Annotated in this window: 55 protein-coding genes (1 of these 55 running past the window's edge); 27 read left to right on the forward strand and 28 right to left on the reverse strand. The window is 64.4% G+C overall.

The features are described from left to right. Window positions 1-148 precede the first annotated feature (148 nt). A complete protein-coding gene (locus AB6804_RS22000; RefSeq protein WP_370888276.1) occupies window positions 149-1,600 on the forward strand; it encodes an aldehyde dehydrogenase family protein in 1,452 nt (483 codons plus the stop codon). A 174-nt stretch (window positions 1,601-1,774) separates the two neighbouring features. On the opposite strand, the gene AB6804_RS22005 is transcribed toward AB6804_RS22000, so the two are convergent. Both AB6804_RS22005 and AB6804_RS22010 read right to left on the reverse strand, forming a co-directional pair. Continuing rightward, window positions 1,775-2,119, reverse strand: coding sequence for a hypothetical protein (locus AB6804_RS22005; RefSeq protein WP_035967505.1), 345 nt, complete (start codon window positions 2,117-2,119; stop codon window positions 1,775-1,777). Between the two features lie 96 nt (window positions 2,120-2,215). Continuing rightward, window positions 2,216-3,160 (reverse strand): LysR family transcriptional regulator, encoded by a 945-nt coding sequence (locus AB6804_RS22010; protein ID WP_370888373.1) that lies wholly within the window; start codon window positions 3,158-3,160, stop codon window positions 2,216-2,218. Window positions 3,161-3,547: 387 nt separating this feature from the next. On the opposite strand from AB6804_RS22010, the gene oxlT reads away from it, so the two are divergent. From oxlT to AB6804_RS22035, 5 genes are all read left to right on the forward strand, one after another. Next, window positions 3,548-4,900 (forward strand): oxalate/formate MFS antiporter, encoded by a 1,353-nt coding sequence (oxlT, locus tag AB6804_RS22015; RefSeq protein ID WP_370888277.1) that lies wholly within the window; start codon window positions 3,548-3,550, stop codon window positions 4,898-4,900. Between the two features lie 11 nt (window positions 4,901-4,911). Beyond that, a complete protein-coding gene (locus AB6804_RS22020; protein WP_370888278.1) occupies window positions 4,912-5,859 on the forward strand; it encodes a LysR family transcriptional regulator in 948 nt (315 codons plus the stop codon). Window positions 5,860-6,009: 150 nt separating this feature from the next. Beyond that, window positions 6,010-7,023 carry a 2-dehydropantoate 2-reductase gene (locus AB6804_RS22025; protein WP_370888279.1) on the forward strand — a complete coding sequence of 338 codons (1,014 nt, stop codon included), beginning with the start codon at window positions 6,010-6,012 and terminating at the stop codon, window positions 7,021-7,023. A gap of 114 nt (window positions 7,024-7,137) precedes the next feature. Further along, entirely contained in the window at window positions 7,138-7,359 is a 222-nt protein-coding gene (locus AB6804_RS22030; protein WP_035967508.1) for a hypothetical protein, read from the forward strand. After that, entirely contained in the window at window positions 7,349-8,074 is a 726-nt protein-coding gene (locus AB6804_RS22035) for a GntR family transcriptional regulator (protein ID WP_244795181.1), read from the forward strand. The genes AB6804_RS22030 and AB6804_RS22035 overlap by 11 nt, the downstream gene beginning before the upstream one ends. 99 nt (window positions 8,075-8,173) lie before the next feature. Here AB6804_RS22035 and sucD read toward each other — a convergent pair whose 3' ends face one another. Beyond that, window positions 8,174-9,046, reverse strand: coding sequence for a succinate--CoA ligase subunit alpha (sucD, locus tag AB6804_RS22040; protein ID WP_035967511.1), 873 nt, complete (start codon window positions 9,044-9,046; stop codon window positions 8,174-8,176). Next, entirely contained in the window at window positions 9,043-10,245 is a 1,203-nt protein-coding gene (sucC, locus tag AB6804_RS22045) for an ADP-forming succinate--CoA ligase subunit beta (RefSeq protein WP_370888280.1), read from the reverse strand. Before sucC ends, sucD begins: the two co-directional genes overlap by 4 nt. Window positions 10,246-10,555: 310 nt before the next feature. Between sucC and AB6804_RS22050 the strand changes: the two genes are divergently transcribed. The 4 genes from AB6804_RS22050 (at window position 10,556) to AB6804_RS22065 (ending at window position 16,756) form a co-directional block, all read left to right on the forward strand. Then, complete coding sequence (locus AB6804_RS22050) at window positions 10,556-12,322, forward strand: thiamine pyrophosphate-binding protein (RefSeq protein ID WP_244795179.1); 1,767 nt, start codon at window positions 10,556-10,558, stop codon at window positions 12,320-12,322. Between the two features lie 42 nt (window positions 12,323-12,364). Beyond that, window positions 12,365-13,627, forward strand: coding sequence for a formyl-CoA transferase (gene frc / locus AB6804_RS22055; protein WP_370888281.1), 1,263 nt, complete (start codon window positions 12,365-12,367; stop codon window positions 13,625-13,627). An 88-nt stretch (window positions 13,628-13,715) separates the two neighbouring features. Beyond that, entirely contained in the window at window positions 13,716-15,923 is a 2,208-nt protein-coding gene (locus AB6804_RS22060) for an acetate--CoA ligase family protein (protein WP_370888282.1), read from the forward strand. Window positions 15,924-15,976: 53 nt separating this feature from the next. Continuing rightward, window positions 15,977-16,756 carry a fumarylacetoacetate hydrolase family protein gene (locus AB6804_RS22065; protein WP_035967519.1) on the forward strand — a complete coding sequence of 260 codons (780 nt, stop codon included), beginning with the start codon at window positions 15,977-15,979 and terminating at the stop codon, window positions 16,754-16,756. A gap of 111 nt (window positions 16,757-16,867) precedes the next feature. Here the strand turns inward: AB6804_RS22065 and AB6804_RS22070 are convergent, their stop codons facing one another. The 3 genes from AB6804_RS22070 to AB6804_RS22080 form a co-directional block, all read right to left on the reverse strand. Next, a complete protein-coding gene (locus AB6804_RS22070) occupies window positions 16,868-17,122 on the reverse strand; it encodes a CsbD family protein (protein WP_035967520.1) in 255 nt (84 codons plus the stop codon). Window positions 17,123-17,253: 131 nt separating this feature from the next. After that, entirely contained in the window at window positions 17,254-17,610 is a 357-nt protein-coding gene (locus AB6804_RS22075) for a response regulator transcription factor (RefSeq protein WP_370888283.1), read from the reverse strand. Next, window positions 17,607-19,118: an RAD55 family ATPase gene (locus AB6804_RS22080; RefSeq protein ID WP_370888284.1), complete on the reverse strand. Its 1,512-nt coding sequence runs from the start codon at window positions 19,116-19,118 to the stop codon at window positions 17,607-17,609. Before AB6804_RS22080 ends, AB6804_RS22075 begins: the two co-directional genes overlap by 4 nt. Window positions 19,119-19,499: 381 nt before the next feature. On the opposite strand from AB6804_RS22080, the gene AB6804_RS22085 reads away from it, so the two are divergent. Both AB6804_RS22085 and AB6804_RS22090 read left to right on the forward strand, forming a co-directional pair. Continuing rightward, window positions 19,500-19,757 (forward strand): hypothetical protein, encoded by a 258-nt coding sequence (locus AB6804_RS22085; RefSeq protein WP_370888285.1) that lies wholly within the window; start codon window positions 19,500-19,502, stop codon window positions 19,755-19,757. Next, window positions 19,754-20,668, forward strand: coding sequence for an OmpA family protein (locus AB6804_RS22090; protein WP_370888286.1), 915 nt, complete (start codon window positions 19,754-19,756; stop codon window positions 20,666-20,668). Before AB6804_RS22085 ends, AB6804_RS22090 begins: the two co-directional genes overlap by 4 nt. A 65-nt stretch (window positions 20,669-20,733) precedes the next feature. On the opposite strand, the gene AB6804_RS22095 is transcribed toward AB6804_RS22090, so the two are convergent. Genes AB6804_RS22095 through AB6804_RS22105 form a run of 3 tightly spaced genes read right to left on the reverse strand, consistent with a single transcriptional unit; the run spans window position 20,734 to window position 22,262 of the window. Beyond that, window positions 20,734-21,249 carry a methylated-DNA--[protein]-cysteine S-methyltransferase gene (locus AB6804_RS22095; RefSeq protein WP_370888287.1) on the reverse strand — a complete coding sequence of 172 codons (516 nt, stop codon included), beginning with the start codon at window positions 21,247-21,249 and terminating at the stop codon, window positions 20,734-20,736. 1 nt (window position 21,250) lies between these two features. Then, on the reverse strand, window positions 21,251-21,511 hold the full coding sequence (locus AB6804_RS22100) for a hypothetical protein (RefSeq protein WP_370888288.1): 261 nt from the start codon (window positions 21,509-21,511) through the stop codon (window positions 21,251-21,253). Further along, window positions 21,504-22,262: a DNA/RNA non-specific endonuclease gene (locus AB6804_RS22105; RefSeq protein WP_370888289.1), complete on the reverse strand. Its 759-nt coding sequence runs from the start codon at window positions 22,260-22,262 to the stop codon at window positions 21,504-21,506. The genes AB6804_RS22100 and AB6804_RS22105 overlap by 8 nt, the downstream gene beginning before the upstream one ends. Window positions 22,263-22,440: 178 nt before the next feature. Here AB6804_RS22105 and AB6804_RS22110 point away from each other — a divergent pair, with 178 nt between their 5' ends. After that, the gene (locus AB6804_RS22110) at window positions 22,441-23,505 is read left to right on the forward strand and encodes an alpha/beta fold hydrolase (protein ID WP_370888290.1); all 1,065 of its coding nucleotides are present in this window, start codon (window positions 22,441-22,443) and stop codon (window positions 23,503-23,505) included. Here AB6804_RS22110 and AB6804_RS22115 read toward each other — a convergent pair whose 3' ends face one another. Continuing rightward, a complete protein-coding gene (locus tag AB6804_RS22115) occupies window positions 23,506-24,864 on the reverse strand; it encodes an MATE family efflux transporter (protein ID WP_370888291.1) in 1,359 nt (452 codons plus the stop codon). It lies immediately after the preceding gene. Window positions 24,865-25,000: 136 nt separating this feature from the next. Here AB6804_RS22115 and AB6804_RS22120 point away from each other — a divergent pair, with 136 nt between their 5' ends. Continuing rightward, window positions 25,001-25,318, forward strand: a complete 318-nt coding sequence (locus tag AB6804_RS22120; RefSeq protein ID WP_370888292.1) for a YnfA family protein — start codon at window positions 25,001-25,003, stop codon at window positions 25,316-25,318. Between the two features lie 13 nt (window positions 25,319-25,331). Here AB6804_RS22120 and AB6804_RS22125 read toward each other — a convergent pair whose 3' ends face one another. Further along, complete coding sequence (locus AB6804_RS22125) at window positions 25,332-26,354, reverse strand: DUF2891 domain-containing protein (protein WP_370888293.1); 1,023 nt, start codon at window positions 26,352-26,354, stop codon at window positions 25,332-25,334. A 236-nt stretch (window positions 26,355-26,590) separates the two neighbouring features. On the opposite strand from AB6804_RS22125, the gene AB6804_RS22130 reads away from it, so the two are divergent. Both AB6804_RS22130 and AB6804_RS22135 read left to right on the forward strand, forming a co-directional pair. Then, entirely contained in the window at window positions 26,591-27,886 is a 1,296-nt protein-coding gene (locus AB6804_RS22130; protein WP_370888294.1) for an MFS family transporter, read from the forward strand. Between the two features lie 250 nt (window positions 27,887-28,136). Beyond that, the gene (locus tag AB6804_RS22135; protein ID WP_370888295.1) at window positions 28,137-28,814 is read left to right on the forward strand and encodes a hypothetical protein; all 678 of its coding nucleotides are present in this window, start codon (window positions 28,137-28,139) and stop codon (window positions 28,812-28,814) included. A gap of 9 nt (window positions 28,815-28,823) precedes the next feature. On the opposite strand, the gene AB6804_RS22140 is transcribed toward AB6804_RS22135, so the two are convergent. Beyond that, window positions 28,824-28,985 (reverse strand): hypothetical protein, encoded by a 162-nt coding sequence (locus tag AB6804_RS22140; protein ID WP_167569266.1) that lies wholly within the window; start codon window positions 28,983-28,985, stop codon window positions 28,824-28,826. A 172-nt stretch (window positions 28,986-29,157) separates the two neighbouring features. Here AB6804_RS22140 and AB6804_RS22145 point away from each other — a divergent pair, with 172 nt between their 5' ends. From AB6804_RS22145 to AB6804_RS22155, 3 genes are all read left to right on the forward strand, one after another. Then, entirely contained in the window at window positions 29,158-30,291 is a 1,134-nt protein-coding gene (locus AB6804_RS22145; RefSeq protein ID WP_370888374.1) for an acyl-CoA dehydrogenase family protein, read from the forward strand. A 14-nt stretch (window positions 30,292-30,305) separates the two neighbouring features. After that, window positions 30,306-32,006 carry an AMP-binding protein gene (locus AB6804_RS22150; protein WP_370888296.1) on the forward strand — a complete coding sequence of 567 codons (1,701 nt, stop codon included), beginning with the start codon at window positions 30,306-30,308 and terminating at the stop codon, window positions 32,004-32,006. A 122-nt stretch (window positions 32,007-32,128) separates the two neighbouring features. Beyond that, entirely contained in the window at window positions 32,129-32,830 is a 702-nt protein-coding gene (locus AB6804_RS22155) for a hypothetical protein (RefSeq protein ID WP_370888297.1), read from the forward strand. 100 nt (window positions 32,831-32,930) lie between these two features. Here the strand turns inward: AB6804_RS22155 and AB6804_RS22160 are convergent, their stop codons facing one another. Continuing rightward, the gene (locus tag AB6804_RS22160; protein WP_370888298.1) at window positions 32,931-33,485 is read right to left on the reverse strand and encodes a DUF6572 domain-containing protein; all 555 of its coding nucleotides are present in this window, start codon (window positions 33,483-33,485) and stop codon (window positions 32,931-32,933) included. 186 nt (window positions 33,486-33,671) lie between these two features. After that, window positions 33,672-34,844, reverse strand: coding sequence for an AI-2E family transporter YdiK (ydiK, locus tag AB6804_RS22165; protein WP_370888299.1), 1,173 nt, complete (start codon window positions 34,842-34,844; stop codon window positions 33,672-33,674). A gap of 279 nt (window positions 34,845-35,123) precedes the next feature. Between ydiK and AB6804_RS22170 the strand changes: the two genes are divergently transcribed. From AB6804_RS22170 to AB6804_RS22180, 3 genes are read left to right on the forward strand one after another with little or no spacing between them, the layout of a single operon-like run. Continuing rightward, window positions 35,124-36,875, forward strand: a complete 1,752-nt coding sequence (locus AB6804_RS22170; RefSeq protein ID WP_370888300.1) for a pyrroloquinoline quinone-dependent dehydrogenase — start codon at window positions 35,124-35,126, stop codon at window positions 36,873-36,875. Beyond that, window positions 36,875-37,453, forward strand: a complete 579-nt coding sequence (locus tag AB6804_RS22175; protein WP_370888301.1) for a cytochrome c — start codon at window positions 36,875-36,877, stop codon at window positions 37,451-37,453. Before AB6804_RS22170 ends, AB6804_RS22175 begins: the two co-directional genes overlap by 1 nt. Before the next feature lie 10 nt (window positions 37,454-37,463). Beyond that, on the forward strand, window positions 37,464-38,117 hold the full coding sequence (locus AB6804_RS22180) for an ankyrin repeat domain-containing protein (RefSeq protein ID WP_370888302.1): 654 nt from the start codon (window positions 37,464-37,466) through the stop codon (window positions 38,115-38,117). 13 nt (window positions 38,118-38,130) lie between these two features. Here the strand turns inward: AB6804_RS22180 and AB6804_RS22185 are convergent, their stop codons facing one another. Both AB6804_RS22185 and AB6804_RS22190 read right to left on the reverse strand, forming a co-directional pair. Continuing rightward, window positions 38,131-39,021, reverse strand: coding sequence for a 3-hydroxybutyryl-CoA dehydrogenase (locus AB6804_RS22185; protein ID WP_370888375.1), 891 nt, complete (start codon window positions 39,019-39,021; stop codon window positions 38,131-38,133). Between the two features lie 55 nt (window positions 39,022-39,076). Then, window positions 39,077-39,556, reverse strand: a complete 480-nt coding sequence (locus AB6804_RS22190; RefSeq protein WP_370888303.1) for a 2,4'-dihydroxyacetophenone dioxygenase family protein — start codon at window positions 39,554-39,556, stop codon at window positions 39,077-39,079. A gap of 118 nt (window positions 39,557-39,674) precedes the next feature. Between AB6804_RS22190 and AB6804_RS22195 the strand changes: the two genes are divergently transcribed. The 3 genes from AB6804_RS22195 to msrB are packed head-to-tail and all read left to right on the forward strand — an operon-like array spanning window position 39,675 to window position 41,914. Then, window positions 39,675-40,601 (forward strand): ABC transporter ATP-binding protein, encoded by a 927-nt coding sequence (locus tag AB6804_RS22195; protein ID WP_370888304.1) that lies wholly within the window; start codon window positions 39,675-39,677, stop codon window positions 40,599-40,601. Next, entirely contained in the window at window positions 40,598-41,359 is a 762-nt protein-coding gene (locus AB6804_RS22200; protein ID WP_035967545.1) for an ABC transporter permease, read from the forward strand. Before AB6804_RS22195 ends, AB6804_RS22200 begins: the two co-directional genes overlap by 4 nt. A gap of 48 nt (window positions 41,360-41,407) precedes the next feature. Continuing rightward, entirely contained in the window at window positions 41,408-41,914 is a 507-nt protein-coding gene (gene msrB, locus AB6804_RS22205) for a peptide-methionine (R)-S-oxide reductase MsrB (RefSeq protein WP_370888305.1), read from the forward strand. A 230-nt stretch (window positions 41,915-42,144) separates the two neighbouring features. Here msrB and AB6804_RS22210 read toward each other — a convergent pair whose 3' ends face one another. After that, window positions 42,145-43,320, reverse strand: coding sequence for a metallophosphoesterase (locus AB6804_RS22210; protein WP_370888306.1), 1,176 nt, complete (start codon window positions 43,318-43,320; stop codon window positions 42,145-42,147). 251 nt (window positions 43,321-43,571) lie between these two features. Here AB6804_RS22210 and AB6804_RS22215 point away from each other — a divergent pair, with 251 nt between their 5' ends. Continuing rightward, window positions 43,572-44,201, forward strand: a complete 630-nt coding sequence (locus tag AB6804_RS22215; RefSeq protein ID WP_370888307.1) for a hypothetical protein — start codon at window positions 43,572-43,574, stop codon at window positions 44,199-44,201. Window positions 44,202-44,204: 3 nt separating this feature from the next. Here the strand turns inward: AB6804_RS22215 and AB6804_RS22220 are convergent, their stop codons facing one another. Continuing rightward, window positions 44,205-45,665, reverse strand: a complete 1,461-nt coding sequence (locus tag AB6804_RS22220; protein ID WP_370888308.1) for an NAD-dependent succinate-semialdehyde dehydrogenase — start codon at window positions 45,663-45,665, stop codon at window positions 44,205-44,207. Between the two features lie 14 nt (window positions 45,666-45,679). After that, window positions 45,680-46,975 carry a 4-aminobutyrate--2-oxoglutarate transaminase gene (gabT, locus tag AB6804_RS22225; RefSeq protein ID WP_370888309.1) on the reverse strand — a complete coding sequence of 432 codons (1,296 nt, stop codon included), beginning with the start codon at window positions 46,973-46,975 and terminating at the stop codon, window positions 45,680-45,682. Window positions 46,976-47,246: 271 nt separating this feature from the next. Between gabT and AB6804_RS22230 the strand changes: the two genes are divergently transcribed. Further along, a complete protein-coding gene (locus AB6804_RS22230) occupies window positions 47,247-48,446 on the forward strand; it encodes a M20 aminoacylase family protein (RefSeq protein ID WP_370888310.1) in 1,200 nt (399 codons plus the stop codon). Between the two features lie 66 nt (window positions 48,447-48,512). Here AB6804_RS22230 and AB6804_RS22235 read toward each other — a convergent pair whose 3' ends face one another. From AB6804_RS22235 to AB6804_RS22270, 8 genes are all read right to left on the reverse strand, one after another. After that, entirely contained in the window at window positions 48,513-50,054 is a 1,542-nt protein-coding gene (locus AB6804_RS22235) for a methyl-accepting chemotaxis protein (protein ID WP_370888376.1), read from the reverse strand. A gap of 185 nt (window positions 50,055-50,239) precedes the next feature. Further along, window positions 50,240-50,401, reverse strand: coding sequence for a hypothetical protein (locus AB6804_RS22240; protein WP_167569267.1), 162 nt, complete (start codon window positions 50,399-50,401; stop codon window positions 50,240-50,242). An 18-nt stretch (window positions 50,402-50,419) separates the two neighbouring features. Beyond that, on the reverse strand, window positions 50,420-51,025 hold the full coding sequence (locus AB6804_RS22245; RefSeq protein ID WP_370888311.1) for a glycosyltransferase family 9 protein: 606 nt from the start codon (window positions 51,023-51,025) through the stop codon (window positions 50,420-50,422). Between the two features lie 264 nt (window positions 51,026-51,289). Then, a complete protein-coding gene (locus AB6804_RS22250) occupies window positions 51,290-51,784 on the reverse strand; it encodes a hypothetical protein (RefSeq protein ID WP_370888312.1) in 495 nt (164 codons plus the stop codon). A 132-nt stretch (window positions 51,785-51,916) separates the two neighbouring features. Beyond that, the gene (locus AB6804_RS22255; protein WP_370888313.1) at window positions 51,917-53,437 is read right to left on the reverse strand and encodes a UdgX family uracil-DNA binding protein; all 1,521 of its coding nucleotides are present in this window, start codon (window positions 53,435-53,437) and stop codon (window positions 51,917-51,919) included. 120 nt (window positions 53,438-53,557) lie between these two features. Next, window positions 53,558-54,145 (reverse strand): NTP transferase domain-containing protein, encoded by a 588-nt coding sequence (locus AB6804_RS22260; protein WP_370888314.1) that lies wholly within the window; start codon window positions 54,143-54,145, stop codon window positions 53,558-53,560. A gap of 73 nt (window positions 54,146-54,218) precedes the next feature. Continuing rightward, window positions 54,219-56,441 carry a xanthine dehydrogenase family protein molybdopterin-binding subunit gene (locus tag AB6804_RS22265; RefSeq protein ID WP_370888315.1) on the reverse strand — a complete coding sequence of 741 codons (2,223 nt, stop codon included), beginning with the start codon at window positions 56,439-56,441 and terminating at the stop codon, window positions 54,219-54,221. After that, window positions 56,438-56,654 carry the final stretch of a xanthine dehydrogenase family protein subunit M gene (locus AB6804_RS22270; RefSeq protein WP_370888316.1) on the reverse strand. It continues 773 nt past the right edge of the window, so only the last 217 of its 990 coding nucleotides appear in the window; its start codon lies beyond the right edge, outside the window — the gene reads right to left on this strand; the stop codon is at window positions 56,438-56,440. The genes AB6804_RS22265 and AB6804_RS22270 overlap by 4 nt, the downstream gene beginning before the upstream one ends.

The following is a 56,654-nucleotide window of genomic DNA, read 5'->3' on the forward strand; positions in this document are numbered from 1 at the left end:
GCCTCAAGGGTTCGCTGCGCGGACCTTACGCTCGCCCTTGACCCGCCAAACCACCCACTGAGAATTCAAAAGAGGCAAAAATGTTTTGCTATCGTGAATGGTCTTTCTGGCTCACCATGAAACGATTCGATAAAGCAGGGAGACGGAGATGGAAAGCACTGCGGACCTGAAGCGTTACGAGCTATTGATCGGCGGGGAGTTTGTCGCGCCGAGCGGCGGCGACTACTCGACGAACCTCGATCCCGCGACCGAAAACGCCATTGCCTACGTGGCGCAAGGCACTTCGGCGGACGTCGATCGCGCGGTGCAGGCGGCGCGCGCCGCACTGAAACCGTGGAACGCGATCCGCGCCGCCGAGCGCGGACGCATCCTGATGCGGCTCGCCGAACTATTGCGTGAGAACCAGGAAGAGCTGGCCGCGCTGGAAAGTCTCGACGCGGGTAAGCCGATCGCGGGCGTGCAGCGTCAAGACGTGCCCGCCGCCATCGATACGCTTGCCTATTACGCTGGCTGGTGCGACAAGATCAACGGTCAAGTGGTGCCCGCGCGGCCCGATGCGCTGACTTATACGGTGCGCGAACCAGTCGGCGTCGTCGGGGCCATCGTGCCGTGGAATTTTCCGTTGATGATCGGCATGTGGAAGATCGCGCCGGCGCTCGCATGCGGCTGCACGCTGATCGTGAAGCCCGCGGAAATCACGCCGCTTTCCGCGCTGATGGTCGGCCGGCTCGCGCTCGAAGCGGGCTTGCCGCCCGGCGTGCTCAACATCGTGACAGGGAAAGGCTCCGTCGTCGGCGATGCGCTCGTCGCGCATCCCGGCGTCGACAAGATCACGTTCACCGGCTCGCCGTCTGTCGGGCGCGGCATTCTGCAGGGCGCGGCTGGCAACTTCAAGCGCGTGACGCTGGAGCTCGGCGGCAAATCGGCGAATGTGATTTTCGCGGATGCCAACATCGACAGCGCCGTACGCGCCACGGCGTCCGGCATCTTCTTCAACGCGGGGCAAGTGTGTTCGGCGGGATCGCGCGTGCTCGTGCAGCGCGCCGTTTATGACGAGGTGGTCGAACGTCTCGGGCAGCGGGCGCGGAGCATCAAGCTCGGCGATCCGTCGCAACGGGAAACCAACATGGGCCCGCTCATTTCCGCGAAGCAGATGAAGACCGTGCTCGATTACGTGGACATCGGCAAGGGCGAGGGCGCATCGCTCGTGACGGGCGGAAAGCGGTCGGGGGAGCGCGGCTACTTCGTCGAGCCGACCGTGTTCGCGAACGTCGCGCACGAGATGCGGATTTCGCAGGAAGAGATCTTCGGGCCGGTCGCGAGCGTGATCCCGTTCGACGACGAAGCCGACGCGCTGCGCATCGCCAACGGCACCGCGTACAGCCTCGCGGCGGGCGTGTGGAGCGCGGATATTGGGCGCGTGCATCGCATGGCGGCGGAACTGAGGGCGGGCACCGTCTGGGTGAATACCTACGGTTACACCGACGTGCGCCTGCCGTGGGGCGGCTCCGGCGATTCGGGCTTTGGCCGCGAGCATGGCGACGTGGCCATCGAGAACTTCACCGAGCCAAAAGCGGTGTGGGTGGCGTTGACGTCCTGAACGAACGATGTGGCCGCTCACGGCATGTGTCGTGAAAGGCCACAATCCGACTGGAGCGTCTTGCGGACTCAATTGCGAGCGCAAACATGCGACGGCTGACACCCAGAAGCAAACGCACAAAAGGGGCAGCAATCGCTGCCCCCTTTTTTGCGACCTTGCCAGCGCGATACTGAATCAGACCCCCACGCGCTGACCTTCCTCGTTCCGCGCACGCCAAAGCCGCGCGCGCTGTGTGCTGTCCTCGTATTGCACGGTATTTTGCCGGCAAGCCTCGATCGTCGAATTTTTCCGCTCGATGATTGCCTGGCAAAGAAACTCCGCGCTGTAAGCCGTCAGCAGATGCGGGCAATGCGTGCCGATGTATTGCGCGAGCTTGCCATAGTCGCTGTCCGCCGATGCAAGCGAGCGATAGGTTTGCGCATCCCAACGGAACATCAGGTCGAGTTCTTCGAAAGCGGTATTGAAAGCGCAGACTTGCGCCTGAATCTCGCGGTCATCGCCAAGCGTTGAATGGATCATGATCGTCTCCTGTATGGCCGTGGGGCATGCATGGAGAATAGGCAACCTGATCCATAGAGGACAGTTAAACTTTCTTCTACTTCCTATTCGCGTCTCTTATAAGTCGGGCGTGCCCGTCTTGGCGACGATTTGCGTAATGGCTTCGATCTGCGCCGCGCCTTCTTCGACAAGAAACTGTTTGAAAGCAAGTGCGACGGGCGGCAAGCGTTTATTGTTCCGATGCACGACGAACCAGTTGAGCATCACGGGAAAACCCTCGATGTCCAGCACGGCGAGCTTGCCGACCTGCAATTCCATGCTGATCGTATGCGCCGATAAAAAACTCACACCCATTCCCGCAATCACGGCTTGCTTGATCGTCTCCGTGCTCGTGATTTCCATCGCGACATTGAGATTGGCAAGCCGCCCCGCAAAGCCTTCTTCCATTGAGTTCCAGGTATCCGAGCCGCGCTCACGAACGATGAACGGCTCATCGGCCAGGGCTTCCAGCGGAATGTTTTTGCGCCAGACGAGCGGATGATCCGGCGGCGCGACGATCACATACGGATGCGGCGCAAACGATACATTGACCGTATCCATATCGCGCGGCGGCCGAACCATGACGGCCAGATCAGTGAGATTGTCAGTGAGCTGATGCAGCAATTCTTCGCGATTGTGTACCGCCAGATTGAGCCGCACATCGGTATTGCGCCTGGTGAACGCCGCCAGCAAGCGAGGAAAGAAGTAGTCGCCCGCGCTGATCACCGCAACGTTGAGCGTGCCGCCCGAAATGCCTTTGAGACGAGCCATCGCATCGTCGGCTTCGCGGAATTGCTCGAGAATCGACCTGCTGTAATGGAGCATTTCGTTCCCGGCTGGAGTGAGGTAGATTTTCTTGCCGAGCTGCTCGAAGAGCGGCAAGCCCGCATGTTCCTCCAGTTGTTTCACCTGTGTGGATACCGCAGGCTGCGTGAGATAAAGCTCCTCCGCAGCCCGGGAAAAGCTGAGCCGGCGCGCGACCGTTTCGAAAATTTTGAGTTGACGCAGGGTGGCGTTACGCAGCACGGCAGGCCCTCATCCATTCACGATAGCTAACTTATACAATAAATTTTTTTAACTTTCCCTAATCGTTTTTCTCCCCCACGATGCTTTCACGCCTCTGGAATTTGTAAGCCGGTCGCGAAATTGCAGCACACGAAAGCCTGTAAAGGCTGCATCAATCATCCGGACTCTATTGGGAATCGCTCGAAATGATTCTTCGATCGCCTGACGCGGATGTTGGCCAGATGTGCAACTTCATCGCCCTTCTCGATGTGCGCCGCCACGCCCGCGCCGCGCGTCCCGAACATCTTCCCTGACCGACCGCCTCGCCCGCTGGCGCACCGCGCCCGCGTTCTCGCAGTGCATCAGGCGCCGTACGAGCGCCGATTACAGATAACGGAGACAGACATGGCAAGCGCAGACACGGTTGTGTCCGGGCAATCGCACGGGCGTCATCACAACAGGTGGATTCAGCTAGCGATCGGCATTGCATGCATGGGCCTCGTCGCGAACCTGCAGTACGCCTGGACCCTTTTCGTCGTACCCATGGATGCCAAGCATCATTGGGGGCAAGCGGCGATTCAAACGGCTTTCACCATCTTCATCGTCACCGAGACGTGGCTCGTGCCCGTCGAGGGCTGGCTCGTCGATAAATTCGGGCCGCGCCCGGTCGTGATCGGCGGTTCGATCTGCGCCGCGATCGGCTGGGTCATCGACGCGCACGCGACGAGTCTCGCACATCTGTACATCGCGGCGGTAATCGCGGGTATCGGCGCGGGCTGCGTGTATGGCACATGCGTCGGCACGGCGCTCAAGTGGTTCCCGGACAAGCGGGGACTCGCCGCGGGCCTCACGGCAGCGGGCTTCGGCGCAGGCGCGGCGGTGACCGTCATCCCGATCTCGAACATGATTCAAAGCTCGGGCTACGAACATGCGTTCATGTTCTTCGGCATCTTCCAGGGCGTGTGCATCTTCTTCCTCGCCTTGCTGCTCGTGCGTCCGAAGCCGCCCGTGAACGTGGTGCCGGCGAAGCGCGTCGTGTCGACCAAGATCGATTACACCACCGGACAGATGGTGCGCTCGCCGCTCTTCTGGGTGCTGTATCTGATGTTCGTGTTCGTCGCGGCGGGCGGCGTGATCGCCACGGCGCAGTTCGGGCCGATCGCGAAGGAATACGGCTTCGCGAAGATGCCCGTCAACGTGCTCGGCGTGACGCTGCCGCTGCTCGCGATGACGCTGTCCATCGACAATCTGTGCAACGGCTTCACGCGCCCGCTATGCGGCTTCATCTCCGACAAGATCGGCCGCGAGAACACGATGTTCATCATCTTTCTCGGCGAAGGCGTCGCGCTGCTCGGACTGATGGAGTTCGGTCATAACCCGTATCTCTTCATGCTGTTCGCGGCAATGACCTTCCTCTGCTGGGGCGAGATTTTCTCGATTTTCCCGGCGACCTGCGCGGACACCTTCGGCAGCAAGTACGCGGCTGCGAACGCGGGCACGCTCTACACAGCGAAAGGCACGGCGTCGATGCTGGTGCCGCTGGCATCGGTGCTGGCGTCGTTCGGTTCGTGGAACGCGGTGTTCATCACGGCGGCGGTGACGTCGATCGCGGCGGGGCTCTGCGCCAAGTTCGTGCTCGCGCCGATGCGCAAACGCTGGATCGAGAACTCGGCCGCCGAAACGTCGGGCGATGCGTCGGTGAATGCATCGTTCCAGGCAGGCTGGCCGGAAGCGTCGCGCAACACGTCGGTTCAATAAGAAGGCACGGCATGCGCGACCGTCCGCCCGGCTCCGCGCATGCGCCTTCCGTCTCGCTGCATCAATTGCGACTGTTCATCACGCTCGCGCGCTATCGCAGTTTCACGCGCGTGGGCGATGAATTCGGCATTACTCAATCGGCAGTCAGCCGCGGCATTCGAGAACTCGAAGATGAAATCGCGCTGCGGCTGTTCGACCGGACGACACGCCACGTCACGCTCACCGATACGGGACGCAAGCTGTTGTCGCGCATCGCGCCGCTCGTCGAGGAACTGGAGGCCACGCTGCGGCCGCGTGCGCCGGGATCGGGCCAACCGGGCGTCGTCAATCTCGCGTGCAGTTGCGGTTTGACAGCGAGCGTCTTGCCGCCGCTCTTCGCTTCTTGCCGGGAGCGTCTTCCAGATATCACCGTCGCGCTCATGGACCGGCCCCAGAACGCCGTGCTTCAACTCGTGCGTTCCGGCGAGGCGGAACTCGGCGTTGTCATCGCGCCGGACAATCTCGACGACCTCGCGAGCGAGCCGCTCTTTGCGGACGGGCTTGCCGCTGTCGTGAGCGCGTCGCATCGACTGGCCGGGGCAGAGGGCGTGGACTGGCAGCAGTTGCGCGGCATGCCACTGCTTCTTCTCGACGATGACACCGGCAGCCTTGCCGCCATCGAAGCCGCGCTGGCGCGATACGCGGTGACCGGCGCGGTCCGTCAGCGGCTTGCGCAACCGGCGGCCGTCGCACGAATGGCCGAAGCGGGGCTGGGCATCGGCGTCCTGCCGATGCACGCCCGCACCGCCTGTGAACCCGATCGCGTCCGTTTCATCCCGCTCGCACCGGAAGAGTCGCGCACCATCATGCTCGTCCGGCGGCGCGGCCGTGCGTTACGCGCCAGCGCGGCGAGCGTATGGTGGCACTTCATCGCGTCGTCGACGCATACTCTTATCGCACCCCAGGCGATCGAAGCCTGACCGTTCCTCCCGATCGATGCTGATCACAGACGCACCGCAGGCGCGGCGTGCGGGTTTCCGCTCGCTCGATTTGCCTTGTTTGGCGTGCACCTGGAATGTAGTATCTTGTATATCAGAAGGTTAAAAGCTACTTACTCCTGGAGACGAACCATGAAGATCTGCGTGTACGGCGCCGGCGCCATCGGCGGTTACATGGGAGCACAGCTTGCGCGTGCCGGAGCCGATGTCAGCTTCGTGGCGCGCGGGCCGCATCTGGCGGCGATGCAGGCGAATGGCGTGCGTCTCCGGATCGACGGGGAAGAGCACACGGTCAGGGTCCGCTGCACGAACAATCCCGCCGAACTCGGCCCGCAGGATTTCGTCATCATCGCGTTGAAGGCGCACTCGGTGCCGGGCGTGGTCGATCTGATGCCGCCGCTGCTCGGTCCCGAGACGGCGATCGTCACGGCGGTAAATGGCTTGCCCTACTGGTACTTCCACGAGCACGGCGGCGAGCTGGCCGGCACGACGCTGCAAAGCATCGATCCCGGCGGCCGGCAGTGGAGCGTGTTCGGGCCGGAACGAGCGATCGGCTGCGTGCTGCTGCCCGCCGCGGAGATTGCCGAGCCGGGCGTCATCGAACATCACTACGGCAAGAAGTTTCCGATCGGCGAGCCGAGCGGGCAGATCACGCCGCGTCTGCAGGCGCTGCACGACATCATGGTCGCCGCCGACATGGAAGCGCCGATGCGCGACAACATCCGCGACGAAATCTGGCTGAAGCTGTGGGGCAACCTCTGCTTCAATCCGATCAGCGCGCTGACCCACGCCACGCTCGATGTCCTGACGAGCGATCCCGGCACGCGCGCCCTTTCGAAGGCGATGATGCTCGAAGCCAAGGCCATCGGCGACAAGCTCGGCGTCAATTTCCGCGTGGACGTGGAGCGGCGCATCAACGGCGCGGGCGCGGTCGGCGCTCACAAGACCTCGATGCTGATGGACTGCGAAGCCGGCCGTCCGATGGAAATCGACCCGCTGATTACGGTCGTTCAGGAAATAGGCCGGCTGGTGAAGATCGACACGCCGATGATCGATGCCGTCCTCGCATTGATCAAGCTGCGCGAAGCAGTCAATCAGGGCACGGCGCGTGCGCTGCCACTCCCGCAGACGCAGAAAGCGGCATAAACTGCACTCGATGGCCCCAGCGTTGTTTCTGATATACAAGATGCAAAATATGTTGCGTCCTGCTGCGACGCAACATATACTGGAGGCTCTTGAGTGATCAACCGGAGCCTTTAAATGAGCATCGCCTTGTTGGTAGTTGTCGGATTCGCGCTGGTGGCCGTGGGTGTGGGCGTTACGTTTGTGATTGCGTCGGCAGTGCCGCAGGACATGTTGCAGCGCGCACAGGATCACGGTCGCTTTGCCGGTCTCGCGGCGGACGATCGGAACGGCGGTTCGGGCAAGCGTGTTATCGCAGACCGGCCGCAAATGGGAAATCAAGCCATCAATGCCATCTGATACTCAATCCGTAGACCGGCCGGAAGTTCGGGGACTGACGCTTTCGCTGGAGCCGATCAACGCCACGGTTTCGCTGCGCGATCAGGCGTACGCGAAGCTGCGGCAGGCCATTGCGGAAGCGGACATTTACCGCTCGCGTGAAGAGATCCGCCTGGATGAAAAAGAGCTGACGGAGGCGCTCGGGGTGAGCCGCACGCCCATCCGCGAGGCCATGACGCTGCTGGAGCAGGAAGGCTTTCTGCGCACGGTGCCGCGTCGCGGTGTGTACATCTTGCGCAAGACCAAGCGCGAGATCGTCGAAATGATCCATATGTGGGCGGCGCTCGAAAGCATGGCGGCGCGCCTCGCGACGCAGCGCGCGACGGACGCGGAAATTGCCCAGTTGCGGCACATGTTCGACAACTTCCGCGACACCACGCCCGCCGAGCACATCGACGAGTATTCGGAAGCGAACATCGCGTTTCATCAGGCGATCGTGCGGCTGTCGAAGTCGCAGATCATCTTCGATACGATCAAGAACATCTTCGTGCACGTGCGCGCCATTCGAAAGATGACGATCTCGCAGAGCGACCGCGCGTCGCGCTCGATCGTCGATCACATGCGCATCATCGAGGCGCTGGAAAGGCGCGATACCGAACTCGTCGAGCGTCTCGTCAGGCAGCATTCGCTCGACCTGGCGGCGTTCGTCGAAGCGAACTGCGATTTCCTGGACTGAGTCTGCGCCGGAGTCGGCGGTATCGAAGTCGGCGGTATCAATCAGAAAGGCCGCGCGGCGTTTGCCGCGCGGCCTTTCTGTTTACGTAGCGACCGCGGTTTAGCGCAGCGCACGCACCATCGTTTCACCGAGCGTGGCGGGAGAATCGGCGACATGGATGCCTGCTGCCCGCATCGCGTCGATCTTTGCGCTTGCCGTCCCCGATCCGCCCGAAATGATCGCGCCCGCGTGACCCATGCGCCGTCCCGGCGGCGCGCTCGTCCCGGCGATGAACCCGACGACCGGCTTCTTCGTCTTCGCATCCTTCAGGAACTGCGCGGCTTCTTCTTCCGCCGATCCGCCAATTTCACCGATCATGATGATGCCCTCGGTCGCGTCGTCCGCAAGGAACAGCTCGAGGCAATCGATGAAGTTCGTGCCGTTCACCGGATCGCCGCCAATGCCGATACACGTCGTTTGCCCGAGCCCGGCGGCCGTCGTCTGCGCCACCGCCTCGTAAGTGAGCGTGCCCGACCGCGATACGACGCCGATCTTCCCCGGCTGATGGATATGCCCCGGCATGATGCCGATCTTGCATTGCCCCGGCGTGATGACTCCCGGGCAGTTCGGCCCGACGAGACGGCTCTTCGATCCGGCGAGCGCGCGCTTCACGCGCAGCATGTCGAGCACCGGTATGCCTTCCGTGATGCAGACGATGAACGGCACTTCCGCGTCGATCGCTTCGAGGATCGCATCGGCGGCGAAGGGCGGCGGCACGTAGATTACGGACGCGTCCGCGCCGGTCCGGGCGACGGCGTCCGCCACTGTGTCGAACACGGGAAGGTCGAGATGCGACGTGCCGCCCTTGCCCGGCGTGACGCCGCCGACCATGCGCGTACCGTAGGCAATCGCCTGCTCCGAATGGAACGTGCCCTGCGCGCCGGTGAAGCCCTGGCAGATCACCTTCGTATCTTTATTGATGAGAACGCTCATTTGGACTCTCCCACGGCAACGGCGGAAACGATCTTGTCGGCGGCATCGGCGAGATTTTCGGCGGGAATGATCGCGAGACCCGATGTGCGGAGAATTTCGCGGCCCGCGTCGACGTTGGTGCCCGCGAGACGCACGACGAGCGGCACGTGCAGATCGATTTCCCGCGCCGCCGCCACGACGCCTTGCGCGATGACGTCGCACCGCATGATGCCGCCGAAAATGTTGACGAGAATTCCGCGCACTTTCGGATCGCGCAGGATTAGCTTGAACGCCGTCGCGACGCGCTCCTGCGTCGCGCCGCCGCCGACGTCCAGGAAGTTGGCCGGCTCGCCGCCGTAGAGCTTGATGATGTCCATCGTCGCCATCGCGAGGCCCGCGCCGTTCACCATGCAGCCGATGTTGCCGTCGAGCTTCACGTAATTCAGCCCGTGTTTCGCGGCTTCGATTTCCGCCGGGTCTTCCTCGTCCTCGTCGCGCAAGGCTTCGATATCCGGGTGCCGGTACAGCGCGTTGTCGTCGAAATTCAGCTTGGCGTCGAGCGCGATGACATCGCCCGAGCCGGTCACGACGAGCGGATTGACTTCGACGACCGACGCATCCAGATCGACGAACGCCTGATACAGCGCCGCGATGAACTTCGACGCCGCCCCGACCTGCTTGCCGGACAGCCCAAGCCCGAACACGATCTGCCGCGTGTGAAACGGCTGGAGGCCCGTCGCCGGATCGATCGCTACCTTGAGTATCTTCTCCGGCGTACGATGCGCCACTTCCTCGATCTCCATCCCGCCTTCCGTCGACGCCATGATCGTGATGCGCGAACTGGCGCGATCGACCAGCATGCCCAGATACAGCTCGCGTGCGATGTCGCAGCCTTCTTCGATATAGAGGCGCTTCACTTCCTTGCCCGCCGGCCCCGTCTGTTTCGTGACGAGCACCGACGACAGCATCTTGCGGGCGTTCTCGCGCACGTCATCGACCGATGTCACGACGCGCACGCCGCCCTTGCCATCGGGATCGTTCGAGAAGCGCCCGGCGCCGCGGCCTCCCGCGTGAATCTGCGATTTAACGACCCAGACCGGGCCGACAAGCGCGCTTGCGGCGTCGGCGGCCTCTTGCGCATCGAAGGCGACGCGGCCCTGCGGGACCGCAACGCCGTACTTTCGCAGCAGCGCCTTCGCCTGATATTCGTGGATGTTCATTGCGTCTCCTTTTGTGATGGCTGTGGCGCGAGAGAACTGCGGGGCGTTCGCGCTGGTATGTGATATATCACATTTCACGACGCGTCAAAACGACTTCAACGGTAGGTTTGGATGCTGCACCGCAGCGTTTAAAACAGCCCGGAGCGCACTCGCTCAGGGCAGAAAGCCATTGATGCAACGCATCACAGGGTTTTTGCCCCTGCCGGACGCTTGAACTAATACTGTGTGTGGAATATTGTATATCACAGACACCGGGCGGCAGCGCGACGCCTCGTGATCGCACACAACCCCCATCGAGGAGGAGACAACAATGTCCGAAGTCGTCAGCAGCCGTCCCGAAGTCGCTCCGGCCACCACCACCGCCGAAGACACGCTCAAGCAAAAGACTCGCGGCGCGGGCGTCGTTTCGGGCGGCCACCTGGTCGCGCGAGCGCTCAAGAACGAAGGCGTCGATACGATCTTCACGCTGTGCGGCGGCCACATCATCGATATCTACGACGGCTGCGTCGATGAAGGCATCCGCATCATCGACGTGCGTCACGAGCAGGTCGCCGCCCACGCCGCCGATGGCTATGCGCGTCAGACCGGCAAGCTCGGCTGCGTCGTCACGACGGCCGGTCCCGGCTGCACGAACGCGGTGACGGGCGTCGCGACGGCGTTCCGCTCGGAAAGCCCGATCATCCATATCGGCGGGCAGGGCGCGCTCACGCAACACAAGATGGGTTCGCTGCAGGATCTGCCGCACGTCGACATGATGGCGCCGATCACCAAGTTCGCCGCGACCGTGCCGAGCACCGAGCGCGTCGCCGACATGATCTCGATGGCCGCCCGCGAAGCGTTCAACGGCGCGCCCGGCCCGGCGTATCTGGAGATTCCGCGCGACGTGCTCGACCGTGAAATCGACGTCACCAAGGCCGTGATCCCGCAGCCGGGGCGCTATCGCGCATCGACGAAATCGGTCGGCGATCCGCAGGACATCGAAAAACTCGCCGATCTGCTCGTCAACTCCGAGCGCCCGGCGATTCTGTACGGCCAGCAAGTGTGGACGGCGCGCGGTCACGAGGAAGCCATCGCGCTGCTGCGCGGCCTCGACATTCCCGGCTATTTCAACGGCGCGAGCCGCGGCTTGCTGCCGCCGGGCGACCCGCATCACTTCGACCGGACGCGCTCGCAGGCTTTTGCGAAGGCGGACCTGATCGTGATCGTCGGCACGCCGTTCGATTTCCGCATGGGTTACGGCAAGCGCATCAGCAAGGATCTGAAGCTGGTGCAGATCGACATGGATTACCGCACGGTCGGCAAGAACCGCGATATTGACCTCGGCCTGGTCGGCGATCCGGGCGCGATCCTCGGCGCGGCGCTGCAGGCGGCGAGCGGGCGTCTCAAGAACGACAAGCGCCAGTCGCGCCAGGCCTGGATGCGCGAACTCGCGGCGGCGGAAGAAACCGCGACCGCCAAGCTGATGCCGCTCTTCACGTCCGACTCGAGCCCGATCCATCCGTACCGCGTCGCGCATGAAATCAACCAGTTCCTGAGCGACGACACGATCTATATCGGCGATGGCGGCGACGTCGTCACGATCTCCGCGCAAGCCGTGCGTCCGCGCCGCCCCGGCCAGTGGATGGACCCCGGCGCGCTCGGCTCGCTCGGCGTCGGCACCGGCTTCGCGATCGCGGCGGGCCTCGCCAATCCCGAGAAAGAAGTACTCTGCTACTACGGCGACGGCGCTTTCTCGATGACCTCGTTCGACATGGAAACGGCCAATCGTTTCGGCGTGCCGTATATCGCGGTCATCGGCAACAACTCGGCGATGAACCAGATCCGCTACGGTCAGCTCGCCAAGTACGGGCAGGAGCGCGGCAACGTCGGCAACCTGCTGTCGGACGTGCCGTACGGACGCTTCGCGGAAATGCTCGGCGGCTACGGCGAGGAAGTGTACGAAGCGTCGAAGATCGCGGGTGCGTTGCAGCGGGCGCGCGAGTCGATCGCCAGAACGGGCAAGAGCGCGGTCATCAACATCTGGGTCGATCCGACCGTGTATGCCCCCGGCACGATGGCGCAGACGATGTACAAATAAACGTAGAACCTATAAACGTCGCAAGAGAGACTGGAGACAGCCATGACGGTAAACACTTCTGGCAAGGCGCTGGACGGCGTGCGCATTCTCGACTTCACGCACGTCCAGTCGGGCCCGACCTGCACGCAGTTGCTCGCGTGGTTCGGGGCTGACGTGATCAAGGTGGAGCGCGCGGGCGCGGGCGACATCACGCGGGAACAACTGCGCGATATCCCCGACGCCGACAGCCTCTACTTCACGATGCTCAACCACAACAAGCGGTCGATCACGATCGACACGAAGAACCCCGAGGGCAAGAAGGTGCTCGAAACGCTCGTCAAGAAGTGCGACGTGCTCGTCGAGAACTTCGCGCCGGGCGCGCTCGATCGCATGGGCTTCACGTGGGAGCGTATCCAGGAGTTGAATCCGCGGATGATCGTCGCGTCCGTCAAGGGCTTCGGGCCGGGGCCGTACGAAGACTGCAAGGTCTATGAGAACGTCGCGCAATGCGCGGGCGGCGCGGCATCGACCACGGGTTTCGACGACGGCCCGCCCGTCGTCACCGGCGCGCAGATCGGCGATTCGGGCACCGGCTTGCATCTCGCGCTCGGCATCGTCACGGCGCTGTATCAGCGCAACCAGACGGGGCGCGGCCAGAAAGTGCTCGCGGCGATGCAGGACGGCGTGCTCAACCTCTGCCGCGTGAAGCTGCGCGACCAGCAGCGGCTCGAGCGCACCGGCGTGATGAAGGAGTATCCGCAGTTCCCGAACGGCACCTTCGGCGAAGCGGTGCCGCGTGCGGGCAACGCATCCGGCGGCGGTCAGCCGGGCTGGATTCTCAAGTGCAAGGGCTGGGAAACCGATCCGAACGCGTACATCTACTTCATCACGCAGGCGCCGGTGTGGGGCGAAATCTGCAAGGTGATCGGCAGGGAGGAATGGATCGACCATCCCGACTACAAGACGCCGAACGCGCGCCTGCCGCATCTGAAGGACATCTTCGCCGAGATCGAACGCTGGACGATGACGAAGACCAAGTTCCAGGCGATGGAAATCCTGAACAAGCACGACATCCCGTGCGGCCCGATCCTCTCGATGAAGGAAATCGCCGAGGAGCCGTCGCTGCGAAAGACGGGCACGGTCGTCGAAGTCGATCATCCGGTGCGCGGCAAGTACCTGACGGTCGGTAATCCGATCAAGCTGTCGGACAGCCCGACCGAAGTCGTCCGCTCGCCGCTGCTCGGCGAGCACACCGAGGAAGTCATGTCCGAACTCGGCTACTCGCCCGACCAGATCGCCACGCTGAGAAGCCTCGGCGCGATCTGACCCACGCCTCATTCGATGTTGTGACGCCGCCGCCTCCGGTCGAGGGGCGGCGCGAACCGGCACGCCCCTACACACGGAGACATTTCAAATGAACAGCACCGTTGTCCAGGAACGCAGCGAAGCGCGCAACGAATCCACGCATGCCACCAACGTCGTGCCGCTGCATGCAAGCGATGCGAAACGCCGCGTCGCCGAGATTTTCGATCGCGTGAAGGCGGAGGGCCGCACCTCGCTGACCGCGCCGGAAGGCAAGCTCGTCTGCGATGCCTACGGCATTTCCGTGCCGCAGGAAGGCGTCGCGACCAGCGCGGACGATGCGGCGAAGCTCGCGTCGTTCATCGGCTTTCCGGTGGTGCTGAAGATCGTGTCGCCGGAAATCCTGCACAAGACGGAAGCGGGCGGCGTGCTCGTCGGCGTGAAGAACGAGGCCGATGTCCGCGCCGGCTACGCGTCCATTATCGAGAACGCGAAGAAGTACGATGCGAACGCGACGATCATCGGCGTGCAGGTGCAGCAGATGGTCGGCGCGGGCCAGGAAGTGATCATCGGCGCGGTGACGGACCCGTCGTTCGGCAAGCTGATCGCGTTCGGTCTCGGCGGCGTGCTGGTCGAAGTGCTGAAGGACGTGACCTTCCGCCTCGCGCCGGTGACGCGTGAAGAAGCCGCGTCGATGCTCGACGGCATCCAGGCCGCCGAAGTCCTGCGCGGCGTGCGCGGCGCGCAGCCCGTGGATCGCGAGGCGCTCGTCACGCTGGTCGAGCGCGTGTCGCGCCTCGTCGACGACTTCCCACAAATCTCCGAGATGGACCTGAACCCGGTCTTCGCGAGCCCGGGCGGCGCGGTGGCGGCGGACGTGCGGATCGTGATGGACTTCCAGCCGGCCGCGCCGCGCTATCGTCCGACGCAGGAGCAGATCGTCACGCAGATGAACCGCATCATGAAGCCGGACGCGGTCGCGGTGATCGGCGCGTCGAACGAGGACGGCAAGATCGGCAATTCGGTGATGAAGAATCTCATCAACGGCGGCTATCAGGGGACGATCTATCCGATCCACCCGAAGGCCGACGAGATCATGGGCCGCAAGGCGTACAGGAGCGTGAAGGACGTGCCCGGCGTGATTGATGTCGCCGTGTTCGCGATTCCGGCGAAGTTCGTCGCGCAGGCGCTGGTCGAAGTGGGCGAGAAGAAGATTCCGGGTGCGGTGCTGATTCCGTCGGGATTCGCGGAGACGGGCAATCACGAAGGCCAGGAAGAGATCGTGAAGATCGCGCGCCAGTACGACATCCGCATGATGGGGCCGAACATCTACGGCTTCTACTACACGCCGAAGAACCTCTGCGCGACGTTCTGCACGCCATACGACGTGAAGGGCAAGGCGGCGCTGTCGTCGCAGTCGGGCGGGATCGGCATGGCGATCATCGGCTTCTCGCGCTCGGCGAAGATGGGCGTGTCGGCGATCGTCGGCCTCGGCAACAAGAGCGATATCGACGAGGACGATCTGCTCACGTTCTTCGAGCAGGACGACAACACCGAGATCATCGCGCAGCACTGCGAGGACCTGAAGGATGGGCGCGCGTTCGCGGAAGCGGCGAAGCGCGTATCGAAGAAGAAGCCGGTCGTCGTGCTGAAGGCGGGGCGCACGAGTCTCGGCGCACGCGCGGCCAGTTCGCACACCGGCGCGCTCGCCGGCAACGACAAGATTTACGAGGACGTGTTCCAGCAATGCGGCGTGATCCGCGCCCGCTCGCTGCGCGATCTGCTCGAGTTCGCACGCGGCATTCCGAAGCTGCCGACGCCCAAGGGCGAGAACGTCGTCATCATCACGGGCGCGGGCGGGTCGGGCGTGCTGCTGTCGGATGCGTGCGTCGACAACAATCTGTCCTTGATGACGATGCCCGACGATCTCGACGCCGCGTTTCGCAAGTTCATCCCGCCGTTCGGCGCGGCGGGCAATCCGGTGGACATCACCGGCGGCGAGCCGCCGAGCACGTACAAGAACACGATCAAGCTCGGGCTTCAGGACGACCGCATCCATTCGATCATCCTTGGCTACTGGCATACGATCATCACGCCGCCGATGGTCTTCGCGAAGCTCGTGATCGAAGTGAAGGAGGAGATGAAGGCGCTCGGCATCGAGAAGCCGATCGTCGCGTCGCTCGCCGGCGACGTGCAGGTCGAGGAAGCCGCCGAGTATCTTTACGAGCACGGCGTACCGGCGTATGCGTATTCGACCGAATTGCCGGTTGCGGTGCTCGGCGCCAAATATAAGTGGGCGCGCGGAGCGGGTTTGATCTGAGGTGAAACGAGGGAGCGCGGCCCGCGCTCCCTCACACAACAAAGGATGCATCAGTGACCACCTGGATACGCTTTCGCGACGGCGACGGACGCATCGGCTTCGGCACGCTCGATCCGCATTCGGGACGCGTCGTGCAGCACGACGGCGCGCTTTTCGATCGACCGCGCCCGACCGACATCAGCTTCGCCGCCGACGATCTCACGCTGCTCGCGCCGTGCGAGCCGAGCAAGATCGTCGCGCTGTGGAACAACTATTACGCGCTGTCGCAGAAACTCGACAAGGCGCCGCCGCAGCATCCGCTCTTTCTCATCAAGCCGCCGATGTCGGTCATCGGGCCGAGCGAGGCGATCAGGCGTCCGCGCAGCTATCACGGCAAGATCGCGTATGAGGGCGAGCTTGGCATCGTGATCGGCAAGACGGTGTCGGGCGCGTCGGTGGAAGAGGCAGAAGACGCAATCTTCGGCTATACCTGTGTGAACGATGTCACCGCGATCGAACTGCTGCAGGAAGATCCGAATTTCGCGCAGTGGTGCCGCTCGAAGGGCTTCGATACCTTTACGTGCCTCGGGCCGGCGATCGTGCGCGGTTTCGACTGGCGCAGCGCGACGCTCACGACGACCGTCGATGGCGTCGAACGGCAGAACTATCCGCTCGACGACATGATCTTCTCGCCCGCCGAGCAGGTCAGCCTCATTTCGCACGACATGACGCTCGTTCCCGGCGATGTCATCGCGTGCGGCACGTCGGTCGGCGTCGGCTCGATCAAGGACGGGGCGCGCGTGGATGTATCGATTGCAGGGATCGGCACCTTGTCGAATGTGCTCGCCGTCTAGCGAAGAACCCTAGGCGCACGCGCAAGACGCGCAGAAACGACAAAGCCGGCGCACGAGGGCGCCGGCTTTGCATTTTCGACTGCATGCGCCGACGGGCGGCGCATCGCACGATCAGCGATCGCGATTCCACAACGCGCCGAGCAGGAAGCCGACGGCAGCCGCAATCAGCACGCCGTTGATCGGCTGATCGGAGACGGCCGAACGCACGTTGTCGATCGTCTGGCCGTAGGTCTGCTGCAGCGAGCCCAACGCCTGCCGCGCCTTGCCCTCCACCTGCGTGCCGGCATCGCCCGTCAGCGCGCCGACCGCGTCCTGCACCTTGCCGACCACGTTTTGCGCCGTGCCTTCCACTTGATCTTGCACCATGGTGCCTCCCATTCTGGTTGATGCGGTTTGCGTTGAAATTGCCTCGAACTGCGTCGATACTGCTTCGATTCAACCGGCAGCGCCGGAACGGACGATAGAGCATGCTTCGTGCCCGGCGCATGATTCACGCTTCACGCCGGGCCGATCAGATGGTTCACCAGCGCGAGAAGCTCGTCAATCGAAAACGGCTTGCGGCGAAACTGCGTGTGCGGGTGATCGACCGCGGGCGCGTGCGCGGCGGCGCTCATCAGGATCACCGGCACCTTGCTCAGCGTTTCGCTCGCGGCCAGATCACGGATCAGCTCGACGCCGTCCTTGTGCGGCATCATCCAGTCGGTGATGACGAGATCGGGCGCGCTCATGTTGGCGGCCTCGAGCGCGACGCGTCCGTTGAATGCGGTCATCACCTCGTAGCCCTCCATTTCGAGCACGAGCCGCCACGTGGTCAGGATGTCGAATTCGTCGTCGACGACGAGGATCTTTTTCATGCGCGCGCGCCGGGGTCCGACACGGAGATCGCGGGCGAGAGCGACGGATGGCCGGACAGGATGCCCGTCGGCCCGATGAACCCTTCGATGATATGCAGCCCGTCCGAGTCGATCGTGAGCCGGCGGATCCCCGTATCGTGCGGGCCTTCGCGCTGCTTCACGATCGTTACCATGCGATGGAGCGCCGAATTGAGTTCCACGTAGCGCATGAGCACGATGTTCTCGGTCATCGCGGAGGCGCGCAGCGTCGCAGGCGCGCCGAATTCGTTGTAAAGCGGCAGTTCCTCGGTCAGCACCGTCGTCACGCCGATATTTCGAAGACGCTGCGTCAGCGCATTGATGAAGAGGCCAAAACGCTCGCTGCGGTTCGCCGACTGCAGGAAGCCGTCGATGCCGTCCACCACGAGCCGCGACGCGTTCGTGCGCGTGACGACGGCGATCAGCTCGGCGGCGAGCTCGTCGATGGCGAGTTCCACCGCGGAATGCCAGTGGATCGCGAGCCGCCCGTCCTTCACGGCATCTTTCAGGTCGATGCCGACCCCGAGCGCCTTCGCGAGTAGCCGCTCCGGGGACTCGTAGATGCCGAAGTAGACACAGCGTTCGCCGCGATCGGTGCCCGCCTGCAGATACTTGAGCGCGAGCAGCGTCTTGCCGACACCCGATGGGCCGACGAGCGTGGTCGTGGAGCCGCGCATCACGCCGCCGCCGAACATGCGGTCGAAGGTCGGGAGCGCGAAATCGAGCCTGCCCTCGAGGTGGCACGGCGCGCCCGCCCGTTCGGCCGTGGCTTCCAGCCGCGGAAACGCGACAAGCCCGTTCCCCGTGATGTTGAAAAAATGCTTCCCGAGCAGATGATCGCGGGCGCGCAGCTTATGGACTTCGATTTCGCGCGCGCGTCGCATCCCGTTGTTGAAGCGGTTCAGCTCGATGAGCCCGTCGACCAGCGTGTGCTCCGGATGCGGCTCGTTGCCCGAGAGCGGCGCGAGGACCAGCGTCGTGCACCGCGCCGCGCTCACGAACGCCGACAACTCGTGGATGAACTGCGAAAGCTCCAGCTCCGTGGAACTGAACTCGCGCGCGCTGCGAAAACCGTCGATGACCATGAAGCGCGGACGGCCCGTCTTGATCGTCGCGGCGATCAGCGAAAGAAATCCGGAGAGACCGTCGCGCATCAGTTCGTGATAACCGCTCACGAACAGCATGCGGTCCGAGATGGCGTCGGCGTCGTAGAACGACAGTCCGCGCAGATGCGACAGCAGCTTCGTGTGCGACTCGGCGATGAGCGTGATGTACAACACCCTGTCGCCGTTCTTGACGCGATGGAAGCCGATTTGCGACGAGAGGATCGTCTTGCCCGCGCCGGCCATGCCTTCGATCAGATAGAGCCCGCCTTCGACCAGGCCGCCGCCGAGAATGTGGTCCAGGCCCGGGACACCCGTCGTGACATTGCCGTCGCTGGCGGTCGGCTGCGGCGATGGATCAGGCGGGAGAATGTTGTCTTCGCTCATGGGAATTTCGTTTTTACTCGGCGAACCGCCTTTTCAAGATGGCGAATTATCGCTGACGAGAGTCAAGCTGTCGCCGTAAATGCGCGAATTCGCTCGTCGCAAAGCCTTTTCGTGCGTGCGTTCCGGCGCGGACGGCACCGGCGAGAGGCGACGCCACGATGACCCGTGGTCTGAATGCGCCGCATGAATCGCGCCCGCAGTCGCGCAATATTGCGGTTCGTCCCATACAGACCACTTTGAGATGTTTCTCATGGGCGGCGGATGGCCGCGCTGCTGAAATAGCGGGCGTTGCTTCTCCTGGACGCCGTATGTTTCCGGCGTCTGTCCCGGCGCGCCGCGCCAGTCATTGCCTTCTAAGCCATGCACCGTTCGCATCCAATCTTGGGCGCTGTCGCGCTCGCCGCCTGTCTCGCTTCTTCGTTGTTGTTCTCGCCGGTTTCGTCGCAAGCGGCGGAGCCGTCGATCGACCCTCATATGCTGTCGGCCGCTCCGTTCCGCTTTCAGGCCGACCGGGCGATTTTCTCTCGCATGTCGCCCCCGCCGTCGGATTCGCGCATTTTCTCGCCGCATGAATCGCTGAAACTAGATGAGTCTTCGCAGTTTTCTCAAGCGGATACGCGGCGCCGTAAATCGCTTTGACATTTCCGGTCGCGAATTCGGCAGTTCTCCGTCAGGGCATGACGCGAATTGTCGACGTTAGAAATAGTTCGAAAAATTGGGTTTGTCTGCTGCGATTGGCCTATTCGCCCTTGCTAGAATCGCCCGGCTTTGGAATGGCCCGCCTCGCAACCGCGGCGGGTAACGCAAGGCATCGTTCTCAATGTAAAGCGCGCGTCATCCCAGGCTCGTTGTCCTATCTGACTAAATCCGAGACCTTCAATAAAATCGTGGCCGCTGTACTTGCAGTCGCTGCCGTGCTTTCCGGTTGCGCGTCCAATTCCGGGCCTACTTTTAATACTCAGGAGATGAAGACGTCGAGCGGGCAGTGTGCTTTCCGCGCCGAATGCTATGGCCTTTTCGAAAACGGCAGCGCCTGTATGCAGGCTTGCGGCGACCAGCCGTACACGGTGTTGCAAAACGTCGAAGGCACGCAGGCTCCGGGCGATGCGCGCTCGGTCATCTTCACCTGCGGCGCGCCGGCTCGGGTTGCTGAATCCAGGCCGCAGACAGTTGTTGCAGTCGCCGCTGCGCCCGTCGCCGCATCCTCACGCAAGGTCACGTTCGACGGGAAGACGAACTTCGCGTTCGATAGCGCTCAACTGACGCCGAAGGCCAAGCGCATTCTCGACAAGGTCATTGCCGATGGCCGCGACGTGACTTTCTCCTCGGTCACGGTCCAGGGCTTCACCGACGCTGTCGGCTCCGATGCGTACAACGTCGCGTTGTCGGAACACCGCGCGCAGTCCGTGCTCGGATATCTGCAGAGCCACGGCCTCCAGTCGCAGGTGTTTGCGGCGAAGGGCTACGGCAAGTCGCGCCCGGTCGCATCGAATGCGACGAGCGACGGCCGCGCAGAAAACCGTCGCGTGGAAATCGTGCTGACGCAATAAGCCGCATCGACGGCGCAAGATAAAAAGCTCGCGGACCGCAAGGTCCGCGAGCTTTTTTTACGTGTTCAAAAGAGAAGAAGCTGTTCGCGGCCCGGTCCACCTTCGAGCGTGAGCAGCGAACGCTTGCGATCGACGCCGCCCGCGTAACCCGTCAGCTCGCCGTCGCCGCCGATCACGCGATGACACGGCACGATGATCGCCACCGGATTGCGCCCGTTTGCGCCGCCAACGGCCCGCGATGCGCCCGACGGCAAGCCCAGCCGGCGCGCAAGATCGCCATAGGTCCAGGCATCGCCGAAAGGAATGCGGCTCAACAATTCCCACACTTGTTGCTGGAATACGGTCCCGTGCAGCCGGAACGGCACCGAGAACGCCCGGCGCTCGCCCGCGAAGTATTCGGCGATCTCTTCCTGCGCCTGAGCGATCACGCGAGGGGCAGGGCGGTCCGCGTCAGGCATCGCTTGCGGGATGCCCTTCGGAAAATGCTTCTGTCCGACGAAGAACAGCCCGGTCAGATGCTCGTCCTCCGCGCGGTAGAGAATGGGCCCGAGCGGACTCGGGCTGACACGGAGGTCGATCACGTCAGATGAACGGATTGTCCGCCGTTCCGGTCGGCGCGGGCGGCTCGTCGGCGAGCTTCGCGGGCAGATCCGACGCGCTCTCGAGCGCCGCGACGATCGCACCCAGCGCCTCGTGAAGCGCCTTCGCGGCGGCCAGCCCCGCCTTGTCCCGCGCGATAGTCAAATCGCCGCTGACGGTCACGCGCGTCGTGCCGTTGACGATGTTGATGGCGTCGCCCGCGATGTTCATCGCGTCGGTATCGTTGGCAAATGGCTTAAACACCTCTTAGTCCTCCAATTCGTTTATCTTTCAGTGCATCGGGGATGCCGGGGAACGCGAGACCGCTCATCGCTTCGAGTTCGCGCACGGTTTTCATCGTATAGGTTTTGGTCGGCGTGTTCTCGACGACGACTGCGAACGCGATCTGCCTTTTCGGCAGATACACCACCTTGTACAGCTGAGTCGGCACGAGCACGCGCGATTCGCCGATCGTCTGCAATTGCCGGCCCGAAAACAGCGGCCCGGTCACGACGTACGCCTCGCCCGATTCTTCCGTGAGGCGGCGCACGGCTTCCTCAATCCGCGACCAGATGCTCCGGTTGTTCGATGGGTCCTGCGGCACGATGTTCGCCAGCGAGAACGATTCAGCCATGCCTTTCTTCGTCGCGCGATCGCCTGCGGGACTCATGTGGCCGCGATCGTAGCCGCTGCGCTTGTAGTCGTCGAGTTGGGCGCTGTCGCCGGGCGGCAGCCGCTTGTCGACGAAAAAGCGGTTGGTGCGCGTGTTGTCTTTGGCGTCATCCACGCTCCTCGCCGTCAGATGTTCCGCCGACCACAGCGGCCCGTGCGTGATGCCCGAATGAAGGAGCGCGAAGTCGGAGTAGCAGACTTCCTGCGCCGACACGCGCATCTTCGAATTGGTGACGACCGGCGCGAGGCCGCCCGGGCTGAACTGCGGGCAGTCGCTCGCGAACGCGCTGATGCACGCGGCGCCGAGAAGGGCGGCGACGAGCGCCTTGATGCTTGCTTGCATGCTTGAAAGTCCGAACTGAATGCGACGCTTGATACATTGCTGATAACTCGCCGGTGCGCTGCATTCGACACGCGGCCAGCGAGGCGGCACAGTATAAAGGCTGCGCGACGGCATCGAAACGCAAGCGGCGGCTGCGAGCTAGAATCGCTGGGGCCTCCATCATCCCGAAAAAACGCCCATGAAGCCTCGTTTGATTCGATCGATCCTGCTTTCGATAGCCTCGTGCATCGCGCTGACGGTCGCCCCGTGTGCGTCCGCTGACGATACGGCGCAAGCGCCCGCCAGCAACGACGGTCCCGCGTATGGTCCCGAACTGCAAGGCTTCGACTATCCGTACCCGGTCGCGCGATTCGCGTTCACGTCGCAGCGTCAGGTCGTGCGGATGGCGTATATGGACGTGCATCCTCCGCATCCGAACGGGCGCACCGCCGTGCTGCTGCACGGCAAGAACTTCTGCGCGGCGACGTGGAAGCAGACCATCGATACTTTGAGCGATGCCGGTTATCGCGTGATCGCGCCGGATCAGATTGGCTTCTGCAAGTCCACCAAGCCGGAGCGTTATCAATACAGCTTCCAGCAACTCGCGCGCAACACGCATGCGCTGCTCGCGGCGCTCGGCGTGAGCCGTCCGGCGCTCATCGCGCATTCGACGGGCGGGATGATCGCGGTGCGCTATGCGCTGATGTATCCGCGCGAGACGGAGCAACTGGTGCTCGTCAATCCGATCGGGCTCGAGGACTGGAAGGCGAAGGGCGTGCCGTCGATTTCAATCGACGACTGGTATGCGCGCGAATTGAAGACCAGCGCCGACGGTATCCGCCGATACGAGATGAACACGTACTACGCGGGCCACTGGCGCGACGACTACGAGCCTTGGGTGCAGATGCTCGCGGGGATGTATCGCGGGCCGGGCAAGAGTATCGTCGCGTGGAATTCGGCGCTGCTCTACGACATGATCTATACGCAGCCCGTGGTGTATGAGTTCGAGCAGTTGCGCGTGCCGACGTTACTCTTAATCGGCGACAAGGACACGACCGCGATCGGCAAGGACCTCGCGCCGCCGGAGATTCGCGCGACGCTCGGCCGCTATCCGGAACTCGCGAAGCTGGCGAAGGAGCGCATCGAAGGGGCGCGGCTCGTCGAGTTTCCGGAACTGGGTCACGCGCCGCAGATGCAGGATCCGCAGGCGTTTCATAAGGCGTTATTGGAAGGGCTCGCCGCGTCGCCGTCCAGAGCGGAATAGTCACGCCCGTCCGCCTCCGCATGACGCCCGCTCGATCGACGGCAACTGCACCCACAGTGTGACGCCTCGCGCCACCATGAATGCGGTGAGCGCGAGCCATAGCCCGTGATTGCCGAGCGGACCGGCGAGCGTCCACGCGGCGAGCAGATACACCGCAAGCGAGACGGCCATCGCCTTCATCAGTTCGCGCGTGCGCGTCGCCCCGATAAACACGCCGTCGAGCTGAAATCCCGCAACGGATGTGAGCGGCAGAATCGCGGCCCACGGCAGATAGCGCATTGCCGCCTCGCGCACGACGGCCTGATCCGTCAGCCGCGCGATGATCCATTCCCCGCTGATCCAGTAGACGATGGAAAACCCCGCCGCGCCGATGGCCGACCACAGCATCGTCACCCTGACGGCCTGGCGGAACGCGTGCCGGTCACGCGCGCCCGTCGCCGCACCGACGAGCGCTTCCGCCGCATGCGCGAAACCATCGAGCCCAAAGGCCATGAAGGTCTGAAAGTTGAGCAGGAGCGCGTTCGCTGCGAGGACGGCATCGCCCTGACGCGCGCCCATGTGCGCGAACCAGCCATAGGAACCGAGCAGGCAGAGCGTGCGCACGAAGATGTCGCGATTGATCGCGACGAGGCGGTGGATCGCGCGGAGATCGAATAGCGTGGCAAGCGCGATGGGCGGCAGGCCGCGGTCACGCAAGCGCCAGAGAATCGCCGCACCGAGCGCGAAGCCGCCGACATCCGCGAACGCGGTCGCCGCGCCGATGCCCGCGATTCCCCAGCCGAAGCGATACACGAACAGCAGCACCGCGACGATATTCACCGCGTTGATGAACACCTGTGTGACGAGCGCGAGCCGCACGCGCTGGCAGCCGAGCAGATAGCCGAGCACCGCGTAATTGCCGAGCGCGAACGGCGCGGCCCAGATGCGCGCGTGGCAATACGCGCTCGCGGTCTCCTGCACCGCGCCGCTGCCGCCGAGCACCCGCAGCGCGTATCGGATGATCGGCACTTGCAGCGCGAGCACCGCCGCCCCGATCGCGAGTGCAAGCATCAGCGCGCGCATCACGCTGGCCCGCACGGCGGCGGCATCGCGTGCGCCGAACGCCTGCGCGACGAGGCCCGTCGTGCCCATGCGCAGGAAGCCGAAGCCCCAGAACACGAAGCTGAACACGAGCCCGCCGAGCGCGACGCCGCCGAGATACTGCGGGCCGTCGAGATGGCCGGCGACGGCGGTGTCGACTGCGCCGAGAATCGGCTGTGTGAGATTGGCGAGGACGATCGGGAACGCGAGCTTCAGCACACGCCGATGCCAGTGCACCGGTAGCGCGTCGGCGGGTGAGGAGTGCGGGGAATCGGTCAAAGGAGCAGGCGTTGGCAGGGAAAGGCGACATTGTCGTCAGCGCGGCGCTACGGTGCAACCGGACGTAAATCGACGCAACTCGACGCAACTCGACGCAACTCGACGCAACTTCGCGCCCCAGCCGATAATGCACGCCATGAAAACCTTCGCGCTCTATGTCGTGACCGCGCTCGCGGAAATCGCGGGCTGCTATTTTCCGTATCGATGGCTGAAGGCGGGCGGATCGCCGTGGCTCGTGGTGCCGGGCGCGCTGTCGCTCGCGCTGTTCGCCTGGCTGCTTACGCTGCACGATGCCGCCTCCGGGCGCATCTATGCCGCGTATGGCGGCGTCTATATCGGCACGGCGATCCTGTGGCTATGGGCGATCGACCGCATTCGGCCGACCGCGTGGGACGTGACCGGCGCGGCAATCGCGCTGATCGGAATGAGCGTGATCGCGTTTCAGCCGCGCTGACGGTTGAGTTCGCTCACGCTTCGAGCGCGAGCAGCGCGAAGGTCGCGAGCCAGTGCTCGCCCATGTAATCCCCGGCGACATGCGCAATGCCCGACGCCAGATGCGCCTCGGCCGCCGCTTCCAGAACGGCGATGCGCGCATCGCCGGCAGGCAGCGCCCGCGCGATCGTCCGTTGGCACCACGCGCGGCTCAGATTGAGGCCGTCGAGATGCGCGAGCTTGCCGTCACTGCGATCGGTGACGGTCGCGGGAACGAAAAGCGTCGCGGGCTCGCGACGGTCGAGATTCGGCAGGAACGCATCGAACCAGCCGGCGAAGCGCTCCGCCGGCAGCACGTGACGCATCAGTACCGCTTCCATCAGCGACGGCGAGAGGAACTCGTCGCCGGCCGGCTCCCACGCCTGGCACGCGACATCGTTCGCGAACCAGCGCATCGCGGTTGCTTCGAGCAGGCGCGCGAAGTCCGCATCGCCGGCGATGCGCGCGTAGCCGAGCGAAAGCGTCAGCGCGAACGCCATGTTGAAGTGCGTGCCGACGCGAAGCGGATACGTCGATTTCGGCAGGAAGTCCTTGAAGCGCTCGACGAACGCATCCGCGAGCGGTTGCAGCGTGCGGGCCCAGCGCGCGCCGTCGTCCGACTTCATCGACCGGAGCTGCCCGGCGAGCGCGAGGAGCCACGCCCAGCCGTAGGGCCGCTCGAAGCCGCGCGACGCCGGGCGCTGCAAGTAGGCGACTTCGGCGGCGACGTTGGCCGCGGTGAAATGCTCGTCGATGACAGCGCGAATGCGGGCGGCTTCGGGCAGATCCGGGAAGCGGTCGTAGAGACGCGCGATCAGCCAGTAACCATGCACGCACGAATGCCAGTCGAAGCTGCCGTAGAAGATCGGATGCAAGGCGCGCGGGCTTTGCGCATCGGCGGCGCTTGCCAGCACGTGATCGAGCTTGTTCGGGTATTCGCGCGTCAGATGACCCAGCGCAACCTGCGCGAATTTCGATGCCAGCGCGGCGTCCAGCGCCGTCGCATTCTGCTTGTTCATGCGCACCTCGCGGTGATCGGTGGAGCGGGACAGAAATCTAGCATGAGACGTTATCGATAAAGCGGCGGGAAATGCGCGTCGGGGTAATCACCTACGCGCGGGTCTTTCAGCGCACGATGCGCGCGCCGATCGCGGATGCGTCGTTTAAACTTGCGCCCGAACGCCGACAGAGCGTGCCGTTCCGGGGCCCACGCGCCGGGTTTGTGATCCGTTGAGACAAATAAGTTGAGCACATCATGAGCGACCTTCCCATCTACACCGCAGAGGACACCCGGCGACGCGTGTTCGCCATCGTCGGGGCATCGTCGGGCAATCTCGTCGAATGGTTCGACTTCTATATCTACTCATTCCTCGCACTGTATTTCTCGGCGGCGTTCTTCCCGAGCGGCAATCCGACCACGCAGTTGCTGAACACGGCCGGCGTGTTCGCGGCGGGCTTCCTGATGCGCCCCATCGGCGGATGGCTGTTCGGCCGCATCGCCGACAAGCACGGCCGCCGAAACGCGATGATGATCTCCGTGCTGATGATGTGCGGCGGCTCGCTCGTCATCGCCTTCCTGCCGACGTACGCGACCATCGGCGCATGGGCGCCCGTGCTGCTTCTGATGGCACGGCTCTTTCAGGGCTTGTCGGTGGGCGGCGAATACGGCACGAGCGCCACGTACATGAGTGAAGTCGCGTTGCGCGGACGCCGCGGCTTCTTCGCATCGTTTCAGTACGTGACGTTGATCGGCGGACAACTCGCCGCGCTGCTCGTGCTCGTCGTCCTCCAGCTTTTCTTGTCGACGGAAGAACTGAAGGCGTGGGGCTGGCGCGTGCCGTTTTTCATCGGCGCGTGCGCGGCGCTCGTGTCGCTTTATCTGCGCCGTTCGCTCGACGAAACCACGACCGCCGAAACCCGCGAACGCAAGGAAGCGGGCACGCTCGCCGGTCTCATGCAGCACAAGAAAGCGTTCCTGACGGTGGTCGGCTTCACGGCAGGCGGATCGCTGATTTTCTATACGTTCACCACGTACATGCAGAAGTATCTGGTCAACACGGCGGGCATGCACGCCAAGACCGCCAGCAACGTGATGACCGCTGCGCTCTTTGTTTACATGCTGCTGCAGCCGCTGTTCGGCGCGTTGTCCGACCGCATCGGGCGTCGCCGGTCGATGCTGTTCTTCGGCGCGTTCGCGACCATCGGCACGGTGCCGCTGCTGCACGCGCTGCGCGACGTGACGAGTCCGGTCATGGCGTTCGTGCTCGTCGTGGTGGCGCTCGCGATCGTGAGCTTTTATACATCCATCAGCGGCCTCATCAAAGCCGAGATGTTTCCGCCGGAAGTGCGCGCGCTGGGCGTCGGGCTGTCGTATGCGGTGGCTAACGCGATTTTCGGCGGATCGGCCGAATACGTCGCGCTGTTTTTGAAGAACGTCGGGCATGAATCGGCGTTCTATTGGTATGTGACCGTGATGTGCGCAATCTCGCTCATCGTGTCGTGGAGAATGATGGACCCGAGCAAGGAAGGCTATTTGCGCAACGAGCCGTAAGGGTTATCACGCGGGCGGCGTCGGCTGTCTGGCGTAATCGGTTGAATCGGGCGGGCGGCGCGCGGACTTCGGTCACGCGCGCCGCTTGCCGTTGACGGTAGTATGGTGTTTTATGCGGTATGTACCGTTAGAAGGCGCGCCGGATGCGGCGCACAGCGGCAATCGGAAACAGGATACACATGCGCGCGGCTTCGTCGCGCGCCTTGGCGAAGAGCGCATTCGGGCGTACCGGTCTGCCAGGAGCCTGTCCATGGAAGATTTCGACGAAACGTTATTTGTCGTCTGGCGAGCGAATTTGAACGTGCTGACCGGCTCGGCCGGCGGCGCGGCGCGGCTCGCGCGCATGATGAACTTCTCGCCGTCGTTCATGAAACTGATCGTCGCGGGGCAGCGGGATTTCAACGAAGAGTTCGTGCGCGGGATCGAACTGGTGTCGGGACTGCCGCCGCACTGGATGGACGAGCGCCGCTCGTCCGCCGACGTGCCCTCCGAAGTCAGGCGCGCACTGGACGAGGAACGGCCGTTCGCGGTGTTTCGCGGCACCGCGCATCCCGCGCCGAAGCGTTCGGTGCTTCGCGGCCCGGAGCCGCTGCTGTCGCAAACCGAGGCCACGCGGCGCGTCGCCGATCTTGCCCAGCAGCAGGCCGAAGTGAATCGGCGCGATCTGTTATTCAGAAAGAATCGCGAATTGCTGTCGCAGGATCTGCGGCGTCTCGAGCGCCAGCTCGGATTGTTGCAGGTCGAGCCCATGCTGCCGAAGGCCGACGAGCTCATCGCGTCGGAGCGCATGAGCGAAGCGGCAAAGGCGGATCTGTCCGGCCGGCTCGAACAGATCGACAAGCACGTCAAGCTGCTGCATCAGCACGTCGAAAAACTCGTCGCCTTGCTGAGCTCGCCTGACGAGCCGGATTCCAACGACGTCTACTGACGCCGCTATTCACTTCTTGGGCGCTTGCCCGTCGTCCTTGGATTTGCGTTCCGGGTGGACCGCGATCGGATCGCTGGCCGGGAAGGTTTCGTCGAGCGCCTCGTCCAGCAAATCGTCGTCGCTCGCGGGCTGTGCGGGCTTGTTCGGTGCGTCGTGCGGTGACTGCGTCATGGTGTCCTCCGGGCGCAGGTTGAGGTGTCTCAATATATCGCAGTCTTTCTTCCAGGGTGCGCGCCGGGCAGCGCACGTCGGTCTTACCCATTCGGGTTGTCACTAGGTGGCGAAAGCGCGCGGTTCGCGTGATCGTTCTGGTCACACGAGACCATCACCGGGTTCAACCATGATCGACAGTTTTCTCACCGAAGAGCAGCGCATGATCCGCGACGCGGCGCGCCAGTTCTCGGTCGAAGTGCTCGCGCCGAACGCGGGCCAGTGGGACAAGGACGGCGCGCTTCCCGACGCCGTCGTCCGGCAGCTCGGCGAACTCGGGCTGCTCGGCATGATCGTGCCGGGCGACTTCGGCGGCACCTACAGCGACTACACCGCCTATGCCCTCGCGATGGAAGAGATCGCCGCCGGCTGCGCCTCCTGCGCGACGCTGATGAGCGTGCACAACTCCGTCGGCTGCGGCCCGATCCTCGCCTACGGCGGCGATGCGCAAAAGGCCGAGTGGCTGCCGAAGCTCGCGAGCGGCGAAGTAATCGGCGCGTTCTGCCTGACGGAGCCGCACGCGGGTTCCGAGGCGAACAACCTGCGCGTGCGCGCCGTCGAGCGCGACGGCCAGTGGATCATCTCCGGCAGCAAGCAGTTCGTGACGAACGGGCGGCGCGCGGGCGTGGCGATCGTCTTCGCGGTGACGGACCCGGAACTCGGCAAGCGCGGCATTTCGGCGTTCATCGTGCCGACCAGTACGCCGGGCTTCAACGTCGGGCCGCCCGAGCACAAGCTCGGCATTCGCGCATCGGATACCTGCCCGATCACCTTCGACGATTGCGCCATTCCCGCCGCCAATCTGCTCGGCGAGCGCGGCGAGGGGCTGAAGATCGCGCTGTCGAATCTGGAAGGCGGACGTATCGGGATCGCGGCGCAGGCGCTCGGCATCGCGCGCGCGGCCTTCGATGCGGCCCGAGCCTATGCGCGCGAGCGCGTGCAGTTCGGCAAGCCGATCATCGAGCATCAGTCGGTTGCCAACATGCTCGCGGACATGCAGACGCAAATCAACGCGGCGCGGCTGCTCGTGCTGCACGCGGCGCGCATGCGGACCGAGGGCGTGCCGTGCCTGTCGGAGGCATCGCAGGCGAAGCTCTTCGCATCGGAGATGGCCGAGCGCGTATGTTCCGACGCGATCCAGATTCACGGCGGATACGGCTATTTGCAGGACTATCCGGTGGAGCGGCATTATCGCGATGCCCGTATCACGCAGATTTACGAGGGAACGAGCGAAGTGCAGCGGATGGTGATCGCGCGAAACGTTTGAGCGAGGGAGACGCTATGAGCCGTGCCGAGCCGTTCATCGAAGCCAGAGACTTTCTACTGCGTCATCGCACCGATTACGACACCGCGTATCGCGACTTTCAATGGCCCGCGCAGGACCAGTTCAACTGGGCGCTCGATTACTTCGACGCGATGGCGCGCGGCAACGATGCGCCCGCCTTGCGCATCGTAAGCGAAAGCGGCGACGAGACGCGGCTCTCGTTCGCGCAGATGAGCGAGCGTTCCGCGCGGGTTGCGAATCACCTGCGCGCGTTGAATGTGCAGCGCGGCGAGCGCATCCTGCTGATGCTGCCGAACCGCGTCGAGCTATGGGAAACGATGCTCGCGGCGATGAAGCTCGGCGCAATCGTGCTGCCAGCCACGACGCAGCTAGCGGGCGGCGACGTGCGCGAGCGCATCGCGCTGGGGCAGGTTCAGCATGTCGTCGCGGAGGCGAGCGAGGCGCACAAGTTCGACGGCATCGACCTTCCTGGCGTGCGGCTGTCCGTGGGCGGGGCGAGTGAAGGCTGGCTCGCCTATGACGATGCATACGGCGCCTCGCCAGAATTCGCTTCGGATGGCGAAACGAATGCGCGCGATCCGTATCTGTTGTACTTCACCTCCGGCACGACGTCGAAACCGAAGCTCGTTGCGCATACGCACGAGAGTTATCCGGTCGGGCATCTCTCGACGATGTACTGGATCGGCCTTCAGCCCGGCGACGTCCACTGGAACATCAGTTCCCCCGGCTGGGCGAAGCACGCGTGGAGCTGCTTTTTTGCGCCGTGGAACGCGGAGGCGTGCGTGTTCATCTATAACTTCGGCCGCTTCGACGCCGCTCGCACGCTGGATGCGCTCGTGCAATACGAAGTCACCACGCTTTGCGCACCGCCGACCGTCTGGCGGATGCTCGTCCAGGAGCCGCTCGCGTCGTATCGCGTGAAGCTGCGCGAGATCGTCGGGGCAGGGGAGCCGCTCAATCCGGAAGTCGTCGAGCGGGTGCAGGCGGCGTGGGGCGTGCCGATTCGCGACGGCTACGGCCAGACGGAAACCACCGCGCAGATTGCGAATTCGCCCGGCCAGCGGCTCGTGCCCGGTTCGATGGGGCGTCCGCTGCCGGGTTATCGCGTGGCGCTGCTCGATCCGGACGGCCAGAGCGCCGACGAAGGCGAGATCGCGCTGTCACTCGATCCGCCGCCGCTCGGCCTGATGACCGGTTACGCAGACAACCCCGCCGCGACCGAAAACGCGATGCGCGGCGGCTTCTATCGCACGTCCGATGTCGCGGCGCGCGGCGCGGACGGATATTTCACGTATATCGGCCGCGCCGATGACGTCTTCAAGTCGTCCGATTACCGCCTGAGCCCATTCGAGCTTGAAAGTGTGTTGATCGAACACGAGGCGATCGCGGAAGCGGCAGTCGTGCCGAGCCCGGACACATTGCGCTTGTCCGTGCCGAAGGCGTTCGTGACACTGCGTCATGGGTTCACCATCGGCCCGGACGTGGCGCGCAGCGTATTCGCGTTCTCGCGCGAGCGGCTTGCGCCTTACAAGCGCATCCGTCGGCTTCAATTCGCGGAATTGCCGAAGACCATTTCGGGCAAGATCCGGCGCGTCGACTTGCGCAGGCACGAAGCGGGGCGCGCGCAAGACAGCGAGCGAGCCGAAAACGAGTTTTGGGAAGAAGACTTTCCGGAACTGCGTGAGCCGGCGAAATGATGCGCACGAGCGTGTCGGCTCGAGGCGCAAATCGAAAGCAAATGTAACGCGGCGAACCGTCTGAAGGACCGCGAGTCGAATCGGCACCATTCACGTCGGATCAATTCAGGGAGGAACCCGACATGCCGAATCGCTCGCTACGGATCGCGCTTCTGACGGCCAGCCTCGCAGGTGCGCTCGCGGCCCCGGCCGCGTCTTATGCACAGATCAACCTTCAACAATTCGGCTTTGGCAGCAAATCCGAGTCGACTGGCGACACCGCCGCGGCGCAACCGTCCGCGCTCAGTTCGCTCGTACAGAACTATCTCGGCGCGAATCAGCAAGTGCTGACGGGGCAATCGAGCCTGGCATCGGCGATGGGCATGTCGAGCGTCGCGAGTCAGGCGCAATCGGCAGCGGGCTTGCTATCGGGCGCGTCGAGCGGCGGCGTGCCGAGTGCGAGCGTGCTGTCGCAACTAGGCGGGACGCAGCAGAGCGTTTCGCAATCGCTGATGCGGGCGTTCTCCAGCAACGCGGCCACGCCGCCGACTGCCGCCAGCAAGCAAACTTTCACAGATGGACTCGCGTCGCTCGGGCAGGGCGTCAAGCAATACGCGGGCTTGCAGTCGGACCTCGGCGCGGTGAAGAACTCGATGAACATGTCATCGCTGCTTCAGGCGGGGACGAATCCGGGGACGGCGCAGGCGGCGTCCTATATCGCGCAGTCCGCGCCGGGGCAGTTGCAATCGCTCGTGCGGACGTTGACACAGGCGGTGCAGTACGCGAAGACCAACGGCATTTCGGTGCCGGCCATCGCAGCATCCGCGTTGGGCGCGGGCCAATAGGCGTTTGCGGCGCATGCGCGAAAAAAATCGGCGAGCTTCATGGGCTCGCCGGTTTGCTGTTGTTGGTCGCATCGCCTCGATGCGTTTGCGCTGTTCGCGCTTACATCATCGCCGTGCGGCGAATCGCCAACCGGTTGAGCAGCGGCAAGGTTTGCCCCCGGCGCGGCGGTCGTGCGAGCGGCGATAGAAACGAAACTTCTGTGACCTCGGAGAACTGCGTTTGAGGTTCGGCGTCCAGCACTTCGAGTTCAGGCGGCTCGACGAGTTCGTTCGCATCCGTTGCGACCGTCGTCCCAACGCCTTCTTCAACGCTCAAGCCCAGCGAGCGCCGCACATCGACGCCACGGGTCCGCACGGCATAACCGGCGCCGCGAAGAAGTTCCTCGCGGGTCTTCCAGAACATAACGGCGGAAGGCGTCATGGCTTGCATCGAGACATATTCGACGACGATTTCGTAGCCGCGAACGTTCGGATAATTCAACAGCAATTTACCCGAGCGAATATATCGGGTGTAGTGGTCGATTTTCTTCGTCAGTAAGTCCTGATGCAATTGTTCGTCTTGCCAGTCGAGGTCATCGAAAATGCCGACATATACTTGCCTGAACAGGATATTGATCCCGATGTAATCGATGACGTCCACGTCGCGCAAAGACATGGTCATTCCCCTACGCCCTAAAGTGGGCAGATATCAAAGAGATGCATTGTAACGGTTTTGTTGCCCCGGAAAACCGTGAAACACTGTGTACAACGAGCAACGGGCGTTTTTCGTACCACTCCGAATTCGGATTCGAACTATTCCTAAATCCCGATATTCGGCTGGTCGAAAACATTATTGAGATAATCACGGAAGACGCCGTGTCGCGTCGGCGAGACCTTGATCCAGCGTGGGTTTCGCGTTTTCTTCGTTATTCAGTGCGGCGGTCTGCGCAGTCGGCGGTTGCTCGTTGATCCAGGCATTTAGAATGGCCGACGTAACGGCCAAAATCACGGGTCCTATAAACAATCCGACTATTCCGAATGCGAACATGCCGCCAAGCACGCCCGACAGAATCAACAGCATGGACAGATTGACGCCGCGCTGAATCAGGAGCGGTCTCAGGAAATTGTCGAGCATGGCGATCATCAGAGACCACACGAGCAGCAACGCCGCCGCCACATGGGAGCCATGCCAGAACAGCCAGGCGACGCCGCCGAGCAGCGGCAGCAGCGGCCCGATCTGCGCGAGGCACAACATCAGCATGACGGCGGTGATGATGCCCGCCGCCGGCACGCCCGCAACGAACAGGCCGATGCCGCCGAGCGCCGACTGCGTGACTGCCGTCACGACAATGCCGAGCGCCACTGCGCGGATCGCAAGGCCCGCGAGCTTGATCGCCCCCGCGCCGCGCTGTCCCGCGATGCGCGTGGCAAAGCGCACGACGAAGCTTCCCGCCGCTTCGCCGCGACTGTACAGAATGCCCGAGATGATGAGCGTAATGAGCATGTGAACGACGAACACGCCGACGACGGCCGCGTGCGACAGCATCCATCGCGCGGCGACGGTCGCATACGGTTCGAGCTTCGCGAGCAGCCCGCCGGGGCCGGCATCGGAGAGCGATTGCCATTCGGTCGTGACGCGCTGACCGACGAGCGGCACGTCGCGCACCCAGGAGGGCGGCGGAGGCAGCGCGTAAGTCGGCAGGCTCTTGATCGCAGACATGATGTCGCCGGCATGCAGCGCGAGCGTCGAGATGGCCTGATAAAGCGGCAGGACGATGACGATCAGCAGTCCGAGCAGCATCACCGTCGTCGCGATCCAGCGGCGGTTGCCGCACCGGTGCTGCACCGCGAGCATCAGCGGCCACGTGGCGATGACGATCGTCGTCGCCCAGATGATGCCGGGAATGAACGGCCGCAGGATATACAAGCTGCCGATCGTCAGCGCGAGCAGGATCGCGATGAGAAGCAGGATGCGGGCGATATCGATCGGCTGGCGCGGATTGAAATCCGGCTGCCCGTTAGATGGAGTTGACATGGCGCGTGTGTTTCGTGATGAATGCGGAGGGTGCGACAAGCGCGGCGCATGCATCAAGCGATAAGCCAAAGCGCGCGCGCGGGCAAGCAGCGTCTTGTGAACGACCGGCGGCATGATACGGCATGCGATCGATAGTACTCGAAACTGCAGACGGTTACCGCCCGCACACGTCAATGCGCAACGCTGGAAATGCCCCCTTAAATTGCCTATGCTTCTTCCGGGCGCAGGAGAGGGCAACGCATGTCCCGGCCCACAACAAGAACAATTTGGGAGACTGTCATGGCCGGTTTTTCCCGTACGTCGCTTGCCCCGCTCCTTCCGCTTCTTCCTGTCGCTTTTGGCGCTTTGACGATGCTCGCATCGCCCGCATCGCGCGCCGCCGACGAGATTCAGAACGCCAACACGACGCAGGCTTCGCCGATACCCGCGGCGTTACAAGCGGTCTCGCAGTCGCAACTCGATGCCGCCGCGAACGATCGCGCATCGTGGCTGCATTCGAACGGATCGTACGGTCAGATGCGCTATGCGCCGGCATCGCAGATCACCGCCGCGAACGTCGCGAAGCTCAAGCCGGTGTTCATTTTTCAGACGGCGGTGATGGAATCGATGGAAACCGCGCCGATCGTCACCAACGGCGTGATGTTCCTGACCACGTCCTACAACCACGTCTATGCGATCGATGCCGTCACCGGCAAGGAATTCTGGCATTACAAGCACAAGATGGGACCGGTCACGACCTTCTGTTGCGGGCCGAATAATCGTGGCGTGGCGATTTCCGGCGATCGTCTCTTCATGGGCACGCTCGACGCGAAGCTCGTCGCGCTGGATGCGAAAACCGGCAATGTGGTCTGGTCGACACAGATTGCCGATCCCGAAGAAGGCTATTCCGAAACGATGGCCCCCGTGGTCGTCGACGGCAAGGTGCTGATCGGCACCAACGGCGGCGAATACGGCATACGCGGCTTCGTCAAGGCATACGACGCGACCTCCGGCCAGCTGCTATGGACGTTCTATACGATTCCCGAAACCGGCAGCGAAGGCGTCTGGGCAGAAAACGACGCGGTCGGCCGCAACATGAAGCGCGACATCGCCGGGGAGAAACAGTCGCTCGCCCAGAAGGGCGGCGACTTCTACAAGACGCTCGGCGGCGGCGTATGGATGGCGCCGTCGGTCGATCGCGCGACGCGCACCGTGTACTTCGTCGTCGGCAATCCATCGCCGGATCTGTATGGCGCGATCCGTCCCGGCGACAATCTGTACACCGATTCGCTCGTCGCCATCGATCTCGACAGCGGCAAGTACAAGTGGCACTACCAGTACATCGCGCACGACGTCTGGGACCTTGATGCCGTTAGTCCGCCGATTCTGATCGACGTGAAGGACGAGAACGGCCGGACTATTCCGGGCATCATTCACGGCGGCAAGACCGGCTTCGTCTACGTGCACGACCGGCGCGACGGGCATCTGATCCGCGTGTCGGAAGCGATGATTCCGCAGGAAGGCGTGTGGACCCTACCGACTTCGACCGGCGCGCGCATGCTGCCCGGCGCGAACGGCGGCGTCGAATGGTCGCCGATGGCCTTCAGCCCGAAAACGCGCATGGCGTACGCGGCGAACCTGCATCAGCCGATGACCTATCAGGTCGAGGAAGCCGCGTATCCGGGCGGCAAGATATGGCTCGGCGGCGCGTTCAAGGTGATTCCGTCGGAGCAGCAATGGGGCCGGCTGGTTGCGGTGAATGTCGATACCGGCAAGCTCGCCTGGGGCTACAAGACGGATCAGCCGTTGATCGGCGGCGTGCTCGCGACGGCGGGCGGGCTCGTGTTCAACGGCGAAGGCAACGGCCTCTTTCGCGCGTTCGACGCCGCCAGCGGCCGCAAGCTGTGGGAATTCCAGTGCGGCGCGGGCGTCAACGCGCCGGCGGTGTCGTACATGGTCAACGGCAAGCAGTACATCGCGGTCGCAGCGGGCGGCAACACGCAACTCGACTACAAGCGCGGCAATAGCGTGCTCGTGTTTGCGTTGCCGTGATGCGAAACCTGCGCGTGATGTGGGCTTGCTGCGCGGCGCTGTGGCTGCCGTCGGTCGCCTTTGCGGATGCACAAGCCGGGGCGACGAAGGCCGCCGTCTGCTCGGCGTGTCACGGGCTGACGGGCAATTCGACGACCGGCGAATATCCGTCGCTTGCGGGACAGACCGCGCGCTATCTTTATCTTCAGTTGCGCGACTTCAAGGCGGGCCGCCGCAGCGATCCACGCATGTCGCCGATGGCCGCGAATCTCTCACCCGATGACATGCACGATCTCGCCGATTACTTCGCCTCGCAAAAACTCGTCGCGACCGACTTCAAGGCCGACGCGGTGAAAGTCGACGCCGGCCGCAAGAAGTCGGAGGAACTACTCTGCACGATGTGCCATCTCGGCGGCTTCACGGGCCAGAACGAGATGCCGCGCGTGGCGGGGCAGCAGTACGCGTACATCGTCAAGCAGTTGCAGGATTTCCGCGCGAAGAACCGCACCAACGACGCGGGCAACATGACGAGCGTGACGAAGACGCTGACCGACGCGGACATCGAGAATCTGGCGAACTACATCGCCAATTTGCAATAGCGGTCCGTCGATGAACCGCGTCCCGCTCATCGTCTTTCTCGCGTTCGCCATGGCGACGACGCTCACGCCCGCTTTCGCCGACGACGATGCCTACGTGCGCAACGAGCGCCTGCTCGCGGCCGCCCGCAGCGGCGATCCAAACGCGGTTGCGCAGTTGCTCGACGAAGGCGCGTCAATCGACTCGCGCAACCGCATCGGCGATACGCCGCTCATCAGCGCATGCAAGAAGGGCCTTACGCCAATGGCGCGCATGCTGATCGAGCGCGGCGCGAACGTAAATCAGGCCGACGTGCAGGGCATCACGCCCCTGATGGCCGCTGCGTTCGACGGCAACGATGAAATCGCCGCACTGCTGCTCGCGCGTCACGCGGATGTCGCCGCGACCGACCGCATCGGCAAGACCGCGATGGAATACGCGGCGGGGCGCGGCCATACGGCGATCGTCCAACGTCTGCTCGATGCGGGCGTCGATGTGAACGCCGTCTATCGCAATCATCTAACGGCGCTCATGTGGGCGGCGGGCTACGACCAGGCGCAGACCGCATCCATGCTCCTCGCTCGCGGCGCGAACCCCGCGTTGCGCGACGACCGCGGCATGACGGCGCGCGATATCGCGCAGCAGACGCATTCGGAACACGTCGCCACGCTGCTGCCGAATCCCTGACCGCCTGCGCCGTTCACTCGTAGCGATACACGCCTTGCCGCGTCTTGCGCCCGAGCCGCCCGGCCGCGACGTATTCGCGCAGCATCGGGCACGCGCGATACTTCGAGTCCGCGAAGTCCCGATACAGCACGTCCATCACCGAAAGGCACACGTCCAGGCCGATCAGATCCGCCAGCGCGAGCGGGCCAATCGGATGATTCGCGCCGAGTTTCATGCCCGCGTCGATCTCTTCGGCCGTCGCGATGCCCTCATAGAGCACGAAGAACGCTTCGTTGATCATCGGCACGAGAATGCGGTTGACCACGAAACCCGGCGAATTGCGCACGCCGATCGGCGACTTGTCGAGCGTCTCGGTCAGCGCGCGCACGGTCGCCGCGGTTTCGTCGCTGGTTCGCACGCCGCGTATCACTTCGACGAGCGGCAGGAGCGGCACCGGATTGAAGAAGTGCATGCCGATGAAGCGCCCCGGCTCGGCGAGCGTCGCGCCGAGCGCGGTGATGGAAATGGACGAAGTATTCGTCGCGATGATCGCATCGGGCCGCGCGGCGGCTTCGATCTGCTTCAGGATGCGCTGCTTCAGCTCGGTGTTCTCGGTCGCGGCTTCGATGACGATGTCGCCTTCGGCAAGACGCGCGTAATCGGTCGATGTTTCGATGCGCGCGATGGCGGCGTCCCGCATAGCGGCATCGAGCTTGTCCTTCGAGACGAGCCGCGCGAGGCTGTTCGTCAGCGTGGCGACGCCTTTCTCGAGCGCGGCGTCGGTGACATCGATCATCACGACCTTCAACCCCGCGACGGCCGCGACCTGCGCAATGCCGTTGCCCATCGTTCCCGCCCCGACGATACCGACAGTCTGAATGCTCATTGACCTGCTCCTGTCCGTTGATTGAATGCGACGCCTGATTTTACGCAGCAAGCGACGCCTGCCGTGCTGCGGGCGGCATCGGGCGAGCCGCGCGCTATCCGAACGCCGTCAGGTCGCGCGGCGTCAGGCCATGCGTGCGGCAGTAGCCCGCGTATCGGTTCCAGCCGCTGCGCCAGTCTTCAGTGGCGAGCGTGCGGCCGTTTTCATCGGTGAAAACGAGTTCGCCCTGAATGATGTTGAGCGTGACGATATCGCCCGGCCCGTCGAGCGGCGCGACGGCTTCGGGCGTATGCGCCGAGCCGGCCGTCTCGTACACGATGCTTCCTGTCTCCGCGATCCACTCGTGCTCGCGATACTTCCATCGCCCCTCGACCGTATAAACGATGACCGTGCCGGTGTGCCGATGACGCGGCATCTGGCCTTTCGCAGGCGCTTTTAGCAGCGCGATGGTTTCGCCGCGAATCGGATCGAGCTTGAAGTATTTGACGAGCACCCGCTCGCTATAGGGCGTGAAGGGTATCCAGGGCAGGTCCGCGTCGTTGATGCACGCGGTCTGAATCTGTTCGAACAACATGGCGGCTCCTTATGTCTGACCGCTCATTTTATGCAGCCGCGCGGGACGCGAACATCGGCCATTCGGACGACCCCTTCCATTCCAGCCGATTGGCGCGCTATCTGCTATCGTCCACGCCATGCCGAACATCATCGCTATATCAAACCTTTACAAGACCTACGCGTCGGGCTTTTCCGCGCTCAAGGACGTCAATCTGGAGATTCGCCGCGGCGAAATTTTCGCGCTGCTCGGCCCGAACGGAGCAGGCAAGACGACCCTGATCTCCACCGTCTGCGGCATCGTGCGCGCGAGCCAGGGCACGATCACCGTCGCGGGTCACGATATCGTCGCCGACTATCGCCCCGCCCGCGCGATGATCGGCCTCGTGCCGCAGGAATTGACGACCGACGCCTTCGAAACCGTCTGGGCGACCGTCTCGTTCAGCCGTGGCCTGTTCGGGCGCGCGCCGGACCCGGCGCATATCGAGAAGGTGCTGAAGTCGCTGTCGCTGTGGAGCAAGAAGGACAACAGGATCATGACGCTGTCGGGCGGCATGAAGCGGCGCGTGCTGATCGCGAAGGCGCTCGCGCACGAGCCGGAGATTCTCTTTCTCGACGAGCCCACGGCCGGCGTCGACGTCGAGTTGCGCCGCGACATGTGGAACCTCGTGCGCGAACTGAAGGCGAACGGCGTGACCATCATCCTCACGACGCATTACATCGAGGAAGCCGAGGAGATGGCGGACCGCATCGGCGTCATCAATCGCGGCGAGATCGTGCTGGTCGAAGAGAAGGCCGAACTGATGCGCAAGCTCGGGCAGAAGAAGCTGACGCTGCAACTCGAACAGCCGCTCGCGGCGATTCCCGCCGCGCTCGCGCCTTACGCGCTCACGCTGTCCGCGAATGGCGCGGAACTCACCTATACGTACGACGCACACGACGAGCCGGGCCGCATCATTGCGCTCCTGCGCCATGTCGATGAAGCCGGCGTGCGTTTCAAAGACCTGCAAACGACGCAAAGCTCGCTGGAAGACATCTTCGTGAGCCTCGTCAGGGAAGCCAAATGAATCTACACGCAGTACGCGCAATTTACCGCTTCGAGATGGCGCGCGCCGGCCGCACGCTGATGCAGAGCATCGTCTCGCCCGTCATCTCCACTTCGCTTTACTTCGTCGTGTTCGGAGCGGCCATCGGCTCGCGCATTCCGGAGGTGGACGGCATCGGCTATGGCGCGTTCATCGTGCCCGGCCTCGTGATGCTCTCGCTGCTCACGCAAAGTATCGCCAATGCGTCTTTCGGCATCTACTTTCCAAGATTCACCGGCACGATCTACGAACTGCTGTCCGCGCCGGTGTCGTATCTCGAACTCGTCGTGAGCTACGTCGGGGCGGCGGCAACCAAGTCCATCATCCTCGGCCTCATCATCCTCGCGACTGCGCGGCTATTCGTGCCGCTGCGCATCGACCATCCGGCGTGGATGATCCTGTTCCTGCTGCTGACATCGGTGACGTTCAGCCTGCTCGGGTTCATCATCGGGATATGGGCGGACGGATTCGAGAAACTGCAGATCATTCCGCTTCTGATCGTCACGCCGCTCACGTTCCTCGGCGGCAGCTTCTACTCGATCAACATCCTGCCGCCGTTCTGGAAGACGGTCGCGCTGTTCAATCCGGTCGTCTACCTGATCAGCGGCTTTCGCTGGAGCTTCTACGGCCTTGCCGATGTCGACGTCGGCATAAGCCTTGCGATGACGCTCGTATTCCTCGCGGTTTTTATCGCGATCGTCGCGTGGATCTTCAAGACGGGGTATCGGCTGAAGGCGTGATGCAATGGCTCGCGCCGGCGCGGCGGGAAAACAGGAGGCGTTCATCCGATGAAAGTCATGAGACGCACGAAACGCAGTTTTCTCGGCGCGATGGCCGCCACGTTCGCGAGCGGAGTCGCTCCGTGGCATGTCCGTGCGGCGGCGGTGCGCACGGGCCCGGATACGTCGTACGAGATCGGGCACACTCAGGCGCAGTGGCGCAGAAGGCTGTCGAGCGAGCAGTATCGCGTGCTCCGGCGTGGCGCGACCGAGCCGCCGTTCGCCAGTCCGCTTCTGCACGAACGGCGCGATGGCCGCTTCGCGTGCGCGGGATGCGGCCTGCCGCTTTTCTCGTCCAAAGCGAAGTTCGATAGCGGCACCGGCTGGCCGAGTTTCTGGAAGCCGCTCGATGGCGCCGTCGCCACGCATGCGAGCGAGTCAGCCGTCACCCTCGCCAACGAAGTGCACTGCCGGCGCTGCGGCGGTCATCTGGGCCATGTCTTCGACGACGGCCCGAAGCCAACCGGCTTGCGATATTGCATCAATGGCGCGGCGCTGCTGTTTCGGCAGACCTGAGGAAGTCAATAGGGCTGACCTGAAGCAGCTAATTTTTCAGAGTTTTCTAGTGGTCGCTGCGGCCCTGATTCTTTAACTTGTGGGTGCTTCGTCGACGGGATTCCCGCTTGTCGATGAAGGGCGTTCGTTCATTCCCGTGGTCGAACGTCGCGCTTTGCCCCAAGCGCAGGACGCGCGTCATGCGGCGCGCGTCCACTTCCTCCGGCAGTCATCTGCTCATCATCCGCTCGTCATCCTCTGACGTCCTGCGCCGCCGGCGTAACCAGCCGCACGCGCGTGATTTCCGAAGGCGCACCGAGCCGTTTCGGCGGTCCCCAATAGCCCGTTCCGCGGCTCGTGTACACCCAAAGCCCCTTGAACTTCACGAGTCCCGCGACGAACGGCTGCTGCAGGCGCACGAAGAAATTCCACGGCAGGAACTGGCCGCCGTGCGTATGCCCCGACAGCTGCAACGTGAAGCCCGCTTCGGCGGCGGCGGTCGCGCTGCGCGGCTGATGCGCGAGCAGGACGCGCACGGCGGCGTCGGCGGGTGCGCCGCTGATCGCCTTGGCCGGATCGCTTTGATGCGCGGGATCGAAGCTGCCCGCGCCGTAATCGGTGACGCCCGCAATCACGGCCCGCGCGCCATCGTGGTCCAGCACCACGTGCTGGTTCAGCAGCACGTTGAGACCGAGCCGCCGAAACTCGGCGATCCACTTGTCCGCGCCCGAGTAGTACTCGTGATTGCCGGTGACGAGAAACGCGCCGTGGCGCGCGCTCAGTTGTCCGAGCGGGCGCGTGTGGTCGGCAAGACTCGGCACGGCGCCGTCGACGACATCGCCTGTCACGGCGATCACGTCCGGCGCAAGCCCGTTCACCGCCGCGACGATGCGCTCCACGTAATGCCGCTTGATCGTCGGGCCGACGTGAATGTCGCTGATCTGCACGATGGTGAAGCCATTGAGCGCGGCGGGCAGGCCGTCGATCGGCACGTCGACGCTGACGACCGGCGCGCGCCGCCGCGCGTTGTAGAAGCCGATCGCGGACGAGAGCACTGCTAGAAGCGGCACCGCCAGCGCGCTATAGGCGACGAGCGCGGGCGAGCCGATCGGCGCACCGCGCAGCCAGTCGACGAGATGCACGGCGAAAAGCAACAGGTCGCGGGCGAAAGTCAGCAAGAGCAGCGACGAGAAGAACCCGAGTGCGGTGAGGCCGAACCATGCGAGGCGGTCCGCCAGCGACTGCGGTTCGATGTTGCGCGCCATCATTCCGAGCGGAATCAGCACGAGCGACGCGACGAGCAGCGCCGCCGCCAGCACCTTGAGCGGCATGCCGACGGGCGCGGCGGGAATGAGCCGCACACCCACGTAGAGATGAAACAAGACGCCGATACCGATGAAACGGAGAAAGAATGCGGAACGTCGCATAGCGCCCCTGTGGAGGTCGAAGAGACGGCGGCAACGCGCTTGGCCGCACCGTTCCGCCAGCAGCTGATTCTACCGTTTCACCTGATTTCACGCCGTAGTCGATATGAATGACATCGCGATGAACGATGTTTCACAATCGATTAGACATTTCTCTGGTCCGCGCCCGATGCATAGCGCGATTCGATGTTCACCGCCGCGACAACGTGATATTGAATGCTTGGCACTGCACATGTCGAAGGGAGCCGGTGACCATGAACAAGAAGATGAGCATGAAACGGCGCGCACTTTCGATGCTCGTTTCGACGTCCATCGCTGCATTCGGCGTGACGGCATTCGCGCAAGGCAACGACGATCTCAACAAACTGTCGCAGCAGGTGATTGCCGCCGCGCCGCCGATTCACGTTCAGGCGACCATCACCGGTATCGATTCGTCGAGCCGGATGGTGACGCTGCGCGGCCCGCATCGCGATGCCACCGTGCTCGTCGACAAGCAGGTGACGAACTTCGACCAGCTTCGCGTCGGCGACAAGGTGGACGTGCTGTACAAGAACGCGCTGCTCGTGACCGCCGATAAAGTCGCCGGCAGCGACACGGGCGTGCGCAAACGCGTCGATACGCAGACGTACAGGCCGGCGTCGGAGGCAGGCGGCGTGAGCGGTTTCGAGTCGTCGCGACGGGTCGAGGTGCTCGCGACGGTCGAGAAGATCGACAAGAAGCAGCGCACGGTCACGTTGCGCGGACCGTGGCGCACTGAAACGCTGGACTATCCGCCGGACTTCGATGCGAAGCAGTTGAAGAAGGGCGATACCGTCCACGCGGTGTTCGTCTCGGCGGCGGCCGTGAGAGTCACGCCCGCGGACGCCGCCAATGCCGCTAAATGACGGTCACACCGCGATGCACAGATACTTGATGACGAGGTAATCGTCGATGCCGTAGTGCGATCCTTCGCGGCCCAGTCCCGACTGCTTGACGCCGCCAAACGGCGCGACTTCGTTCGAGATCAGCCCGGTGTTGATGCCGACCATGCCGTACTCGAGCGCCTCCGCCACGCGCCACACGCGGCCGACGTCGCGGCTGTAGAAGTAGGCGGCGAGCCCGAACTCGGTGTCGTTGGCGAGGCGGACGACTTCTTCATCGGTCGAGAAGCGGAAAAGCGGCGCGAGCGGCCCGAAGGTCTCTTCCTTCGCGATCAGCATGTCCGGCGTGACGCCGGTCAGCACGGTCGGCTCGAAAAAGCCGTGGCCGAGCGCATGACGCTTGCCGCCCGCCGCCACCGATGCGCCTTTGGCGAGCGCATCGTCGATATGCGATTCGACTTTCCTGACCGCCGCCTCGTTGATCAGTGGACCGAGCGCAACGCCGCTTTCCGTGCCGCGCCCGACCTTCAGCCCGGCGACGGCGTCGGCCATCTTGCGTGCGAACGCATCGTAGACGCGCTCGTGGACATAGAAGCGATTCGTGCATACGCACGTCTGCCCGCTGTTGCGATACTTCGACGCAATCGCGCCTTGCACGGCGGCGTCGAGATCGGCGTCGTCGAACACGATGAACGGCGCGTTTCCGCCCAGTTCCAGCGTCACTTTCTTGACCGTCGGCGCGCTTTGCGCCATCAGGAGACGCCCGATCGCCGTCGATCCGGTGAACGACAGCTTGCGCACGATCGGGTTGCTCGTCATCTCGCCGCCGATCGCTTTCGGGTCGCCGGTGACGATGCTCAGCACGCCCTTCGGCACGCCCGCGCGCTCGGCAAGCACCGCGAGCGCCAGCGCGGTGAACGGCGTGGCCTCGGCCGGTTTCACGACGATCGGACAGCCTGCCGCGAGCGCCGGGCCGACCTTGCGCGTGATCATCGCGGCCGGGAAATTCCACGGCGTGATGGCCGCGCAAACGCCAATCGGCTCTTTGGTCACGACGATGCGCTTGTCGGCGGCGGGCGTGGCGAGCGTATCGCCCGCCACGCGCTTGCCTTCTTCCGCGAACCATTCGATGAACGATGCCGCGTAACCGATCTCGCCTTTCGCTTCGGCGAGCGGCTTGCCTTGCTCCGTCGTGAGGATCAGCGCGAGATCGTCGGCGTGTTCCATCATCAGGTCGTACCAGCGGCGCATGATGGCCGCGCGTTCCTTGGCCGTCGTCGCGCGCCACGCTGGCCACGCGGCGTTCGCGGCTTCGATCGCGCGGCGCGTTTCTGCCGCGCCCATCCGGGGAACCTGGCCGAGCGATTCGCCGTTCGACGGATCGCGCACTTCCAACGTGGCGCGGTCGTCGGCGTGCCGCCATTCGCCGTCGATATAGGCTTCGTGACGCAGCAGCGCCGCGTCCTTGAGTTGATCGTGGAGGCTCATGTCGTGTCCTTCGTTCAGGCTGCCGCGCCGATCTTGTCGCGCAGCGCGTCTTCGAGAATGCCCAGCGCTTCGTCGAAGACTTCCTGCTGGATCGTCAGCGGGAACAGGAAGCGCACGACATTGCCGTACACGCCGCACACCAGCAGCAACAAGCCGCGTTCGAGCGCGCGCGTCTGGACGCGCTTCGCGTAGTCGGCGTCGGCTTCGCGCGTGCCGGGCTTGCAGAATTCGACGGCGATCATCGCGCCGGGGCCGCGCACATCGGCGATATGCGGCACGTCGCGTTTCAGCGTGTCGAGCTTGGCCTTCAGCCGGTCGCCGAGCGCGACGGCGCGCTCACACAACGCTTCCTCGTCGATGATGTCGAGCACCGCGTGCGCCGCCGCCACCGCCAGCGGATTGCCTGCATACGTGCCGCCGAGACCGCCGGGCGCGGCGGCGTCCATCACGTCCGCGCGACCGACGACGCCCGATAGCGGCATGCCGCCCGCGAGGCTCTTCGCGATCGTCATCAGATCGGGTGCGACGTCGTAATGCTCCATCGCGAACAGCTTGCCGGTGCGCGCGAAGCCGGTCTGCACTTCGTCGGCGATCAGCAGGATGCCGTGTTCATCGCAGATATCGCGCAGACCGCGCACGAACTCCGGCGGCGCGGGATTGAAGCCGCCTTCGCCCTGCACCGGCTCGAAGATGATCGCGGCGACGCGCTTCGCTTCCACGTCGGCCTTGAAGAGATGGCCGATGGCGCGCAGCGAGTCGTCGACGGACACGCCATGCAGCGGGTTCGGGAACGGCGCGTGATAGACATCCGACGGGAACGGCCCGAAGCCGATCTTGTACGGCGCGACCTTGCCGGTCAGCGCCATGCCCATCAGCGTGCGTCCGTGAAAGCCGCCCGTAAAGGCGATGACGGCGGGCCGCCCGGTCGCCGCGCGCGCGATCTTCACGGCGTTTTCGACGGCTTCCGCGCCCGTCGTGAAGAACGCGGTTTTCTTCGGATGCCGGCCCGGCGCCCGCGCGCTGATCTTTTCGGCGAGCGACACGTAGGATTCGTACGGCACGATCTGATAGGCGGTGTGCGTGAAGCAATCGAGCTGTGCGCGGATCGCCTCGACGATCTTCGGATGCCGATGCCCCGTATTGCACACGGCGATGCCCGCCGCGAAATCGATGAAGCGCCGGCCTTCGACGTCCCACAGTTCCGCGTTCTCGGCGCGTGCCGCGTAGAAATCGCACATGACGCCCATGCCGCGCGGTGTCGCGGCGTTTTTGCGGGCTTGCAGATCGGCGTTCTTGAGAGGGGCATTCACGGCGAAATCTCCTTTAACCGCATCGGCGCGGCGCTCGTTTTGAGGTTCATCGCGACGGCAGCCGCGATATAACGCCGACTATAGTCAGATTTGGCTCTGCCGCTCAGAGCCATTTCAGAAAAGGCGGGGGAGCCATTTGCGGCGTTTTTGCGTCGGCAACGTGTGAAAAAAGCACAGAACGGTTGGTGGAACTGGCAAGCGGCGCGCGAGTGGAGGATCATGTGCGCCTTTCACGCCGCGCCGCGCATCCTTTTTCAGCAGGGGCCTTTCCATGACGACCGTTTCGTCCCATCACCGCTTTACCGAAATCGCCGATCTTTCCGACGACGCGCCGTCGCTGCGCGACATTCGCCACGACATCCATCGTCATCCGGAGCTGTCTTACGAAGAGACGCGCACCGCCGCGCTGGTCGCGGGCAAGCTCGAAGAGTGGGGATGGCAGGTGACGCGCGGCGTCGGCGGGACGGGCGTGGTCGGCACGCTGAAGGCGGGCGAGGGGACGAAGAGCATCGGCTTGCGCGCGGACATGGACGCGCTGCCGATCATCGAGCAGACCGGCAAGCCGTACGCCAGTGAAACGCACGGCAAGATGCACGCGTGCGGCCACGACGGCCATACGACGATGCTGCTCGGCGCGGCCCGTCATCTCGCGCGCACACGCCGCTTCAACGGCACGGTGCATCTGTATTTCCAGCCGGCGGAAGAGCATGGCGTGCCGAGCGGCGCGCAACGGATGATCGAAGAGGGCCTGTTCGACCGCTTTCATTGCGATGCCGTCTTCGGCGTCCACAACCATCCCGGTGCGCAACCGGGCACCTTCCTGTTCCGCAAGGGGCCGTTCATGGCGGCGGGCGATCAGGTGTCGATCGTGATCGAAGGCGTCGGCGGGCATGCGGCGCGCCCGCATCTTTCGGTCGATCCAGTCGTCGTGACGGCGAGCATCGTGATGGCCTTGCAGACGATCGTTGCGCGCAACGTTGATCCGGCGCAACCGGCGGTCGTCACGGTCGGCTCGATGCACGCGGGCACGGTCAACAACGTCATTCCGAATCGCGCGACGCTCGAACTGTCGGTGCGTTCGTTCAGCCCGCAGGTGCGCGAGCTCCTCAAGCGGCGCATCGGCGAACTCGTGGAAGCGCAGGCCGCGAGTTACGGCGCGAGGGCGACGGTGTCGTATGTGGAAGGCTATCCGGTCGTCGTCAATTCGGATGCCGAAACGGAATTTGCGGCGCAGGTGGCGCGCGAGCTGGTGGGGGAGGAGAACGTCGTCCCGCACGCGGATCTGCTGATGGGCAGCGAGGACTTCGCGTTCATGCTGCAGGAGCGGCCGGGGACGTTCCTGCGCATCGGCAACGGCGCGGGCGAGGACGGCTGCATGGTGCATAACCCGCATTACGACTTCAACGACAAGAATCTGCCGGTCGGCGCGGCGTACTGGGCGCGGCTGGTGGAACGGTGGCTGGCGGCGTGAAACCGCTGCCGGCTCGCCAGGCACCGATGCGCGAGGCTCGCCGCCTCGCGCATCGCGCCGGTTGCATCAAGCGGGAAGCCTGAAACTCCCGATCGCCTCGCGCAGCCCGTCGGCCTGATCCTTTAGCGAATGCGCGGCGGCGGCGGCTTCTTCGACCAGCGCGGCATTCTGCTGCGTCACCTGATCCATCTCCACGACGGCACGATTCACCTGTTCGATGCCGGCGCTCTGCTCGCGCGACGCGTTGCTGATCTCGTCGAGAATTTCGTTCACGCGCCGCACCGACTGCACGATCTCGCCCATCGTCGCGCCCGCGTTCGAGACGAGCGACGCGCCCTCCCGCACCGTCTGCGTCGACGTTTCGATGAGCGCCTTGATCTCCTTGGCCGCCGTCGCCGATCGTTGCGCGAGGCTGCGCACTTCCGCCGCGACGACCGCGAAGCCGCGTCCCTGTTCGCCGGCGCGCGCCGCTTCGACGGCCGCATTCAGCGCGAGAATGTTGGTCTGGAACGCAATGCCGTCGATCACGCCGATGATGTCGCCGATCTGCTGCGAGCTTTCGGTGATGCGCGTCATCGTGTGGATCACGTCGTCGACCACGCCGCTGCCGCGTGTCGCCACGTCCGCCGCCTGTTCCGCGAGGCGCGCCGCTTGCGCCGCGCTCTCGGCGTTGTTCTTCACGTTCGCGGTCATCTCATCCATGCTCGACGCTGTCTGCACGAGCGCCGCCGCCTGTTCCTCGGTGCGTTGCGACAGATCGGTGTTGCCCGCCGCGATTTCGGACGCGCCCACGTTGATGTTCTCGGTGCCGTTGCGCACGCGCGAGACGGTTTCCACGAGCCCGCGCTGCATCGTCGAAAGGGCGTGGAGAAGGCTCGTCGTATCGCCCGGACGCACGTCCACGGGCGCAGTCAGATCACCGCCCGCGATGCGATGCGCCGCGCCGACCGCCAGCTCCAGTTCGCCGCCGAGATTGCGCTTGATGCTGCGCAGGACGACGAGCATCGCAACCGTTGCCGCCGCGCCGAGGAGCGCGGTGACCCCGAGCCAGCGGAGCGCGCTGGCATAGAAGGCGCTCTCGACGTCGTTCATGTACATGCCGGTGACGACGTACCAGTCCCACGGCGCAAACCGCTGCGCATAGGAGAGCTTCGGCACCGGCTTGTCGCTGCCCGGCTTCGACCAGAGGTAGCTGACGAAGCCGCCGCCCGGCTGATCGCCCGCCTTGACGATGTCGACGAACAGGCGGTTGCCCGCCGGATCGGTGTAGGACGCGAGGTTCTGGCCGTTCATCGCGGGCTTGATGGGGTGCATGACCATCGTTGGACGCGAATCGTTGATGGACAGATAGCCGTCCGTGCCGTAGCGGATCGCGCCGACGGCTTCGAGCGCGCGCTTTTTCGCGTCGTCTTCGGTAAGCGTCTTGTTGGCCGCGAGCGCCGCGTAATGCGACACGATCGCGTGCGCTTCGCCGACGAGCGATTTGAGCTGCTCCCTGCGGTCGTCGATCATCGACGTCCGGTTCTGCCACGCCCCGATCACGCCGATGGCAATCAGGCCGATCCACAGCACTGCGATCAGCGAGCCGAGCTTTCTGTTGAGGGTCATTCCGTTCATGTGTGCGCCCGCTCTTCCGTTACGTGACCTTGCCGTCACGTTTGTGTGTCACGTTGTCTTGTGGTGTATCGACGATGCGACGGCGTGCGCCGCCGCATGGCTGCTTTACGGCGCAAGGCGGGCGGGATTGAGACGGGGAATACCCGATGGGAAGCGGGCAGGCGGGCGGCGCGCGCTCAGAAACGATGTATCGGATCCTTGTCCGGCGGCGCGTCGGGATGCTGCGGTTCATCCGGACGATGCCCCGGCGACGGCGGCGTGAGCGGATCGGCTTCCGGGTCGCGGTTCGGATCCGCGATCGGATCGGGGACGGGACTGGTCTGCATGTCGTATTTCATCGTGGCTCCCGCAAGAAATCAGACCGCGTCGTGTGCGGCCGGCATGTGCAGCGTGAAAGGACGGCCGGGATGCGCGTGCTCCACGTCGGAGAGTTCGGCGCGGGCGCGGCTGGTGATCGCGTCCGCCGCGGTGTCGCGCGGATGTTCGTCCAGCACGATATGCGGCGTGCCCAGCGCGCGCGCCACCGCGACGGGCGAGGGCGCGGCGGCATCGTCGGAAAGCAGGAGTTGCGCATCGGCGATCAGGCGCGGCAGCGTGCGCGGCGCGACGGCGCCCGCCAGAAAGAGCGCGGCGGTCTGCATCGCGCCGAGCACGCCGGCGGTGCGCTCGGGATCGGGCGCGTCGCCGATGATCGCAATCTGCCAGCCGTCGGCGGCAAGCTGGTCGGCCACATCGGCGTATTGCTCGGCGGCCCACGCGGGCGCGTCGTGGTGACTGCCCGGGTGAATCAGCACCAGCCGCTCCCGTTCGATGCCGTGAAACGCGACGAGCGCGTTGTATTGCGCGTCGGACAGCGCATCGTCGGAGGGCGGCGCGCACGGCGAATCCGGGATCAGCCCTGGAGCGAGCGGCCGTTCGGGGGACAACGCATCGGCTAACGGGAAAAACGGATTGGCTCGCATCCTGACTCCTGCAATTGGCGTGGCCTCGTGTCTTGCGCATTGCAAACTGCGCGAGACGGGCGGATTGGAGGCATAGGAAGCAGCACGCGTCGTGCCTATCGATTTCGGTGTCGGATGTCGGTATTGAAGGCGGCGGACAAACGATCGTCAAGGCAAAGGCGGTGGTGTGTCGCGCGAGCCGCATCAAAAAGGAAACCGCCGCCCTGCGCGAGGCAGGAGCGGCGGTTTTGGTGGGAGTCTTGAGGGCGGCGAAATCGCCGCGGCTCAGGTTTCCGGATTGCCGTCTTCCGCCGGCAGCGCCTTCGGCGTGAACGCTTCCGCGCGGCGGCGGATGCCGTCGACTTCGCCGGTCACGAAGGTGCGATTGTCGGCGGCGAGCGCGTTTTGATACGACGCGCCTTCCGGCACACGATGCAGCAACGCGCGCAATTCGCCCTGCGTGGTCTGCTCGACCGGCTCGTAATCGTAAAGCGCGAGCATCAGCTCGGCGCGCTCGTGCAGCAGAAAGAGACACGATGCGAACACCGCGACGCCCAGCACTTCCTGGAGGCCGAAGCTGTATTCGTGCCGCACCGGCGAGAACGGCAGGCCCGCGACGAAGGCCGCGCCCACGATCGCCAGCGCGATCGTCGCTTTGAGAAACAGGCCGGCGCGTGCAATCAGGCGCTCCCGTTCGCTATGCAGTTGCCCGGCCGATTTCGGCACGAGCGCGGTCAGGGCGTGTTGCTGGCGAAGAGCTTCGAGCGGCAGAGCGGCCATGTAAGTATCGTCTCGACGAATAAGCGCAAAAACGCGCGACATCGGTTCAACGCACGGCTTACACGATCGTTGACGAGGCTTTCGTTTTGTTGCGTCCTGTTTCCTGCTGTTGCATTTGCCGATGGCGCACATTCAGCCGGTGCGGTCCTTCACGGGCGTGCGCACCGTCGCGGTGCCGTCCGCGATTTGCTGCGCGAACACGAGCGCCTCGACGATGGTCCCGAACACTTCCTCGCGCACCTTGTCATCGGCCAAGCGCAGCAGATACGACGGATGATAGGTCGGCACGACGATGCGCCCCTTGTGCTCGATCGTCTTGCCGAGATACTCCGACAACGCCATGCGATGCCCCGTCAGCGCCTTCAGCGCCGTCGCCCCGAGCGCGACGACCACCTTCGGCGCAATGCGCGCCAGCTCTTCGTCGAGCCAGTAGCGGCACGCCTCGCGCTCGCGCTGCGACGGCGTCACGAGCAGGCGTTCCCGGCCTTCGCCGCCTTGCTCCGCGTGCTCGTCCCACTTGAAGTGCTTCACCGCGTTCGTCAGATACAGCGATTCGCGCGTCAACTGCGCCTCGCGGATGGCGTCGTCGAGCAATTTGCCCGCTGCGCCGACGAACGGTTTGCCCTCGCGGTCCTCCTGGTCGCCCGGCTGCTCGCCGACCAGCATGACGCGCGCATCCGCCGCGCCCGTGCCCGGCACGGCCTGCGTGGCGTTGCGCCAGAGCGAGCAGCGCTTGCACGCGTCGAGCGAGGGCGGCGCCTTGAGCGACGTGCCCTTGAGCGGCTCCAAATCGGTATTGAGCGCCACTTCCATGTCGTCCGGCACGTTGCGCGGGTGGCGGTCGCGCCGCGTGTAAGGGTCCGCGCGGGCGATCAGCGCGGGATCGGCGCGCTCGTTCGGCGGACTCTTCCAGTACCGCACCGGCATGTGCGACGCCATTTCGGCGGCGTTTTCCTGCGCCGGCGCGAAAGTGCTCTCGTAATAGGCGAGCCACAATGCCTCGATGGCGTCGCCGCTGACCGCTTCGCCGCTCATGGAGTCGGCGCTCACGCCGAAATCCATCGGCTTTTCTTCCGGCTCGCTCGTGCGGTCCACGCGCAGCAGCGCGCCGTCCCAGAAGGCCGCGCCGTGCGGCGTGGCGATCATCCAGGTGGCGCTGCCCATGCGCGTGGCGAAGTGCATGGCGGCGTGTTCCAGCAGGTCATGCACCGGTTCGCACCAGCTAATGAACTCCGGCGGCCCGAGCGACGCATCCCGATGCCGAAAGCGCAGCGTCGCGCGCATCTTGCTTTCTTCGGCCTGCACCGCTTCGATCATGCGATGCAGCCGATGCCCGTCCGCATCTTCCAGCGACGCGACCGCGCGATCGCCCTGCGTCCAGCGCCACAGCACCTTGTAGAGAAACGGCCAGCGATCCGGCGCGCGGTAACACGCAGCCGTCTCCAGCATGGCCAGCAACTCGCGGGCGATCTTGACCGGCTTGGGCGCGTTCGGGTCCGCCGGGCCGCAAGGCGCAGCAATGGTGCCGAACACCGTGGCCGACGCGGCGGACTCGCGCCAGAGCACGTCTTGCGGCGGCACGCCTTCCGTGACGAGGGAACGCGCCACGGTGCGCCATGCAGCGAACGATGGGTCGAGGATGACGCTTTTCATCGAAAACCGGAACCAGAAAAGGCTGAAAAGTACTGTATATCCATACAGTATTCTAGCGATGGCTCCTGCTTCGCGGCAACTTTTTTGGGATGATCGTGCCCTTTACTGCGTCACGGGGTCTTAGCTCCGTGGCAAGTCGCCCGGCAAATCCACGTCGCGCAAGACGTTCGGATCGTCGACCTCGACGATGAGCGGCGTCACTCTGGCGAGGATGCCGCGTGCGCCGGCATCGCCATCGAGCGAGGCGAGCGCATCGCGATGCACGCTGCCGAACCCGACCGGATGCCCCCGCGTGCCGCGATAGTACGGCGCGACGAGTTCCGCGCCGGCATCAAGGGCGCGCGCGACTGCTTCGATCGTCGCGGGCTCGATCCACGGCATGTCGCCGAGCGCGACGATCCAGCCGCCGGCATCGGACGTCGCGCGCACGGCGGCGGCGAGCGTCGCGCCCATGCCGCGCCCGGCGTCGGCGCTGACGATGACCTTGCAGCCCGCATCGTCCAGCACGCCGGCGAGCGTTTCGGCGCCGGGCCGCACGACCGCGACGACTTCCGCCGCCACGGTGAGCAACCGCCGCGCCGACTGAAAGGCGACCGGCACGCCGCCCGGCAGCGGAGCCAGCAGCTTGTTTTGAACGCCGGAAGGGTCGAAGCGGGTGCCGAGGCCCGCCGCCAGCAGAATGCCGGTCGCGTTCGACGAATAGGTCATTGCGCTCGTCGTGGATAAGGAAGGAAGCCGATTGTGCAGCGCGTGGAAGGCGGCGGCAACCGCCTTCCACGCCTTACGCCACGTTCGACGCCATCACCTTGTCGAGCGTGAGCGGCAGGTCGCGCACCCGCACGCCGGTCGCGTGATACACCGCATTCGCGAGCGCCCCCGCCACGCCCGTAATGCCGATTTCGCCGATTCCCCGCGCCCCGAGCGGATTGATATGCGGGTCCGGCTGCCCGACGAACGAAATGTCGAGCAAGCCGATATCGGCATTCACCGGCACGTGGTACTCCGCGAGATTGGCGTTCGTGTAGCGCCCGTAACGCACGTCGAGATCGCTCTTCTCCAACAACGCCGAGCCGACGCCCCATACGATGCCGCCCATCAACTGGCTGTGCGCTGTTTTCTCGTTGATGAGCGTCCCCACGTCGTACACGCCGACGATGCGCGGCACGCGGATCGTGCCGAGGTCAGCATCGACATGCACTTCGGCGAAGACCGCGCCGAACGAGTGAAACGAGTACTGCTTCTTCTCCTCACCGGGGCGCGCGGTGGCGATCGCCTCGATCGGCTTGCCGCCGTTGCGGGCGATGACCGCCGCGGCCGGATCGCGTTTATCCGGCGCGGACACGCTCACGACCCAGCCGTTGCTCACGGTCACGTCCTCCTGCGCGAGTCCTGCGACGGGCGAGCCGCGATCGGCGATCGCCATCGCGATGAGCTGATCGCGCGCCTGTTTCGACGCTGCCTGCACCGCTGGCGAAACGCTCGCCGCCGATTGCGAACCGCCCGACACCGGCGCTTTCGGCAGCGACGAGTCGCCGAGCGCGAAGCGCACGTAATCGAGTGGAAAGCCGAGCGCGTCGGCGGCGACCTGCGTCATGATCGTGTACGTGCCGGTGCCGAGATCCTGCGTGCCGGAGGCGACCATCGCGGTGCCGTCGGGCAGGATGCGCGCAATCGCCGACGCCTCGCTGCGGTTCGCCGGATACGTCGCCGTCGCCATGCCCCAGCCGACGAGCGTATTGCCTTCGCGCATCGAACGCGGCGCGGCGCTGCGCCTGGTCCAGCCGAATTTGTCGGCGCCTGCGCGATAACACTCCAGCAGCGCCTTGCTCGACCACGGCTTCTTCTCCTGCGGCTCCATGTCCGCGTAATTCTTGATGCGCAACGCGAGCGGGTCCATGCCGAGCCGATACGCCATCTCGTCCATCGCCGATTCGAGCGCGAACGAGCCGCTCGTCTCGCCCGGCGCGCGCATGAAGGTCGGCGTGCCGACATCGAGCTTCACGAGCCTGTGCGAAGTCGATTGATTCGGCACCGCGTACATCATCCGCGTGACGATGGCCGAACTTTCCGTCCAGTCCTCGAACGTCGATGTCGTCGCTATCACGTCGTGACGCATGCCGGTCATCGTTCCGTCGGGGCGGGCGCTCACCTGAATGCGCTGCTCGGTGAACGGCCGGTTGCCGACCATGCCGAACATCTGCGGCCGGTCGAGCACGAGCTTGACGGGCCGGCCCGTCTGCTTCGACGCCATTGCCGCGAGCACGACATGCGACCACGCCGAGCCCTTGCAGCCGAAGCCGCCGCCGACGAACGGGCAGATCACGCGCACGTCGTCATCGCGCATGCCGAAGAATTTGGCGACCGCGCTCCGCGTGCCGGACACGCCCTGCGTCGAGTCGTAGAGCGTGAGCTTCGGGCCGTCCCAGCGCGCGAGCGTCGCGTGCGGCTCCATCGGATTGTGATGCTCGTTCGGCGTCGTGTAGACCGCGTCCAGGCGCGCCGGTCCCTGCCGCAGACCGGCATCGACGTCGCCGCGCCGGGTCGTGATCGCGCGGCCCATCATCTTTTCCGGCTGATACGCCGAGCCTTTCGCGCGCTCGAAATCCGCGTTGGGCATCGCGGCTTCGTAGCGGATGTCGACGAAACGCGCCGCGCCTCGCGCCTGTTCGAGCGTTTCCGCGACGACGACCGCGACCGGCTCGTTGCTGTAGCGCACGTCGCTGGTTTGCAGCAGCGTGAGCTTGCGCACGGCGGGCGGCTGCGCGTCGGGCACGCCGCCGTTCGGCAGGCGCATCGCGTTCTGATGCGTCATGACGAGCAGCACGCCGGGCATCGCCTGGGCGCGCGCCGTATCGATCGATGCGATACGCGCCTTCGCGACCGTGCTCGTGATGAGCACCGCATGCGCGAGCTTCGCCTCGTTGTTGTCGCCCGAATAGCGCGCCTGGCCGGTCACCTTGAGCACGCCGTCGGTGCGATCGAGCGGTTGTCCAATGACACTCATGCTGCACCTCCTGCCTGTTCGACGGCGCGCACGATCGCCCGCTGCGCGAGCGTCACCTTGAATGCGTTGTCGCGCCGGGGTTTTGCGCCCTGCACGGCGAGAGCGGCGGCGTTTTGCAGCGTGCTTCTGTCGAGCGTCCTGCCGACGAGCGCCGCCTCGGTCGCGTTCGCGCGCCACGGCTTGTGCGCGACGCCGCCCAGAGCGATGCGCGCG

The sequence above is a fragment of the Caballeronia sp. RCC_10 genome, from assembly GCF_041360715.1.
Taxonomy (GTDB): Bacteria; Pseudomonadota; Gammaproteobacteria; order Burkholderiales; family Burkholderiaceae; genus Caballeronia; species Caballeronia grimmiae.

Bases quoted from the DNA above. Each gene is read 5' to 3' on its own strand.
- sucC (WP_370888280.1), bottom strand. From the start codon at position 10,245: ATGAACATCCACGAATATCAGGCGAAGGCGCTGCTGCGAAAGTACGGC.
- AB6804_RS22000 (WP_370888276.1), top strand. From the start codon at position 149: ATGGAAAGCACTGCGGACCTGAAGCGTTACGAGCTATTGATCGGCGGG.
- AB6804_RS22170 (WP_370888300.1), top strand. From the start codon at position 35,124: ATGGCCGGTTTTTCCCGTACGTCGCTTGCCCCGCTCCTTCCGCTTCTT.
- AB6804_RS22240 (WP_167569267.1), bottom strand. From the start codon at position 50,401: ATGAAATACGACATGCAGACCAGTCCCGTCCCCGATCCGATCGCGGAT.
- AB6804_RS22030 (WP_035967508.1), top strand. From the start codon at position 7,138: ATGAGCATCGCCTTGTTGGTAGTTGTCGGATTCGCGCTGGTGGCCGTG.
- AB6804_RS22005 (WP_035967505.1), bottom strand. From the start codon at position 2,119: ATGATCCATTCAACGCTTGGCGATGACCGCGAGATTCAGGCGCAAGTC.
- AB6804_RS22110 (WP_370888290.1), top strand. From the start codon at position 22,441: ATGAAGCCTCGTTTGATTCGATCGATCCTGCTTTCGATAGCCTCGTGC.
- AB6804_RS22260 (WP_370888314.1), bottom strand. From the start codon at position 54,145: ATGACCTATTCGTCGAACGCGACCGGCATTCTGCTGGCGGCGGGCCTC.
- AB6804_RS22255 (WP_370888313.1), bottom strand. From the start codon at position 53,437: ATGAAAAGCGTCATCCTCGACCCATCGTTCGCTGCATGGCGCACCGTG.
- AB6804_RS22265 (WP_370888315.1), bottom strand. From the start codon at position 56,441: ATGAGTGTCATTGGACAACCGCTCGATCGCACCGACGGCGTGCTCAAG.
- AB6804_RS22155 (WP_370888297.1), top strand. From the start codon at position 32,129: ATGCCGAATCGCTCGCTACGGATCGCGCTTCTGACGGCCAGCCTCGCA.
- AB6804_RS22025 (WP_370888279.1), top strand. From the start codon at position 6,010: ATGAAGATCTGCGTGTACGGCGCCGGCGCCATCGGCGGTTACATGGGA.
- AB6804_RS22250 (WP_370888312.1), bottom strand. From the start codon at position 51,784: ATGGCCGCTCTGCCGCTCGAAGCTCTTCGCCAGCAACACGCCCTGACC.
- AB6804_RS22060 (WP_370888282.1), top strand. From the start codon at position 13,716: ATGAACAGCACCGTTGTCCAGGAACGCAGCGAAGCGCGCAACGAATCC.
- AB6804_RS22210 (WP_370888306.1), bottom strand. From the start codon at position 43,320: ATGCGACGTTCCGCATTCTTTCTCCGTTTCATCGGTATCGGCGTCTTG.
- AB6804_RS22080 (WP_370888284.1), bottom strand. From the start codon at position 19,118: ATGAGCGAAGACAACATTCTCCCGCCTGATCCATCGCCGCAGCCGACC.
- AB6804_RS22215 (WP_370888307.1), top strand. From the start codon at position 43,572: ATGAACAAGAAGATGAGCATGAAACGGCGCGCACTTTCGATGCTCGTT.
- AB6804_RS22160 (WP_370888298.1), bottom strand. From the start codon at position 33,485: ATGTCTTTGCGCGACGTGGACGTCATCGATTACATCGGGATCAATATC.
- AB6804_RS22200 (WP_035967545.1), top strand. From the start codon at position 40,598: ATGAATCTACACGCAGTACGCGCAATTTACCGCTTCGAGATGGCGCGC.
- AB6804_RS22150 (WP_370888296.1), top strand. From the start codon at position 30,306: ATGAGCCGTGCCGAGCCGTTCATCGAAGCCAGAGACTTTCTACTGCGT.
- AB6804_RS22075 (WP_370888283.1), bottom strand. From the start codon at position 17,610: ATGAAAAAGATCCTCGTCGTCGACGACGAATTCGACATCCTGACCACG.
- AB6804_RS22190 (WP_370888303.1), bottom strand. From the start codon at position 39,556: ATGTTGTTCGAACAGATTCAGACCGCGTGCATCAACGACGCGGACCTG.
- sucD (WP_035967511.1), bottom strand. From the start codon at position 9,046: ATGAGCGTTCTCATCAATAAAGATACGAAGGTGATCTGCCAGGGCTTC.
- AB6804_RS22230 (WP_370888310.1), top strand. From the start codon at position 47,247: ATGACGACCGTTTCGTCCCATCACCGCTTTACCGAAATCGCCGATCTT.
- AB6804_RS22125 (WP_370888293.1), bottom strand. From the start codon at position 26,354: ATGAACAAGCAGAATGCGACGGCGCTGGACGCCGCGCTGGCATCGAAA.
- AB6804_RS22235 (WP_370888376.1), bottom strand. From the start codon at position 50,054: ATGACCCTCAACAGAAAGCTCGGCTCGCTGATCGCAGTGCTGTGGATC.
- AB6804_RS22120 (WP_370888292.1), top strand. From the start codon at position 25,001: ATGAAAACCTTCGCGCTCTATGTCGTGACCGCGCTCGCGGAAATCGCG.
- AB6804_RS22140 (WP_167569266.1), bottom strand. From the start codon at position 28,985: ATGACGCAGTCACCGCACGACGCACCGAACAAGCCCGCACAGCCCGCG.
- AB6804_RS22175 (WP_370888301.1), top strand. From the start codon at position 36,875: ATGCGAAACCTGCGCGTGATGTGGGCTTGCTGCGCGGCGCTGTGGCTG.
- AB6804_RS22035 (WP_244795181.1), top strand. From the start codon at position 7,349: ATGCCATCTGATACTCAATCCGTAGACCGGCCGGAAGTTCGGGGACTG.
- AB6804_RS22245 (WP_370888311.1), bottom strand. From the start codon at position 51,025: ATGCGAGCCAATCCGTTTTTCCCGTTAGCCGATGCGTTGTCCCCCGAA.
- AB6804_RS22180 (WP_370888302.1), top strand. From the start codon at position 37,464: ATGAACCGCGTCCCGCTCATCGTCTTTCTCGCGTTCGCCATGGCGACG.
- ydiK (WP_370888299.1), bottom strand. From the start codon at position 34,844: ATGTCAACTCCATCTAACGGGCAGCCGGATTTCAATCCGCGCCAGCCG.
- AB6804_RS22020 (WP_370888278.1), top strand. From the start codon at position 4,912: ATGCGCGACCGTCCGCCCGGCTCCGCGCATGCGCCTTCCGTCTCGCTG.
- AB6804_RS22105 (WP_370888289.1), bottom strand. From the start codon at position 22,262: ATGCAAGCAAGCATCAAGGCGCTCGTCGCCGCCCTTCTCGGCGCCGCG.
- msrB (WP_370888305.1), top strand. From the start codon at position 41,408: ATGAAAGTCATGAGACGCACGAAACGCAGTTTTCTCGGCGCGATGGCC.
- AB6804_RS22135 (WP_370888295.1), top strand. From the start codon at position 28,137: ATGGAAGATTTCGACGAAACGTTATTTGTCGTCTGGCGAGCGAATTTG.
- AB6804_RS22070 (WP_035967520.1), bottom strand. From the start codon at position 17,122: ATGGTGCAAGATCAAGTGGAAGGCACGGCGCAAAACGTGGTCGGCAAG.
- AB6804_RS22130 (WP_370888294.1), top strand. From the start codon at position 26,591: ATGAGCGACCTTCCCATCTACACCGCAGAGGACACCCGGCGACGCGTG.
- frc (WP_370888281.1), top strand. From the start codon at position 12,365: ATGACGGTAAACACTTCTGGCAAGGCGCTGGACGGCGTGCGCATTCTC.
- AB6804_RS22195 (WP_370888304.1), top strand. From the start codon at position 39,675: ATGCCGAACATCATCGCTATATCAAACCTTTACAAGACCTACGCGTCG.
- AB6804_RS22220 (WP_370888308.1), bottom strand. From the start codon at position 45,665: ATGAGCCTCCACGATCAACTCAAGGACGCGGCGCTGCTGCGTCACGAA.
- oxlT (WP_370888277.1), top strand. From the start codon at position 3,548: ATGGCAAGCGCAGACACGGTTGTGTCCGGGCAATCGCACGGGCGTCAT.
- AB6804_RS22050 (WP_244795179.1), top strand. From the start codon at position 10,556: ATGTCCGAAGTCGTCAGCAGCCGTCCCGAAGTCGCTCCGGCCACCACC.